Origin of the sequence: Photorhabdus sp. RM96S (assembly GCF_042879335.1) — a bacterium.
Classification (GTDB): Bacteria; Pseudomonadota; Gammaproteobacteria; order Enterobacterales; family Enterobacteriaceae; genus Photorhabdus; species Photorhabdus kayaii.
In genome coordinates this window covers 57,672-115,141 of the sequence record NZ_JBHFKT010000005.1, presented here as the reverse complement: position 1 = coordinate 115,141, position 57,470 = coordinate 57,672, and the positions used below count along the sequence as shown (strand labels likewise).

59 protein-coding genes and 3 pseudogenes (2 of these 62 cut by a window edge) are annotated in these 57,470 nt (G+C 40.8%); 33 read left to right on the top strand and 29 right to left on the bottom strand.

Annotated features, from left to right (window positions below; genetic code table 11):
• From ACGF49_RS04675 to murJ, 3 genes and pseudogenes are all read left to right on the top strand, one after another.
• A protein-coding gene (locus ACGF49_RS04675) for a DUF29 domain-containing protein (protein WP_387489887.1) crosses the window boundary here: on the top strand, positions 1-382 show its 3' portion. It extends 53 nt beyond the left edge of the window; only the last 382 of its 435 coding nucleotides appear in the window; its start codon lies beyond the left edge, outside the window; the stop codon is at positions 380-382.
• Positions 383-749: 367 nt separating this feature from the next.
• Positions 750-1,154 (top strand): annotated as a pseudogene (locus tag ACGF49_RS04670) (hypothetical protein); the annotation flags it as partial.
• A 722-nt stretch (positions 1,155-1,876) separates the two neighbouring features.
• Positions 1,877-3,415 (top strand): murein biosynthesis integral membrane protein MurJ, encoded by a 1,539-nt coding sequence (gene murJ / locus ACGF49_RS04665; protein ID WP_387489884.1) that lies wholly within the window; start codon positions 1,877-1,879, stop codon positions 3,413-3,415.
• Between the two features lie 172 nt (positions 3,416-3,587).
• Here the strand turns inward: murJ and argS are convergent, their stop codons facing one another.
• Both argS and ACGF49_RS04655 read right to left on the bottom strand, forming a co-directional pair.
• A complete protein-coding gene (gene argS / locus ACGF49_RS04660) occupies positions 3,588-5,318 on the bottom strand; it encodes an arginine--tRNA ligase (RefSeq protein WP_387489882.1) in 1,731 nt (576 codons plus the stop codon).
• A 199-nt stretch (positions 5,319-5,517) separates the two neighbouring features.
• Positions 5,518-6,255: a cyclase family protein gene (locus tag ACGF49_RS04655; RefSeq protein WP_228901913.1), complete on the bottom strand. Its 738-nt coding sequence runs from the start codon at positions 6,253-6,255 to the stop codon at positions 5,518-5,520.
• A gap of 546 nt (positions 6,256-6,801) precedes the next feature.
• Here ACGF49_RS04655 and ACGF49_RS04650 point away from each other — a divergent pair.
• On the top strand, positions 6,802-7,356 hold the full coding sequence (locus tag ACGF49_RS04650; protein ID WP_387489879.1) for a cytochrome b: 555 nt from the start codon (positions 6,802-6,804) through the stop codon (positions 7,354-7,356).
• A gap of 26 nt (positions 7,357-7,382) precedes the next feature.
• Entirely contained in the window at positions 7,383-7,961 is a 579-nt protein-coding gene (locus ACGF49_RS04645; protein ID WP_262977718.1) for a YceI family protein, read from the top strand.
• Between the two features lie 409 nt (positions 7,962-8,370).
• Here the strand turns inward: ACGF49_RS04645 and ACGF49_RS04640 are convergent, their stop codons facing one another.
• Positions 8,371-8,748: a LecA/PA-IL family lectin gene (locus ACGF49_RS04640; RefSeq protein ID WP_262977719.1), complete on the bottom strand. Its 378-nt coding sequence runs from the start codon at positions 8,746-8,748 to the stop codon at positions 8,371-8,373.
• Between the two features lie 698 nt (positions 8,749-9,446).
• On the opposite strand from ACGF49_RS04640, the gene ACGF49_RS04635 reads away from it, so the two are divergent.
• A complete protein-coding gene (locus ACGF49_RS04635; RefSeq protein ID WP_011146352.1) occupies positions 9,447-10,010 on the top strand; it encodes a VOC family protein in 564 nt (187 codons plus the stop codon).
• 15 nt (positions 10,011-10,025) lie between these two features.
• Here ACGF49_RS04635 and ACGF49_RS04630 read toward each other — a convergent pair whose 3' ends face one another.
• Both ACGF49_RS04630 and ACGF49_RS04625 read right to left on the bottom strand, forming a co-directional pair.
• Positions 10,026-10,340, bottom strand: a complete 315-nt coding sequence (locus ACGF49_RS04630) for a DNA-binding transcriptional regulator (protein WP_011146353.1) — start codon at positions 10,338-10,340, stop codon at positions 10,026-10,028.
• On the bottom strand, positions 10,337-10,675 hold the full coding sequence (locus tag ACGF49_RS04625; protein WP_113040653.1) for a toxin: 339 nt from the start codon (positions 10,673-10,675) through the stop codon (positions 10,337-10,339). Before ACGF49_RS04625 ends, ACGF49_RS04630 begins: the two co-directional genes overlap by 4 nt.
• A gap of 53 nt (positions 10,676-10,728) precedes the next feature.
• On the opposite strand from ACGF49_RS04625, the pseudogene ACGF49_RS04620 reads away from it, so the two are divergent.
• Together ACGF49_RS04620 and cutC are read left to right on the top strand one after the other, a co-directional pair.
• Positions 10,729-10,887: pseudogene (locus tag ACGF49_RS04620) on the top strand (VOC family protein); the annotation flags it as partial.
• 137 nt (positions 10,888-11,024) lie between these two features.
• Positions 11,025-11,771 carry a copper homeostasis protein CutC gene (gene cutC / locus ACGF49_RS04615; protein ID WP_113040652.1) on the top strand — a complete coding sequence of 249 codons (747 nt, stop codon included), beginning with the start codon at positions 11,025-11,027 and terminating at the stop codon, positions 11,769-11,771.
• A 42-nt stretch (positions 11,772-11,813) separates the two neighbouring features.
• On the opposite strand, the gene cmoB is transcribed toward cutC, so the two are convergent.
• Both cmoB and cmoA read right to left on the bottom strand, forming a co-directional pair.
• Positions 11,814-12,785: a tRNA 5-methoxyuridine(34)/uridine 5-oxyacetic acid(34) synthase CmoB gene (gene cmoB / locus ACGF49_RS04610; protein ID WP_113040651.1), complete on the bottom strand. Its 972-nt coding sequence runs from the start codon at positions 12,783-12,785 to the stop codon at positions 11,814-11,816.
• Complete coding sequence (cmoA, locus tag ACGF49_RS04605) at positions 12,782-13,540, bottom strand: carboxy-S-adenosyl-L-methionine synthase CmoA (RefSeq protein WP_113040785.1); 759 nt, start codon at positions 13,538-13,540, stop codon at positions 12,782-12,784. Before cmoA ends, cmoB begins: the two co-directional genes overlap by 4 nt.
• Positions 13,541-13,841: 301 nt before the next feature.
• Here cmoA and ACGF49_RS04600 point away from each other — a divergent pair.
• Positions 13,842-13,991: pseudogene (locus ACGF49_RS04600) on the top strand (type II toxin-antitoxin system RelE/ParE family toxin); the annotation flags it as partial.
• Between the two features lie 121 nt (positions 13,992-14,112).
• On the opposite strand, the gene ACGF49_RS04595 reads toward ACGF49_RS04600, so the two are convergent.
• Positions 14,113-14,508 (bottom strand): MAPEG family protein, encoded by a 396-nt coding sequence (locus ACGF49_RS04595; RefSeq protein ID WP_113040650.1) that lies wholly within the window; start codon positions 14,506-14,508, stop codon positions 14,113-14,115.
• A gap of 276 nt (positions 14,509-14,784) precedes the next feature.
• On the opposite strand from ACGF49_RS04595, the gene aspS reads away from it, so the two are divergent.
• From aspS to ruvB, 7 genes are all read left to right on the top strand, one after another.
• Positions 14,785-16,557, top strand: a complete 1,773-nt coding sequence (gene aspS / locus ACGF49_RS04590) for an aspartate--tRNA ligase (RefSeq protein ID WP_113040649.1) — start codon at positions 14,785-14,787, stop codon at positions 16,555-16,557.
• Positions 16,557-16,994, top strand: coding sequence for a dihydroneopterin triphosphate diphosphatase (nudB, locus tag ACGF49_RS04585; protein WP_112876059.1), 438 nt, complete (start codon positions 16,557-16,559; stop codon positions 16,992-16,994). Before aspS ends, nudB begins: the two co-directional genes overlap by 1 nt.
• 29 nt (positions 16,995-17,023) lie before the next feature.
• The gene (locus ACGF49_RS04580) at positions 17,024-17,767 is read left to right on the top strand and encodes a YebC/PmpR family DNA-binding transcriptional regulator (protein WP_262977721.1); all 744 of its coding nucleotides are present in this window, start codon (positions 17,024-17,026) and stop codon (positions 17,765-17,767) included.
• Positions 17,768-17,778: 11 nt separating this feature from the next.
• Entirely contained in the window at positions 17,779-17,916 is a 138-nt protein-coding gene (locus ACGF49_RS04575) for a hypothetical protein (RefSeq protein WP_158536456.1), read from the top strand.
• 88 nt (positions 17,917-18,004) lie between these two features.
• Positions 18,005-18,526, top strand: a complete 522-nt coding sequence (ruvC, locus tag ACGF49_RS04570) for a crossover junction endodeoxyribonuclease RuvC (protein ID WP_112896138.1) — start codon at positions 18,005-18,007, stop codon at positions 18,524-18,526.
• A 79-nt stretch (positions 18,527-18,605) separates the two neighbouring features.
• Positions 18,606-19,223, top strand: a complete 618-nt coding sequence (gene ruvA / locus ACGF49_RS04565; protein WP_113040647.1) for a Holliday junction branch migration protein RuvA — start codon at positions 18,606-18,608, stop codon at positions 19,221-19,223.
• Positions 19,224-19,239: 16 nt separating this feature from the next.
• The gene (ruvB, locus tag ACGF49_RS04560) at positions 19,240-20,247 is read left to right on the top strand and encodes a Holliday junction branch migration DNA helicase RuvB (protein WP_228899995.1); all 1,008 of its coding nucleotides are present in this window, start codon (positions 19,240-19,242) and stop codon (positions 20,245-20,247) included.
• Positions 20,248-20,461: 214 nt separating this feature from the next.
• On the opposite strand, the gene znuB is transcribed toward ruvB, so the two are convergent.
• Together znuB and znuC are read right to left on the bottom strand one after the other, a co-directional pair.
• Positions 20,462-21,247 (bottom strand): zinc ABC transporter permease subunit ZnuB, encoded by a 786-nt coding sequence (znuB, locus tag ACGF49_RS04555; RefSeq protein WP_112876055.1) that lies wholly within the window; start codon positions 21,245-21,247, stop codon positions 20,462-20,464.
• On the bottom strand, positions 21,244-22,002 hold the full coding sequence (gene znuC, locus ACGF49_RS04550) for a zinc ABC transporter ATP-binding protein ZnuC (RefSeq protein WP_113040646.1): 759 nt from the start codon (positions 22,000-22,002) through the stop codon (positions 21,244-21,246). The genes znuB and znuC overlap by 4 nt, the downstream gene beginning before the upstream one ends.
• A gap of 76 nt (positions 22,003-22,078) precedes the next feature.
• Here znuC and znuA point away from each other — a divergent pair, with 76 nt between their 5' ends.
• From znuA to lpxM, 3 genes are all read left to right on the top strand, one after another.
• Positions 22,079-23,026: a zinc ABC transporter substrate-binding protein ZnuA gene (gene znuA, locus ACGF49_RS04545; RefSeq protein ID WP_387489867.1), complete on the top strand. Its 948-nt coding sequence runs from the start codon at positions 22,079-22,081 to the stop codon at positions 23,024-23,026.
• A 20-nt stretch (positions 23,027-23,046) separates the two neighbouring features.
• Positions 23,047-24,354, top strand: a complete 1,308-nt coding sequence (mepM, locus tag ACGF49_RS04540; RefSeq protein ID WP_387489864.1) for a murein DD-endopeptidase MepM — start codon at positions 23,047-23,049, stop codon at positions 24,352-24,354.
• 151 nt (positions 24,355-24,505) lie between these two features.
• A complete protein-coding gene (gene lpxM, locus ACGF49_RS04535; protein ID WP_387489861.1) occupies positions 24,506-25,474 on the top strand; it encodes a lauroyl-Kdo(2)-lipid IV(A) myristoyltransferase in 969 nt (322 codons plus the stop codon).
• Positions 25,475-25,613: 139 nt separating this feature from the next.
• Here lpxM and darE read toward each other — a convergent pair whose 3' ends face one another.
• The 4 genes from darE to darB are packed head-to-tail and all read right to left on the bottom strand — an operon-like array spanning position 25,614 to position 31,162.
• A complete protein-coding gene (darE, locus tag ACGF49_RS04530) occupies positions 25,614-26,903 on the bottom strand; it encodes a darobactin maturation radical SAM/SPASM protein DarE (protein WP_387489858.1) in 1,290 nt (429 codons plus the stop codon).
• A 26-nt stretch (positions 26,904-26,929) separates the two neighbouring features.
• Entirely contained in the window at positions 26,930-27,592 is a 663-nt protein-coding gene (locus ACGF49_RS04525; RefSeq protein WP_113040642.1) for an ATP-binding cassette domain-containing protein, read from the bottom strand.
• A gap of 1 nt (position 27,593) precedes the next feature.
• Positions 27,594-28,847, bottom strand: a complete 1,254-nt coding sequence (gene darC, locus ACGF49_RS04520) for a darobactin export ABC transporter periplasmic adaptor subunit (RefSeq protein ID WP_271858967.1) — start codon at positions 28,845-28,847, stop codon at positions 27,594-27,596.
• 8 nt (positions 28,848-28,855) lie between these two features.
• Complete coding sequence (gene darB / locus ACGF49_RS04515) at positions 28,856-31,162, bottom strand: darobactin export ABC transporter permease subunit (RefSeq protein WP_387489853.1); 2,307 nt, start codon at positions 31,160-31,162, stop codon at positions 28,856-28,858.
• On the opposite strand from darB, the gene ACGF49_RS04510 reads away from it, so the two are divergent.
• The gene (locus tag ACGF49_RS04510; protein WP_113040639.1) at positions 31,140-31,361 is read left to right on the top strand and encodes a hypothetical protein; all 222 of its coding nucleotides are present in this window, start codon (positions 31,140-31,142) and stop codon (positions 31,359-31,361) included. The genes darB and ACGF49_RS04510 overlap by 23 nt on opposite strands.
• A 445-nt stretch (positions 31,362-31,806) precedes the next feature.
• On the opposite strand, the gene darA is transcribed toward ACGF49_RS04510, so the two are convergent.
• The 4 genes from darA to ACGF49_RS04490 all read right to left on the bottom strand — a co-directional run bounded on the left by darA (position 31,807) and on the right by ACGF49_RS04490 (position 35,565).
• Entirely contained in the window at positions 31,807-31,977 is a 171-nt protein-coding gene (darA, locus tag ACGF49_RS04505; protein ID WP_158536455.1) for a darobactin family peptide antibiotic, read from the bottom strand.
• A gap of 43 nt (positions 31,978-32,020) precedes the next feature.
• Positions 32,021-32,194 (bottom strand): hypothetical protein, encoded by a 174-nt coding sequence (locus tag ACGF49_RS04500; protein ID WP_158536454.1) that lies wholly within the window; start codon positions 32,192-32,194, stop codon positions 32,021-32,023.
• 393 nt (positions 32,195-32,587) lie between these two features.
• On the bottom strand, positions 32,588-34,030 hold the full coding sequence (gene pyk / locus ACGF49_RS04495) for a pyruvate kinase (RefSeq protein ID WP_113040638.1): 1,443 nt from the start codon (positions 34,028-34,030) through the stop codon (positions 32,588-32,590).
• Positions 34,031-34,704: 674 nt separating this feature from the next.
• Positions 34,705-35,565, bottom strand: a complete 861-nt coding sequence (locus ACGF49_RS04490; RefSeq protein ID WP_113040637.1) for a MurR/RpiR family transcriptional regulator — start codon at positions 35,563-35,565, stop codon at positions 34,705-34,707.
• Between the two features lie 342 nt (positions 35,566-35,907).
• On the opposite strand from ACGF49_RS04490, the gene zwf reads away from it, so the two are divergent.
• From zwf to mdtI, 3 genes are all read left to right on the top strand, one after another.
• Entirely contained in the window at positions 35,908-37,383 is a 1,476-nt protein-coding gene (zwf, locus tag ACGF49_RS04485) for a glucose-6-phosphate dehydrogenase (RefSeq protein ID WP_113040636.1), read from the top strand.
• A 499-nt stretch (positions 37,384-37,882) separates the two neighbouring features.
• Positions 37,883-38,299: a multidrug/spermidine efflux SMR transporter subunit MdtJ gene (gene mdtJ, locus ACGF49_RS04480; protein ID WP_112896147.1), complete on the top strand. Its 417-nt coding sequence runs from the start codon at positions 37,883-37,885 to the stop codon at positions 38,297-38,299.
• A 1-nt stretch (position 38,300) separates the two neighbouring features.
• The gene (mdtI, locus tag ACGF49_RS04475) at positions 38,301-38,633 is read left to right on the top strand and encodes a multidrug/spermidine efflux SMR transporter subunit MdtI (protein ID WP_113040635.1); all 333 of its coding nucleotides are present in this window, start codon (positions 38,301-38,303) and stop codon (positions 38,631-38,633) included.
• Between the two features lie 67 nt (positions 38,634-38,700).
• On the opposite strand, the gene ACGF49_RS04470 is transcribed toward mdtI, so the two are convergent.
• From ACGF49_RS04470 to ACGF49_RS04450, 5 genes are all read right to left on the bottom strand, one after another.
• A complete protein-coding gene (locus ACGF49_RS04470) occupies positions 38,701-38,946 on the bottom strand; it encodes a hypothetical protein (RefSeq protein WP_146748031.1) in 246 nt (81 codons plus the stop codon).
• Positions 38,912-39,148, bottom strand: coding sequence for a hypothetical protein (locus tag ACGF49_RS04465; protein WP_113040634.1), 237 nt, complete (start codon positions 39,146-39,148; stop codon positions 38,912-38,914). Before ACGF49_RS04465 ends, ACGF49_RS04470 begins: the two co-directional genes overlap by 35 nt.
• A 526-nt stretch (positions 39,149-39,674) precedes the next feature.
• Positions 39,675-39,935 (bottom strand): hypothetical protein, encoded by a 261-nt coding sequence (locus ACGF49_RS04460; RefSeq protein ID WP_191214690.1) that lies wholly within the window; start codon positions 39,933-39,935, stop codon positions 39,675-39,677.
• On the bottom strand, positions 39,925-40,257 hold the full coding sequence (locus ACGF49_RS04455; protein ID WP_113040633.1) for a helix-turn-helix transcriptional regulator: 333 nt from the start codon (positions 40,255-40,257) through the stop codon (positions 39,925-39,927). The genes ACGF49_RS04460 and ACGF49_RS04455 overlap by 11 nt, the downstream gene beginning before the upstream one ends.
• A 491-nt stretch (positions 40,258-40,748) precedes the next feature.
• The gene (locus ACGF49_RS04450; RefSeq protein WP_113040632.1) at positions 40,749-41,093 is read right to left on the bottom strand and encodes a RidA family protein; all 345 of its coding nucleotides are present in this window, start codon (positions 41,091-41,093) and stop codon (positions 40,749-40,751) included.
• Between the two features lie 100 nt (positions 41,094-41,193).
• Between ACGF49_RS04450 and ACGF49_RS04445 the strand changes: the two genes are divergently transcribed.
• The 5 genes from ACGF49_RS04445 to rnd all read left to right on the top strand — a co-directional run bounded on the left by ACGF49_RS04445 (position 41,194) and on the right by rnd (position 48,411).
• Complete coding sequence (locus ACGF49_RS04445) at positions 41,194-43,104, top strand: ATP-dependent DNA helicase (protein WP_113040631.1); 1,911 nt, start codon at positions 41,194-41,196, stop codon at positions 43,102-43,104.
• Positions 43,105-43,297: 193 nt separating this feature from the next.
• Complete coding sequence (gene tsaB, locus ACGF49_RS04440) at positions 43,298-43,993, top strand: tRNA (adenosine(37)-N6)-threonylcarbamoyltransferase complex dimerization subunit type 1 TsaB (protein WP_113040630.1); 696 nt, start codon at positions 43,298-43,300, stop codon at positions 43,991-43,993.
• A 98-nt stretch (positions 43,994-44,091) separates the two neighbouring features.
• Positions 44,092-44,673 carry a Slp family lipoprotein gene (locus ACGF49_RS04435; RefSeq protein WP_113040629.1) on the top strand — a complete coding sequence of 194 codons (582 nt, stop codon included), beginning with the start codon at positions 44,092-44,094 and terminating at the stop codon, positions 44,671-44,673.
• 831 nt (positions 44,674-45,504) lie between these two features.
• Positions 45,505-47,193 carry a long-chain-fatty-acid--CoA ligase FadD gene (gene fadD, locus ACGF49_RS04430; RefSeq protein WP_113040628.1) on the top strand — a complete coding sequence of 563 codons (1,689 nt, stop codon included), beginning with the start codon at positions 45,505-45,507 and terminating at the stop codon, positions 47,191-47,193.
• 90 nt (positions 47,194-47,283) lie between these two features.
• Positions 47,284-48,411 carry a ribonuclease D gene (rnd, locus tag ACGF49_RS04425; protein WP_228900013.1) on the top strand — a complete coding sequence of 376 codons (1,128 nt, stop codon included), beginning with the start codon at positions 47,284-47,286 and terminating at the stop codon, positions 48,409-48,411.
• Between the two features lie 142 nt (positions 48,412-48,553).
• On the opposite strand, the gene minE is transcribed toward rnd, so the two are convergent.
• Genes minE through minC form a run of 3 tightly spaced genes read right to left on the bottom strand, consistent with a single transcriptional unit; the run spans position 48,554 to position 50,346 of the window.
• A complete protein-coding gene (gene minE, locus ACGF49_RS04420) occupies positions 48,554-48,823 on the bottom strand; it encodes a cell division topological specificity factor MinE (protein ID WP_112876035.1) in 270 nt (89 codons plus the stop codon).
• Between the two features lie 3 nt (positions 48,824-48,826).
• Positions 48,827-49,639: a septum site-determining protein MinD gene (minD, locus tag ACGF49_RS04415; RefSeq protein WP_113040626.1), complete on the bottom strand. Its 813-nt coding sequence runs from the start codon at positions 49,637-49,639 to the stop codon at positions 48,827-48,829.
• Between the two features lie 23 nt (positions 49,640-49,662).
• Complete coding sequence (gene minC / locus ACGF49_RS04410) at positions 49,663-50,346, bottom strand: septum site-determining protein MinC (RefSeq protein WP_112876033.1); 684 nt, start codon at positions 50,344-50,346, stop codon at positions 49,663-49,665.
• Positions 50,347-50,490: 144 nt separating this feature from the next.
• Here minC and ACGF49_RS04405 point away from each other — a divergent pair, with 144 nt between their 5' ends.
• From ACGF49_RS04405 to ACGF49_RS04390, 4 genes are all read left to right on the top strand, one after another.
• Positions 50,491-50,763, top strand: coding sequence for a YcgL domain-containing protein (locus ACGF49_RS04405; protein WP_387489837.1), 273 nt, complete (start codon positions 50,491-50,493; stop codon positions 50,761-50,763).
• 61 nt (positions 50,764-50,824) lie between these two features.
• Positions 50,825-51,481 (top strand): fumarylacetoacetate hydrolase family protein, encoded by a 657-nt coding sequence (locus ACGF49_RS04400; RefSeq protein ID WP_113040624.1) that lies wholly within the window; start codon positions 50,825-50,827, stop codon positions 51,479-51,481.
• Positions 51,482-51,504: 23 nt separating this feature from the next.
• Positions 51,505-51,936, top strand: a complete 432-nt coding sequence (locus ACGF49_RS04395) for a YcgN family cysteine cluster protein (protein ID WP_112876029.1) — start codon at positions 51,505-51,507, stop codon at positions 51,934-51,936.
• A 189-nt stretch (positions 51,937-52,125) separates the two neighbouring features.
• Positions 52,126-52,767 carry a hypothetical protein gene (locus ACGF49_RS04390; protein ID WP_113040623.1) on the top strand — a complete coding sequence of 214 codons (642 nt, stop codon included), beginning with the start codon at positions 52,126-52,128 and terminating at the stop codon, positions 52,765-52,767.
• 68 nt (positions 52,768-52,835) lie between these two features.
• Here ACGF49_RS04390 and ACGF49_RS04385 read toward each other — a convergent pair whose 3' ends face one another.
• The 3 genes from ACGF49_RS04385 to ACGF49_RS04375 form a co-directional block, all read right to left on the bottom strand.
• On the bottom strand, positions 52,836-53,456 hold the full coding sequence (locus ACGF49_RS04385) for a hypothetical protein (RefSeq protein ID WP_113040622.1): 621 nt from the start codon (positions 53,454-53,456) through the stop codon (positions 52,836-52,838).
• Positions 53,457-53,779: 323 nt separating this feature from the next.
• Positions 53,780-54,193, bottom strand: a complete 414-nt coding sequence (gene hslJ / locus ACGF49_RS04380; protein WP_387489833.1) for a heat shock protein HslJ — start codon at positions 54,191-54,193, stop codon at positions 53,780-53,782.
• A 21-nt stretch (positions 54,194-54,214) separates the two neighbouring features.
• Complete coding sequence (locus ACGF49_RS04375) at positions 54,215-55,219, bottom strand: 2-hydroxyacid dehydrogenase (RefSeq protein WP_262977729.1); 1,005 nt, start codon at positions 55,217-55,219, stop codon at positions 54,215-54,217.
• Between the two features lie 356 nt (positions 55,220-55,575).
• Here ACGF49_RS04375 and ACGF49_RS04370 point away from each other — a divergent pair, with 356 nt between their 5' ends.
• A protein-coding gene (locus ACGF49_RS04370) for a YdbH family protein (protein ID WP_387489830.1) crosses the window boundary here: on the top strand, positions 55,576-57,470 show its 5' portion. It continues 733 nt past the right edge of the window; 1,895 of the gene's 2,628 nt are visible here — the first part of the coding sequence; it begins with the start codon at positions 55,576-55,578; the stop codon falls past the right edge of the window.

The following is a 57,470-nucleotide window of genomic DNA, read 5'->3' as shown; positions in this document are numbered from 1 at the left end:
AGCATTATTGCGTGCAGGTAAATTCTCTGAGATCGATATAGTTAATATTGTCGAGGAAATTGAGGATGTGGGTAAGAGTGAAAAACGTGAACTAGCAAGTCGTATGGCAGTTTTGTTGTCCCATCTTTTGATGTGGCAATTCCAGCTTGAGCGTCGTGGTTCAAGTTGGCAACGAACTATTAAGGAACAGCGAAAGGCACTGGCATTGCATATAAAAGAGACACCCAGCTTGAAAAGCACAATTGCTGATGAAAACTGGTTTGCCAAAGTTTGGGCTGATGCAGTTTCTTCCGCTATCGATGAAACAGGGCTGGATATGTTCCCGGATGAATGTATCTGGAATATAAATCAGATCTTTTCCCAAGAGTTCTATCCTGAGTAAGCTTCAATAAGTTGACTTATTTGACGCACTGACTTCGGTTGGTGCATTTTTTGAAGTGGCTATTTGAGCTTTTTGTAGTAAGGCTAAGAGCCTATCTCAATAGGCGTAATTGTTGCAGGCCATTCTTATCAATGAACAGTGAACACGGACAGCGCGGAAAAACCGGAGCGTACACGTAGTACGTGAGGATTTTGAGCACTGCCCAGGTTCGCTCTTTATGGCAAAGAAGGGCAAATAAAATAGCCCTATTGAGATAGGCAGTAAGTACAATGCTACATTGGCAGCTGATAAAAGTTAATGATTTCTAGTGCATAAGCATGAATTTATGTATACTCGCCGCTTTTGTTAGCAAAGTGAATAATTAACCATGAATAATATTGCTGCCTTATCTTTATCTTTGGCTGCTGTGATGTTTACTAGCGGTTGCGCTACGATCGTGGGTGATAAAACTCAGCATGTTCAGGTTGATAGTAATCCATCAGGGGCCACATTCTCTATCAAAGATGAATTAGGTAGGGTTGTTGCTCAAGGGAAAACGCCTCAAGATGTACTTTTAGAGAAATCCGATGGAAGTTATTTTGGTAAGAAAGACTATCTGGTTACTTTTATTAGAGAGAATTCTGAGTCTGTAACATTACCAATTAAGGCGAGCGCCAATGGTTGGTACATTGGGGGTAATTTTTTATTTGGTGGTTTAATTGGTTGGCTCTTATTTGATCCATTTAATGGCGGGATGTATACGTTGCATCCAAAAGCAGTGAACGCCCATTTACCTCAAAAACCAGTGAGTGCTGAAGTGCCTCAGAAACCAGTGAATACGGGGTCATCTCAGAATCAGGTAACAAATACAATTATTCTAATGGTAGATCCTAATAAGGCGGTAGACCCTAATAAGATATTAGATTCTAATAAACAGGTACCACCGTTAGGTTAAGCCAAAATGTCCGGTTGGACAATCTGGTAAATATATGACAATAAGCCCTTTCATTTTCTGAAAGGGTTTTTTAACTCCATTTTGCTTTTTTATGGTAAATAACAGTTAAGAGCTTATGATTTTTGAAATTATAATGAGTGGTAGATTCACATAATAAGTGCAATATCGTTACTCTGGAAATAGACATGTCCGTATTTCTTTAAATAATTCATTGGATATTTTATTATTGGATAATTGTCATGAAAATAATTTGAATGGTTTCTTTATTCCATAAAATAGATATTATTCTGATTGGTCTATTTAATAATAGGAATTGAATTGAAAAAACAGATAAATAAAGAGTGAGTAAAAATAAATATTCATATAACTTGAGTCTGTACATGATTTGGCATTCAATAATAATTTATTTATTCTAAAGGAATATTCTTTTTTTTAAGAAGGTTTTTTTATTGTTTTATCAATATACGCTTTAACTGTCAGTAACTTAAAGTTAATATGTAACAGTTCACTGTCGTATAGGCAGTTCGGAAATCAACTAACATGATTTTGAGATAAATACGATGAATTTATTGAAATCGCTGGCTGCGGTTAGTTCTATGACCATGTTCTCTCGGATTTTGGGCTTTATCCGAGATGCCATTATTGCCCGCATATTTGGGGCAGGTGTTGCAGCGGATGCTTTTTTTGTTGCATTTAAATTGCCTAATTTACTGCGCCGTATTTTTGCAGAAGGCGCCTTTTCTCAGGCATTTGTGCCTATTTTGGCGGAATATAAGAATCAGCAAGGTGATGAAGCGACTCGGACGTTTATTGCTTATGTTTCCGGTATGTTGACGTTAATTCTGGCAATTGTTACCGTGTTGGGCGTTTTAGCGGCACCGTGGGTGATTTATGTTACCGCACCAGGTTTTACCGACACCACCGATAAATTTACGCTGACAACAAATCTGTTAAGAATTACTTTCCCCTATATTTTTCTGATATCACTGGCCTCGTTGGTAGGCGCAATATTAAATACCTGGAATCGATTTTCTGTTCCTGCCTTCGCTCCGACGTTACTTAATATCAGCATGATTGTGTTTGCATTATTTGTCGCCCCTTATTGTAATCCGCCGGTGATGGCATTAGGTTGGGCGGTTGTTGCTGGAGGGATTTTGCAACTTTTATATCAGCTTCCTCATTTAAAAAAGATCGGTATGCTGGTATTACCGCGTATTTCTTTCCGCGACAGTGGCGTATGGCGGGTTATGCGGCAGATGGGGCCAGCACTTCTTGGGGTTTCAGTCAGCCAGATTTCATTAATTATTAATACGATTTTCGCCTCATTTCTGGTGTCCGGTTCTGTCTCCTGGATGTATTACGCCGACCGTTTGATGGAATTACCTTCAGGTGTATTGGGTGTTGCGCTTGGGACAATTCTTTTACCTTCACTGGCGAAAAGTTTTTCCAGCGGAAATCATGAGGAGTATACCAAATTAATGGATTGGGGGTTGAGGCTCTGTTTTTTATTAGCGCTGCCTTGTGCTGTTGCTTTAGGTATGCTGGCAGAACCTTTAACAGTCTCTCTATTTCAATACGGTAATTTTACTGCATTTGATGCAGCAATGACCCAAAAAGCGTTAATTGCTTACTGTTTTGGATTGATGGGGCTAATTATTGTCAAGGTGTTGGCGCCGGGTTTTTATTCTCGTCGAGATATTAAAACCCCGGTAAAAATTGCGATTGTCACTTTGATTCTGACTCAGCTAATGAACCTTGCTTTTGTTGGCCCGCTGAAACATGCCGGGTTAGCCTTGTCTATTGGCCTGGCATCTTGTTTCAATGCTAGTATGCTTTACTGGCAATTACGTAAGAAAGATATTTTTAAGCCGTTAGCGGGTTGGAGGGTGTTCTTATTTAAACTAGTTGTGGCAATTGCGGTAATGATTGCCGTATTAACTGTTACTTTATGGTTGATGCCAGCATGGGAGCAGGGAAATATGGCTATGCGCTTATTGCGATTGATGGTGGTGGTTATCGCCGGAGCAAGCAGCTATTTTGCTGCGTTGGTGCTGATGGGTTTTCGGCTAAAAGATTTTGCCCACCGCGGTTTCCAATAAATTCAGGTATTCCAGCAGTTATTTAAATTTAGGTGGAGTTTTGATGATAGAAAATTGCTAGGGTACGTTTCTTGCCAGAATTGAATACCAGGTATAAAAAGATCTTAACAGGCGTGATAGGAAGGAGTATGCCCAATCACGCCAATTTTTCAGAAAAACAGCAATTATCCTGTTACATCCGCTCTACCGTCTCAATACCCAATGTATTCAGACCTTGCTTCAATGTCTTAGCGGTCAGGAGCGCCAGTTTCAGGCGGCTTTGACGCAACTCTTCGCTTTCCGCATTGAGGATTTGGCAGTGTTCATAGAAACAGGAGAATAGACCAGCCAAATCGTACAGGTAAGCACACATCACATGTGGTGTACCTTCACGGGCGACGGTGGTAATGGCCTCTTCAAATTGTAACAAACGGGTGGCCAATGTTTGTTCACGATCTTCATTTAGGATAACCGGTAGGGTCAGACTGCTTTCATCGATTTCGGCACGTTTAAAGATGGAGGCAACACGGGTGTAAGCATATTGCATATAAGGCGCGGTATTGCCTTCAAAGGCGAGCATATTATCCCAATCGAAGATGTAATCTGTGGTACGGCTCTTGGAGAGATCAGCGTATTTCACGGCACCGATACCGACAGCTGCAACCACTTTTTTCAATTCATCTTCTGGCATATCCGGGTTCTTTTCACGGATAAGAGTGTTGGCACGTTCAATAGCTTCATCCAATAGATCGGTCAATCTGACAGTACCACCGGAGCGAGTTTTAAATGGTTTGCTATCTTTGCCCAACATCATGCCGAACATATGGTGTTCCAGTGACACGGATTCTGGTACATAACCCGCTTTACGAACGATGGTCCAGGCTTGCATCAAATGTTGATGTTGACGGGAATCGATGTAGTAAAGAACGCGGTCCGCGTGCAGGGTTTCATAACGGTATTTTGCGCAGGCGATATCGGTTGTGGTGTAAAGATAACCCCCATCCTTCTTCTGGATAATAACGCCCATCGGTTCACCTTCTTTGTTTTTATACTCATCAAGGTAAACCACGGTTGCTCCATCGCTTTCCACTGCCAGCCCTTGCTGTTTCAGATCAGCGACGATACTGGGCAGCAGATCGTTGTACAGACTTTCACCCATGACAGAATCTTTAGTCAGCGTGACATTCAGACGATCATAGGTTTGCTGATTTTGGGCCATCGTGATATCCACTAGCTTGCTCCACATGGTACGGCAATATTCATCACCGCCTTGTAGTTTTACGACATAGCTACGGGCGCGGATGGCAAACTCTTCATCTTCATCGTAATGCTTTTTGGCTTCGCGATAGAAAGCTTCTAGATCGGACAATGCCATATCGCTGGCATTTTCGTTTTGCACTTTTTCCAAATAGGCAATTAGCATACCGAACTGGGTTCCCCAGTCACCCACATGGTTAGCGCGGATAACCTTATGGCCGAGGAATTCAAGTGTACGGACGGCGGCATCACCAATAATCGTGGAGCGCAAATGACCAACGTGCATCTGTTTCGCAACATTGGGGGCGGAATAATCGACAACAATAGTTTGTGGTTTGGCTGGCGTAACGCCCAGCTTTTCATCTTTCAGTGCAGTTTCGATATTGGCTGCAATCCACGCTTTATCAAGGAAAATATTGATAAAGCCGGGGCCAGCGATTTCAACTTTACTGGCGATACCTTGCAGATTTAGCAGGTTAACAACTTTTTCTGCCAGTTGTCGGGGAGGCATACCCACTTTTTTCGCGGCGGCCATAATACCATTGGCCTGATAGTCGCCAAATTGCGCTTTCGCGGATTGGCGGATGTGAGCTTCGCTGTCGGCTGGAGCACCTGCTGCAATCAGCGCTTGGCTGACTTTTTCTGAAAGAATCGCCTGAATATTCACCTGGTTACCTTAAATGACGAACAAGAAATAGGTATATTGTAGCAAACAATATCCTTTGCAAAATGGTTCATAATAAAAAACGGCTGGTTTTATACCATATTCAACACATGACATACCACTTTACTGTTGTTTTGTGCCAAGTTGCGAAGATAAAAAACGCGTCTTCTCGAAAAATCATCTAATGGCCTCTAGGAAACAGTCACGGGAGTATGGCAAACGAACGAACAGGAAAACCAGAGGCTTTTTTAGGTTTGGCTACAATGTTGAAAATAACTGCGCCACGTACAGGTACTTGGTCCAAATTAGCTAAAAGTTCTATCTGATAAGTATCTTGCTTTAAGACATAATCTTCGCCCAACAAGGCATTATTCTTTCTAAAATCTTTAGCGGCGTCGGTATCAAATGTTTCATGTCCGATGGCTTTAATATGACGCTCCTCAAATAAAAACTTGAGGGCATCTATTCCCCACCCAGGTATTTGGTTATTGCCAGAATCATCTTTATTGTCCATTTTTTCATGAGATGGCCAGCGTTTACTCCAGTCAGTTCTGAGCGCAACGAAAGTACCTGCTTCAATAATTCCATATTCTTCTTCAAATTTAAGAATATCTTCTTTAGAAAGTGAAAAGTTGGGGTCCTGTTTTGCTCTTTCTGAGTGATCAAGCACGATTAAAGGTAAAACCAATTCTTTTAATTCCAGTTCATCAACATAACGGGTACTAGGAACAAAATGGCAGGGAGCATCAATGTGAGTCCCATATTGGCCGGGAAAAGAAAATTGCTGAACAAAAAAGCCATCTTTGTAATCAAAAAGTGTTTTAACCTCTGCTGAATCAAGCATAAAAAAATGTGGAGAATCTTTATCGAAGCTATGCGTCAAATCGACCCATTTTTTTGACTTCAATAAAGTGAGCGCTTGTAAGATGCTATTTGACATAAAAAACCTCATTTTTGATAATTTATTGATGTTATTTTTACCACTATTGCATGATTAATGCTGTAAGATTTGTTGCCGTAAATAGTGATGTTCCTCATGTTTTATTCACTTTTATTGTTCCAGTAATGAACATACGAAATAAAGGCATAATAGATTTAAAGGCGGCCGGACTCGTCATTTCTGACTACTGAGGCTTGTGTTAGGCTCGTCAGATACGAGCACATCAGGTTATGATTCTTATAAGCGGAAAATTATAAAGAAATAATAGAAAATAAGATAATTAATTTTTACATTAGTTAAAATTTAAAATCAAATATAATAAAAAAATATATATTATATATTTTTTCGGCATTATTATTAATGTGGTATGTTTCTATCTTATTGTTATTTAATATTTTTTTACCTTAAATGATTTTCATTGATTAAAATTGAAAATCTTTTGCAAATTATTTGTTGGGATTTTTAATAAAAAAGAGATTAATATCATTCATAATTGAATTAGTTCAAAAAATGGCGAGTCTACATTTACCTAAAAAAGGAACTGTTATGCTTTGGAAGAATACTTCCAACCAGTTTGGTCACTTATCTGTCCTTTTACATTGGTTGGTTGCATTGGTCGTATATGGCATGTTTGCGCTAGGACTGTGGATGGTGACATTAGGGTATTACGATACGTGGTATCACAAAGCACCTGAAATTCATAAAAGCATCGGGATGTTGCTGTTTATCATGATGGCTTTGCGTGTTATCTGGCGTTTTGTTTCTCCACCACCCAAGCCATTAGCCAGTTATAGCCGCCTGATTAGAGTCAGCGCTGTTTTAATGCATATTTTGTTGTATATCTTACTGTTTGGCATTTTGATTAGTGGTTATTTAATTTCGACCGCTGATGGGCAGCCGATTTCTGTTTTTGACTGGTTTATTGTTCCGGCCACATTAATCGGTCAGGGCGAGCAGGCGGATACTGCCGGAATGATTCATCTTTACCTTGCTTGGGCAGTGGTAATTTTATCGTTATTACACGCTGTTGCAGCATTAAAACACCATTTTATTGACCGTGATGCAACCTTAAAGCGGATACTGGGTTTCCGTCCTGAATAATATAAAAGACGATTATGGAGAAGAATATGTTGAAGAAGACGCTACTTGGCCTGACTGCGGGTGCATTGTTACTAAATGCAAGTTCTGCATTAGCTGCCGATTATAAAATTGATATTCCCGGCCAGCACGCCTTTATTGGATTTCGCATTCAGCATTTGGGGTATAGCTGGCTATATGGGACATTTAAAGATTTTGATGGCTCTTTCACATTTGATGAGCAAAATCCGGCTGCAAATAAAGTTAATGTGACGATCAAAATAGCCAGTTTGGACACTAACCACGCCGAACGTGATAAACATCTGCGTAGTAAAGATTACTTTAATACAGAGAAATACCCTGAAGCAAAATTCACTTCAACTGAAGTGAAAAAAGAGGGGGAGAAATATGTTGTTACGGGTGATCTGACTTTAAACGGTGTGACAAAGCCGGTGGTACTGAATGCAGAGCTGATGGGTGAAGGTAAAGACCCGTGGGGTGGCTACCGCGCAGGGTTTGAAGCTTCTGGTAAAATCAAACTGAAAGATTTTAATTTCAAAGCAGATTTGGGACCTAAATCACAGGAAGCGGATTTATTGATTTCTATCGAAGGTGTCCGGGAAAAGTAATACGCGGATGACTTAGCTCGGTAGTGCAATTTATTAAGGGCTGCGCATTGCGTGGCCTGTTTTATTGATAGGCAAAACTTTCTTTTCAATTGATGTCATGGATAATGGAATACATCAAAAATTGAGTTACAAAAAGCGCAAGGGGGAATGCTTACTTTCAGGTAGCTTTATTCTGACATATATTACCAATAGACCAAATAGAATCTTTTTCTTTATCTGATGTGGATGCTTATATCGTTTGAAGAAAAACATAGTAAGCATCCATTTGTAGGAAACAGTAATAATAATGATGAGGCTGATATTTAACGTGGACTTTTTCTTATCTGCCAAGTGAAATAATGTGATTTTTCACTTGGCGTTGTATTAAATAGAATGTTTATTATATTAGTAATACATATTCATATAATTTTTATATTATTTCCTTTAGAGGGGAATACCGAGATTCTATTATGACCTCGACTTGAAATTCACCTGAATTATCACCAAAAGTACCCGGTACGTCATTGAATAAAAGTATTAATTCTCCATCTACAGGAACTGTTTTATGAAGTACTCCGTTGTCAATTGCAAACTTCTTGTTGGCGATTTTAGCAACGAGAGTGACTATTGGTGACGGTTGTTGATTATTAGGTACAGAACCATCAGGTGCTGCCCATTCAAGATAATCACGGCCATATTTCACCCAGCCATGAGCAACGACAGAGATTATATCTCCTTGTTTGAGAATAAGTCCTGTGGGTTTACCGTTTTCAGCGTTAGCTGGAACACTTCCTGACCAATCAGACATAGTATTACCTCCGAAATTATGTTTTATAGAAATAGTTTTGTCAAAGATGTTTACATATTTGACTAAAATGTAATTTATTTTCTTTATGATTGTATTTCAATGAGGAAATTAGTGTTTGTGATCTGTATCAATTACAATAATTTTTATATCGATGGTTAATTTTAATATTGTAATTTTTGCTTTTTGCTTTTTGCTTTTTGCTTTTTGCTTTTTGCTTTTTGCTTTTTGCTTTTGTTTTTTTATAGATTCTTAATTTTATATTGAATGATAAACTTTGTGATTATTTTTTATTTTAAATAATTGCCCTGAATCGTTAGAATAAAAGAATAATATTCCTATTTTTAATTTCCTAATCTAATTATATTATAAAACCAGAATTACCCTTAATTCCCATTACGTGCGGAAATTGTGTAAAATAAAATGGTTACAGTAACTTATTGATAGATAGTGTTTCTTGCGAGGTATCAAACCTTGTCCCAAGCGGGTTTTTTCGCTTAATTGCAGTTTTTTGTGAGTGAAATAGGGTAATGAGAATTCATGGAATTATTGAAAGAGTGATTGTGTTGGTACCATCGAATTTCAATTATTACCAATCGAGAGTATCATTTGAGGTTTGAAACGGCGGCAACCCTTTAAAATTCTTGGGCTGTTTGGGGCCAAGGGAAGGGACCAATCTATTGCATCTTAACTGGGATAATATGACACATTTTTCTTCTATTGTTGAATTACAGGATTTAGTGGCTGAACTGGCAATATTTGAGCAAAAATTGGTACGGTTCAAACAACGGCTTAATTTGAATGTTGAGCAATATCAAGCCGATCATATCTCCTTACGTTGTCACGATATCTCTGTAGCGGAGCGCTGGCGTAAAGGTTTTTTGCAATGTGGCAGTTTGATGTCAGAAACTATTATTAATGGACGTCCAATCTGCTTGTTTGATTTAGAGTACCCAATTGCGGTGCTTAATTGGCAAATTGATTGTGTAGAATTGCCCTATCCTGGCAAGAAAACTTACTTGCATCAGGGATGGGAACATGTGGAGCTGGTGCTGCCGGTGGCACCTGAGATCTTATCAACAGCCGCAAAAGCATTATTACCGCAACCTTTGCCGGCAGGTTTTTCTGTTAAAGAGAGTCAACCCAAAGGGGAACAAGAGCGGTTGCCTAATCCGACCTTAGCTATCACTGATGGTGAGATCACCGTCAAGTTTCACCCATTTACATTGCGTGAAATTGTTAAAAGTGAATGCTCAGCTACATGAATTAAAGTGATATTGTTATGTGAGGCTGGCAAGAAATTCTAGTGCCTGCGGGTTGCGCTCCACCATTTTAATCAGTAACACAGCTTGTTTATTCGGTTTAGCCCGTCCCTGTTCCCAGTTTTGGTATGTCGTCTCACCGGTATGCAGGTACTGGGCAAAAACAGCCTGAGAAATATTCAGTTTACTCCGGATAGATTTCAACTCATCCGGACTGATGAAGATATCATTTTTTAACCTCCTCTTATGAGTTTTCAATGTGAGTTTGCCTTCGTTAGCCTCTTCCCAAGCTTTCATCCCTTCATTGAGTTCTGCAAATAGATCACGCTTCATTTATGCTCCTTTTTTCTCATTTCTAACATTTTACGCAAGGATTCGCATTGCTCTTTAGTTAAGTCTGACATTTCATCTTTATCATAGATAGTGAAAAGCATGAATTGCGATTTAGATACCCACCAATAGTAAATTATCCGAATACCGCCTCGTTTTCCCTTTTTCCTTCGGGAATCAGTAAAACGTACTTTACGCAATCCGCCTGTATGTTGGATTACATCTCCTGTTGTTGGATTTTTCAGTAGCATATTTTGGAAGGTTCGAAACTCCTCATCACTCAGGTAGTTATGACGGTAACGTTCAAAAGGTGGTAGTTCAACAAAAACAGCTTCCATCACTTATCCATCTGTTCCCAACTTGAGTATAATATACACCCAAGTTGGGGATAGTTAAAGAGAGTCAACCCAAAGGGGAACAAGAGCGGTTGCCTAATCCTACCTTAGCTATCACTGATAGTGAGATCACCGTCAAGTTTCACCCATTTACATTGCGTGAAATTGTTAAAAATGAGCACCAGTCGGCAAAATTAACGTTTTCGTCCTTGTGATCCAGATAAAAATTCTGACCTTGTGATTTCCTACAAATCATCGGAAATAATTAGATGTCATAGTTAGTGAATTGAACTACTGAATCGCGTAGATTCATTGATTGCTCGTTAATAACTGGGTGTCCAAGGAACTTCTGATGACAAAGTTAGAAATTTGTTGTTTTAGCGTGGGTTGCTCATTAATCGCACAACAGGCGGGTGCTGACCGGATAGAGCTTTGCGCCAGTCAGGCGGAAGGGGGATTAACACCGAGTTTTGGTACATTGAAGCAGGCTATTGAGCAATTAACTATTCCTGTGTATCCCATTGTACGTCCAAGAGGTGGTGATTTTTGCTACAGTCACTCAGATTTTGAGGTGATGAAAAATGATGTTGCTCAGATCCGTGATATGGGATTTATGGGCGTCGTTTTTGGTGTATTAGATGAAGAAGGGCATATTGATTTGCCCCGTATGCAACAATTGATGGCACTGTCTGGCGATATGGCCGTTACTTTTCACCGTGCGTTTGATATGTGTTTTAATCCTTATGTGGCACTGGATCAACTCACTCAGCTTGGTGTTAAACGAATATTGACTTCTGGTCAGCAACAGAATGCGGAATTGGGATTACCCTTATTGAAAGAGCTACATCAAGCCAGTCAGGGGCCAATTATTATGGCGGGTGCGGGTGTTCGTATGAGTAATATTCATAAATTTATCGATATCGGGTTAACGGAAGTTCACAGTTCGGCAAGACGGATTATGCCCTCTACCATGACCTACCGCAAAGCAGGGGTGACGATGAGCGCGGATAATGAAGTGGATGAGTTTTCACATTATTGTGTTGATGGTGGTGTGGTAGAGGTGATGAAAGGGATGCTGAGTCTGACTTTATTTGAGTAAAATCTATTATGGACTGGCCCAACTTTGGGCCAGTTGACAAAATCAGGGCTTACGGGCGATGAGTACCGCCCGCAGAGGAGCGGGATAACCCTCAATGGTTTTACTGTTATCCGCAGGATCGAGGAAGTCAGATAGCGATTCAGTTTTCATCCAATCTGTCCGATGTTGTTCTTCCGTCGTTGTGACTGCCTGATCGACAATTTTTACATCAACAAAACCGCACTTCTCCAGCCAAATTTTCAACATTTTTGCCGAAGGGATGAAATAGACGTTGCGCATTTGAGCATAACGTTCACCGGGGATTAAACAGGTATGTTCATCTCCTTCAACAACCAGACTTTCCAGTACTAACTCACCCTCAGATACCAGTTGGTTTTTCAACTGCCAGAGATGGTCAAGAGGAGAGCGGCGGTGATAGAGAACGCCCATCGAGAAAACCGTATCGAAAGCGGCCAGTGCCGGTAATTGTTCAATGCCCAGAGGTAAAAGATGGGCACGTTGATCATTGCCAAGCAACTTTCTGACAGCTTCAAATTGGCAGAGGAAGAGCTGAGTTGGATCGATACCAACGGCAAGTTCAGCCCCTTCACCCACCATCCGCCACAGGTGATAACCACTGCCGCAACCAACATCAAGAATTGTACGGCCGGTTAATGGAGAAATATGGGGCAGTACCCGATCCCACTTCCAATCTGAGCGCCATTCAGTATCAATATTTACGCTATAAAGCGAGAATGGGCCTTTGCGCCACGGCATGAATACTCGCAATATATTGGTAAGGCAAATTTTTTCACCTTCGGATAGGGGCGGATCGCGTTCTGCGATCACGCCATTTTTCAGATCTAATTGGGTCGGTGAAATTTCGGGTAGGTTTTCCAGGGTTTTTACCCATGGTTTAAAATTACCGTGCAGGGCCGCTTTTTGCCATTCTTGCAGTTGAGCAGGAAGGCAATTAAGCCAATGCTGGAGGTTATTTTTTGCAATAAGTTGATAAAAATTACCGAAATCGATCATTTATCGGCTCCTTTTATCGCTAGCAGTGAACCAAAGTTGAAACACTGAAACCAGACTTCAACATGGTTAAAACCGGATTGATGGAGACGGGATTTGTGTGTTTCTACAGAATCAGTCAACATGACATTTTCAAGCATGCTGCGTTTCTGGCTGATTTCCAGTTCGCTATATCCGTTAGCACGCTTAAAATCGTGGTGCATATTAAACAGTAACTCACCAATCTGTTGATCTTCAAAGCTGAATTTCTCTGATAAAACTAAAACACCCCCCGGACGTAACCCCTGATAAATCCGGTTAAGTAAACCTTGTCGATCTTGCGGGTTGAGGAATTGTAAGGTGAAATTCAGTACGACCATCGAAGCATTTTGAATATCGATATTAAGAATATCGGCTTCAATGACTTCAACCGGTGTTTGTGCCCGGAAAGCATCGATATGGCGACGACAGCGTTCCACCATTGCCGGGGAATTATCAACGGCGATAATTTTGCAGTTTTCAGCGGCAATATTGCGGCGCATTGCCAAGGTTGATGCGCCCAGAGAACAACCCAGGTCGTAAATTTGACTGTTTGATGTCACGAAACGACCGGCCAGCATACCAATCATGGAAACAATATTTGAATAACCTGGCACGGAGCGTTGGATCATATCAGGGAAAACTTCGGCTACCCGTTCATCGAAACGCCAGTCTCCCAGATTGGCAATGGGCGTGGCAAACAGGCTATCCCTTTGATGGTAAGGATCTTGATTTGACATAACAGCATTAATTATCAGAAAAAATAGAAGGTGGCATTCTAACAGATGTAAAGCTTGACCTTGAACCAATTTTCTCTGTGCTTAAAAGTAGTGAATAATGGAAATATTTGAGGAATTTAAGTGTTGTACAAAAATCATATCATGGCGCGATCAATCCTTGATTTCATGAGTCAGTCAGCATTAGGGGAGCTTTGGGTTTTATATAAAAAAGTAAAGATGCATTTAAAAGCACCTTTAAATGACCTATTGTTTGCTTACGTAAAAGAGTGAGGTGGTGTATGGCATATCAAATCTTAACAAACTGATCTATAGTCTGGAATTTGAAAAGCGGGCCTTAAAAGAGTGGAAGAAGTTAGGTCATCCAATTAAGGGGCAGCTAAAGAAAAAATTGGCTGAACGCTTAGAAAATCCTCATGTGCCGTCAGCAAGATTAAGTGGGCGAGGTAAAAAAACCAACACTTGCTCGCTTTGCATGTCAACGTTGGAAAGTCTTCCTTATATGGGGAACAGCTATGGTTAGAATAATAGGCAGCCGAGTTTGCTGCCTGTTATTTTAGTGCCAGTGGTATTCGTTAGTAGAGAGAAAATATCTGTTCCCAAGGCAAGTAGTAAATATTTGTCATCACCATTAATACGATTGAGAGATAAGTTGCTACCATGCCTGAACGTCGCCAGCGGAGTTCACGGTGGTGCAGACCATAATAATGCAAGACTCTGCCGGTGAGCAGAATCAAACCACAGACATGTATCGTCCAGACATTTGAGCCGTTCATCTCCATCATGACCAGCAATAACATAGAGATAGGGATATATTCCACAGCATTACCGTGGATGCGGATCGCTGTTTGTAATTCGTAAAAACCACCGTCTCCATATGAGACACGATATTGTGTTCTTAACTTAACCACATCAAAAGACAGCTTAATCAATAATAGTGCGCCCAACACAACATAAAGCGAGCTAACCATTTTTAACTCCATTGCCTAACCGAAATTGGCCAATTAAGTTATGATAAACCCCAAAAATAAAACTGTCGCTATAAATAGATGGGAATTGAAAATAAATTGCCTGATTATCAGACATCAAGCAATGGTATAGCATCGGAATATTACCTGCCCTTATCTCTGAGCAGAATTTCCATTATAATGGCGACCTTTTTTGACACTTCATGACATTTTTCAAGTTCAAGAACGATGCCAAAATTTCCGCAGCAACAGCACAACAGCCGAGTAAAAGGATATTGTATGCGTACTGATTATTGTGGGCAGTTGAATCTGACCCATGAAGGCCAGAAGGTGACTCTTTGTGGTTGGGTAAACCGCCGCCGTGATCTAGGTGGCTTGATTTTTATTGATATGCGTGATCGTGAAGGGATTGTTCAGGTGTTTTTTGACCCGGATCAGCAAGCCGCATTTTCTCAGGCTGCTGAACTGCGTAATGAATTCTGTATTCAAATCACCGGTACTGTACGCGCCCGTCCTGACAGTCAAATCAATAAAGATATGGCTACCGGTGAAATAGAGGTTTTTGCGGAAAGTTTGAATATCATCAACCGCTCCGAACCTTTGCCTTTGGATAGCAATCAGACGAACAGTGAAGAGCAGCGTCTGAAATATCGTTATATTGATCTGCGCCGGCCTGAAATGGCAAATCGTCTGAAAGCACGCGCTAAAATCACCAGTTTTGTTCGTCGTTTCATGGATAATCAGGGTTTCCTGGATATTGAAACGCCGATGCTGACGAAAGCAACCCCCGAAGGTGCTCGTGATTATTTGGTGCCGAGTCGTGTTCATAAAGGCAAATTTTATGCTCTGCCTCAATCCCCACAGTTATTTAAACAATTGCTGATGATGTCTGGTTTTGACCGTTATTATCAAATTGTTAAATGCTTCCGTGATGAAGATTTGCGTGCGGATCGTCAGCCAGAATTCACCCAGATCGACGTGGAAACTTCCTTTATGACTGCTGAGCAGGTAAGGGAAATGATGGAAAAAATGATCCGTGAATTGTGGCTTGAAATTGAAGGTGTTGATCTGGGGCATTTCCCGGTGATGACGTTTGCCGAAGTGATGCGTCGTTTCGGTTCTGATAAACCTGATCTGCGTAACCCATTGGAGTTGGTTGATGTTGCTGATCTGGTTAAAGATGTGGAATTTAGTGTTTTTGCTGAACCGGCGAATGACAGTAAAGGCCGCGTAGCCGTAATTCGGGTACCAGGTGGTGCTGAATTGAGTCGTAAGCAGATTGATGAATATGGCAAATTCGTTGGAATTTATGGCGCAAAAGGGCTGGCGTGGATAAAAGTCAATACGCGTGCTGCCGGTCTGGAAGGGGTTCAAAGTCCGATAGCCAAGTTCCTGAATGCAGAGGTGATTGAAGGTCTGCTTTCCCGTACCGGTGCACAGGATGGCGATATTTTGTTCTTCGGTGCTGGTAGTGTGAAGGTGGTCACTGATGCTTTGGGAGCGTTGCGTCTGAAATTAGGGCGCGATCTGAACCTGACAAAATTGGATAGCTGGCGGCCACTGTGGGTTATCGACTTCCCCATGTTCGAAGATGATGGGGAAGGTGGTCTGACTGCCATGCATCATCCATTTACTTCACCGTGTAATATGTCAGCGGCGGAGTTGGAGCAAAATCCGGTTTCGGCTATTGCCAATGCTTACGATATGGTGATTAACGGCTACGAAGTGGGTGGTGGCTCAGTGCGTATTCACCGTAATGAAATGCAACAAGCGGTGTTCCGTATTTTGGGCATTAATGAGCAGGAACAGCAGGAGAAATTTGGCTTCTTGCTGGATGCACTGAAATTTGGTACGCCTCCCCATGCAGGTTTGGCATTTGGTCTTGACCGTTTGGTTATGTTGCTGACAGGAACGGATAACATCCGTGATGTTATCGCATTCCCTAAAACTACCGCTGCCGCTTGTTTAATGACGGAAGCGCCAAGTTATGCCAATTCGGCGGCCCTTGAAGAGTTATCAATATTTGTTGTTGCTAGAAAAGAGAGTGAATAATGGCTTACAAGCGCCCCGAGTCTGTGCTGGTGGTTATTTATGCGTTTTCCAGCCGACGGGTGCTAATGTTACAGCGGCGGGACGATCCTGATTTTTGGCAGTCTGTAACTGGCAGCCTTGATGGAGATGAAACGCCGTGGGAGACAGCATTGCGTGAAGTGCAAGAAGAAGTCGGTATCGATATTATAGGTGAAAATCTTGAACTGATAGATTGCCGGCGTTCTCTTTATTATGAGATTTTTACCCACTTGCGTCATCGCTATGCTCCAGGAGTCACCCGCAATAAAGAGTACTGGTTCTGTCTGGCATTGCCGGAAGAGCGAGAATGCCTGTTGACTGAACATCAGGCTTATCAGTGGCTGGATGCGGATAAAGCAGTAAAGCTCACTAAGTCGTGGAGCAATCGGCAGGCGATTGAAGAGTTTGTTATTGAATAAGTTTATTAGACGTTTTATCGGAGAACCTTATGGCAGGTCATAGTAAATGGGCCAACACCAAGCACCGCAAAGCTGCGCAGGATGCGAAACGCGGTAAGATTTTCACCAAAATTATCCGGGAGCTAGTAACGGCAGCCCGTCTGGGTGGTGGAGATCCTGTATCTAACCCACGTCTGCGTGCTGCAATTGATAAAGCACTGTCCAACAACATGACCCGCGATACTCTGAACCGTGCTATCGCCCGTGGTGTCGGCAACGATGAAGCGGATAACATGGAAACCATCATTTATGAAGGTTATGGTCCGGGGGGAACGGCGGTGATGGTTGAGTGTCTGAGTGATAATCGTAACCGTACTGTTTCTGATGTTCGCCATGCTTTCACTAAAACCGGTGGTAATCTGGGTACTGATGGCTCGGTTGCTTATTTGTTCACCAAAAAAGGGGTGATTTCTTACGCGCCAGGGCTGGACGAAGATGTGGTTATGGAAGCAGCGTTGGAAGCCGGCGCTGATGATGTAGAAACCTATGATGATGGCGCGATTGATGTTTACACCACACCAGAAACGTTTGGTGACGTGAAAGATGCGTTAGATGCCGCCGGTTTTGTGGCTGAATCAGCGGAAGTTTCGATGATCCCGTCCACTAAAGCGGAATTGGATGCGGAAACCGCACCTAAATTATTGCGCTTGATTGATATGTTGGAAGATTCAGACGACGTACAAGAGGTTTACCATAACGGTGAAATCTCTGATGAAGTTGCTGCTTTGCTGTAATTTCAATCGGGTTGTATACCCTATGGATTTCAAGATGCATCGCGGCGGCAAGGGAGCGAATCACCGGGAGCATAGCGAACTATGTGACCGGGGTGAGTCAGTGCAGCCAACAAAGAGGCAACTTGAAGGATAACGGGTATATAGCGTAGAGAAAGTGTGCTGTGGTACAGGACACTTTCTCTAACGTTTTTATCTCATTCATATTAAAGGTGATAATCAAAGGCGAATAAACAGAATATGGCGATTATCTTAGGTATCGACCCGGGTTCCCGCGTCACTGGCTATGGTGTGATCCGTCAGCAGGGGCGTCATTTGAGCTACCTTGGCAGTGGTTGTATCCGAACAAAAGTTGATGATCTGCCTAACCGGTTGCAGCGTATTTATGCAGGTATTCTTGAAATTATTACGCAATTTCAACCGGATGCTTTTGCCATCGAACAAGTTTTTATGGCGAAAAACGCCGATTCAGCGCTGAAATTAGGGCAAGCGCGAGGCGTTGCTATTCTTGCCGCTGTCAATCAATCTGTGCCGGTTTTTGAATATGCTGCCCGACAGGTTAAACAGACGGTTGTGGGAACCGGGGCGGCTGAAAAAAGTCAGATTCAGCATATGGTGCGTTCTATGCTGAAATTATCTGCTAATCCGCAATCCGATGCGGCAGATGCATTGGCGATTGCGATAACCCATTGTCACTTTAATCAGAATCTTTTACGGGTTGGTGATCCCAGATTAATCCTGGCGCGTGGGCGTTTAAGATAACGGCTGGATATGCATCCAGCTTTTTTTATGTTATAACCATAAATAGAACAATCAGTTGTATTTTTTAGGGGATAAACGAGTGATAGGGCGTCTCAGAGGAATTGTGCTGGAAAAACAACCACCTTTGGTTTTACTGGAAACGAATGGCGTTGGTTATGAAGTTCATATGCCAATGACCTGTTTTTATGAATTGCCTGATGCTGGACAGGAAGCTGTTCTATTTACTCACTTTATTGTGCGTGAAGATGCGCAATTACTTTATGGTTTTAATGATAAGCAAGAGCGGTCTCTATTCCGTGAATTAATTAAAGTGAATGGTGTTGGGCCTAAATTGGCGTTGGCTATTCTTTCGGGCATGTCTGCGCAGCAATTTGTTTCTGCTATTGAACAAGAGGCGATCGCTTCTCTGGTTAAACTGCCGGGTGTGGGTAAGAAAACCGCTGAACGGCTGGTGGTTGAAATGAAAGATCGCTTTAAAGGGCTGAATGGCGATCTCTTCAATCAGAGCAGTGATATTAATTTGCCGGCAACGGCCAAACAGACAACTTCTGACGCTGATAGCGAAGCGGAAGCCGCTGCGGCATTAGTCTCTTTGGGTTACAAACCACAGGAAGCCAGCCGCATGGTAAATAAAGTCGCTAAACCGGGGGCGGATTGTGAAACACTTATCCGCGAAGCGCTTCGCGCTGTTCTCTAAGTTACAGGGGTAAGCCATGATTGAAGCTGACCGTCTGGTTTCTGCGGAAGTTTTGCCAGATGATGAAGCCGTTGACCGCGCCATCAGACCTAAATTGTTGTCTGAATATGTCGGACAACCGCAGGTCTGTGAGCAGATGGAGATTTTTATTCAGGCTGCCAGACAGCGTGGTGATGCTCTTGACCATCTACTGATTTTTGGTCCGCCGGGATTGGGGAAAACAACGCTGGCGAATATTGTTGCCAATGAGATGGGTGTTAATCTTCGCACAACTTCAGGCCCGGTGTTGGAAAAGGCGGGTGATTTGGCGGCAATGCTGACCAATCTTGAACCGCACGATGTATTGTTTATCGATGAAATTCACCGCTTATCGCCGGTAGTGGAAGAAATTCTCTATCCAGCAATGGAAGATTACCAGCTAGATATTATGATTGGCGAGGGGCCGGCAGCCCGTTCGATTAAAATTGATTTGCCACCTTTTACCCTGATTGGGGCGACTACTCGCGCAGGTTCTTTGACTTCTCCACTGCGTGATCGGTTCGGTATCGTACAGCGTCTTGAATTTTATAATGTGGACGATTTGCAAAGTATCGTTTCTCGCAGCGCTCGTTTTATGGGGGTAGCGATCAGTGATGAGGGCGCCCGGCAAGTTGCCATGCGTTCTCGTGGAACGCCACGGATTACAAACCGTTTACTGCGCCGGGTACGTGATTTTGCTCAAGTAAAAGGGAATGGTGCGATTGATGGCAATATTGCCACCAGAGCGCTGGATATGTTGAGCGTAGATGCTGCCGGTTTTGATTATCTGGATCGTAAGTTACTGATTGCCATCATTGATAAATTTATGGGCGGGCCGGTTGGGGTAGATAACCTTGCCGCTGCTATTGGTGAAGAGCGGGAAACAATTGAGGATGTGCTGGAACCCTTTTTGATTCAACAGGGTTTTATTCAACGCACTTCCCGTGGACGAATTGCCACCGAACATGCTTATCGCCATTTTGGTATGGTTAGAGATCAGGAATGACTTGTTTAATTACCTGAAAAATCGGGATGGGTACTCCCGCAAGGGAAACCTATCCCGTTCTCCTGATAACTGGGTTATACCCGTCATCTTTCAAGTTGCCTCTTTGTTGGCTGCACTCACACCCCGGTCACATCGTTACCTATGCTCCCGGGGATTCTCTCCCTTGCCGTCGCGATGCATCTTGAAATCCATTGGGTTATACCCACTCAGTGGATCAATTTTTTGCTTTACTGATCAGGCTGATAATAAACATCACCGCAGCACATAGCACGACAGAGGGCCCTGCTGGTGTGTCGTAAACGGCGGAGAAAGCTAATCCACCGGTGACGGCAAGCGTACCAACCGCAATAGCAATACCGGCCATTTGTTCCGGTGTACGGGCAAAACGGCGAGCAGTAGCGGCCGGGATAATGAGCAGGGAGGTGATAATCAGTGCGCCGACAAACTTCATTGCCAAGCCGATTGTCAACGCTGTTACCAGCATTAACAGCACTCTTAACCGCTGTATTTTAATTCCATCCACAAAAGCCATTTCTTGACTGACGGTGATAGAGAGCAAGGCGTTCCATTGCCAGAACAGGAGCGTGGTGACCATGGTGACACCGATGGCAATCAACCAAATATCTTCATAGGTGACTGATAACAAATCACCAAACAGATAAGCCATCAAATCAACTCGCACATTAGACATTAAACTGACAACCACTAGCCCTAATGATAATGCGCTGTGAGCCATAATCCCCAACAAAGTATCGATTGCCAGTTGAGGACGTTTCTCCAGCCAAACTAAAATAATTGCCAGTATCAAAGTGACGGCGATAATTGTGTAAAAAGGGCTAATATTTAGCAATAATCCGAAAGCAACGCCCAGTAATGAAGCATGAGCCAGAGTATCGCCAAAATAGGACATTCTGCGCCAGACAACAAATGAACCTAATGGCCCGGCAGCAATAGCCAATAATACGCCGGCCAACCAACCGGGGAATAATAATTCGATCATGAGTGGCATTCCCTGTTATTTTCCAAGCTAATTTTCCCTTTCAGATCATGGTGATGGTCGTGTTGGTGGCGGTATATCGCCAATTGTTCAGCACCATGATGACCAAACATCGCGATAAATTCAGGGTGGGTTGAAACAACTTCAGGTGTGCCGGAACAACAAATATGTTGATTAAGGCATAAAACTTCGTCTGTTTTCGCCATGACCAGATGCAAATCATGGGAAACCATCAATACAGCGCAATGCAATTCGGTCCTGATTTGATTGATTAAATCATAAAGTGCTAATTGACCATTAACATCGACCCCTTGTGTTGGTTCATCAAGGACGAGTAATTGAGGTTGATTTAATAGTGCTCTGGCTAATAAAACCCGTTGGCTTTCCCCACCGGATAATTTTTGCATGGGCTGCTGCAATAGATGAGCAGCATTCACCCATTCAAGTGCCGGTAATATATCGCCAGATTTTACCCCGGGTTTTAGCATCATGAAGCGTTTAACTGTCAATGGCAGGGTGGGGTCAAGATGCAACTTCTGTGGAACATAGCCGATTTTCAATCCATCGGTATATTCAATAGTGCCGGATGATGGCTCAATAAGCCCTAAAACAACGCGGACTAAAGTTGATTTACCGGCACCATTAGGACCTAGCAACGTCAGAATATTTCCTCGTTGCAAATGTAGAGAGATATTGTTTAATACCCGACGATCGCCGAAATTAACAGCAATATTTTTTAAAGTGATGAGTGTCGACATGTTAAATATATCTTGCGTGAACATTGAGATGTTATAATATAACAATTCTGGTTTCTGTCCACGAGATATTTACATTATGTTACACAAATCATATAAACTAGCGCACAAGTTTCTCTGTAAGACTGCGATTACTGCTGTTTTCATGTCAGGAACGATACAATCGGTTAATGCCGATGTTGTAACATCAATCCGTCCGTTGGGTTTTATTGCTGCGGCAATAACTGAGGGTGTAACTGATACGCAGGTACTGTTACCTGATGGGGCATCACCGCATGATTATGCATTGAAACCGTCTGATCTTAAGAAAGTTAACCAAGCAGATTTAGTTGTGTGGGTTGGACCTGAGATGGAAATCTTTTTGTCTAAACCGTTAGCCAAAGTTCCACAAAATAAACAGTTAGTTTTAGCACAATTGCCAACGATTAGGCCATTATTGCTGAAAAATAATGAAGATTTACCCGAATCGGATCAACATAAACATGAAGATGGTCATGAACATCATTCTCATGGTGAATATAATATGCACATCTGGTTATCACCAGAAATAGCAAAACAGGTCGCACAGGGGATTTATGACCAATTACAAGCGCGTTATCCGCATAAAAAAGCAGCGCTGGACGTAAACCTACGTAAATTCAATACGCAGCTTGCGCAAACTGACAAAAATATTGCTAATATCCTTAAGCCGGTGCGTGGTAAGGGGTATTTTGTTTTTCACGATGCTTATGGCTATTTCGAGCAGCATTATGGCCTGACGCCATTAGGACATTTTACGATTAATCCTGAAATACAACCTGGCGCACAAAAATTACATCATATACGAACACAATTGGTTGAGCAGAAAGCAACCTGCATTTTTGCTGAGCCACAATTCAGGCCGACCGTTATTAATGCTGTGGCGAAGGATACGGGAGTGCGTATGGGCACGTTAGATCCGTTAGGAGGCCGCATCGTATTGGATAAGGACAGCTATATGAAATTTATAACTCAGTTGTCGGAACAGTACGCGGGTTGCCTGAATTAAAGTAATAAGGAATTCAATGAGTGCAACAGATAGTTAAAACTATCGTTCTGGTGTATAAGGAGTTACCGCGACCGCATAAAATTATGTTGGGTTCGCTGACTGTAGCAACATTGGTTGTCACTATGTGGCAACCTATTGCTTATCATCATGAACAAGAAGAAACAACAGTCGGCAGCATCGCCATCAATCTTCCCGTAAATAGTGATGAGATTATTGCAGATAGCAGTGAACAGCTACCGGACGAAGGTATTCCTGATGAAGAGACGAACTCAGAGGTTACGGCTCAAACTCCGCATGAATATATTGTCTCCGACGGTGACACCCTCAGTAATATTCTGACCCAATTTGGTATCGACTCTTCTGATGTAGCGTTACTCGCGAGTCAGCATAAAGCGTTACGGGGACTGAACATTGGTCAGCCATTGTCATGGACAGTCAATGAAGCGGGTGACTTGCAAACGCTGACTTGGGGTATTTCCCGCCGTGAAATGCGCATTTATACCCGTGAAGGCGATCTGTTTAAAGAAACAAAAGAGTTTCAGAAAGGGGAGTGGAAAAACAGCGTCGTCGTTGGCGTTGTTGATAGTAACTTTACCAGCAGTGCTTTAAATGCCGGCTTAACCAGCAGTGAAGCGCGTGAAGTCACTAAAGCACTGCAATGGCAAATTGATTTGCGTAAATTACATGAAGGTGATCGTTTCTCTGTATTGCTGTCCCGTGAAATGTTGGATGGTCACAGTGAACAGAGCCAATTACTGGGTGTTCGCCTAAATAGTGGTGGTAAAGATTATTATGCTATCCGGGCGGAAGATGGGCGTTTTTATGATCGTCAAGGTTCCGGTCTGGAGCGCGGATTTTTGCGTTTTCCAACCACCAAGCAATTTCGGGTATCTTCCCAATTTAATCCTCGGCGTGTGAATCCAGTCACTGGTCGGGTTGCGCCGCATAAAGGTGTGGATTTTGCCATGCCAGTGGGAACACCTGTTTTGGCGGTGGGTGACGGTGAGGTGATTGTCTCCAAATATAATGGAGCAGCAGGTAACTTTATTGCCATTCGCCATGGCCGCCAATATACCACGCGTTATATGCACTTGAGAAAGCTGCTGGTGAAATCAGGGCAGAAGGTAAAACGGGGTGATCGTATTGCGTTGTCCGGTAGCACTGGACGTTCTACGGGCCCACATTTGCATTATGAATTCTGGATCAATCAGCAGGCGGTAAACCCATTAACGGCTAAATTACCGCGTTCTGGAGGTTTGAGTGGTAAAGAACGCACAGAATTCCTGGCAACGATAAAAGAGGTAACGCCTCAGCTTCTGTTAGATTGAGTTTAATTGTTCATTAGTAACAGACTTTAAAGCGGATGATTGATATCATCCGCTGTCGTTTTGTATTGCAGAACAAGATATGTTGACATTTGTTGATATAGATCCCTGTATTAAAATGGCAAATTATCGTTTTGTTTTAAAGAGTTATCTCATGCATAAAGAGACAGATAAAGACAGTAAAGCTGGTTATGTGCCGACATTTCATAAATCTTACCTGCATCCTCGTTACTGGGGATTATGGCTGGGCATTGGTGTGTTGGCCGGGCTGGCTTACCTGCCGGTTAAAGTGCGTGATCCTCTGCTAGCTAAAATAGGCTGGCTAGCGGGTAGGTTTGCGAAAGGAGCACGTCGTAGAGCAAGAATAAATCTGTGTTACTGTATGCCGGAACTCACGGAGCAACAGCGTGAGGCATTGATTGATAAGATGTTTTCTACCGCACCTCAACCTTTTGTTATGTTGGCTGAACTTTGTTTACGTGGTACAAAATCAACGTTAAACCGGACTCATTGGCATGGGGAAGAGATTATTCTTCAACTGAAAGAGCAGGGGAAAAACGTTATTTTCATGGTTCCTCATGGCTGGGCTGTGGATATTCCTGCGATATTGCTGACGGCGGGTGGACAAAAAGCAGCGGCTATGTTTCATCATCAAAAAAACCCAGTATCAGATTATTTGTGGAATAAAGCTCGCAGTCAATTTGGTGGTCGTTTACATTCCCGTGATGCTGGAATTAAACCTTTTATCGCCACTGTTCGCCAGGGTTTCTGGGGATATTATCTGCCTGATCAAGATCATGGTGAGGAGCACAGTGAATTTGTCGATTTCTTTGCAACTTATAAAGCAACGTTACCGGCAATTGGGAGATTGATGAAGGTTTGTCGTGCCGCTATTGTGCCCCTGTTTCCGGTTTATAATTACCGTACCCACCAGCTTGATATTTATATTCGACCACCAATGGATGATATTGATGGCAAAGATGATGCTTTTATTGCTCGTCGGATGAATGAAGAATTAGAACAATTAGTGCGACCAAATCCTGAGCAGTACACCTGGATACTTAAATTGCTTAAGACTCGGAAAGCGGGTGATATTGGGCCGTATAACAGAGAAGATCTGTGATTTTAGTCGCAAAGATGTAAAGTTATTATCACGGTTTGAAAGTTTTTATTGTCCCCCTAATGTTGGATATGGCATCCAATAGTTAGGGGGTATTTTGACGAGGCATTTTATATTTGCACTTAAAATATCAGGATAGCATTTATGCAGCTATGGTTTGTTTTATTGTCTCTAACAAACCTCCGGTTCCACAACATGAGTCATTATAATTCGGATTATGTTTTCTGTTAGTCACTCTATCGTGAGGACATCCACCATTACATAAGTGAAACCATTTACATTGATGCATTTTTTCGTATGATTCCATTTCTTCTTTAAGATGATTCTTATTTGTGTTTGATTTAGCTAATAAATGTCCAAGATCGTTATCGATAATCGAACCATAATTATTTCCCTCGGCGCCAACATATTTGTCACATGCTGATACAGTACCATTAGGTTCCAGAGTGATAATTTCCTGAGAGCAATTACCTGCCCAATAACAATCTGATATTTTCTTTTGAGATGATTTAATACTGTCAATAAATCCATGAAACAGACGAATATTGATTTTATCTTGATAACCATTCCACCAAACACGGAAAACCTTGGAAAGGAAATTAATATAATTATGGTAAGTTATATAACTTCCTCCAGGATTGTCACCGGGTTGACAACGGTTATCTGGAACAATATTCAAAAACTCAATATCCGTTAAACCAATTTTGTAAAAATAAGAGAGCATTTTTTCTATATTTGATTCGTAAACATCTCTATCGACAACAACAAGAGCACCGTAAGGGATGCCATAACTTCTTAATTTCTTCATACCTGCGGCAACTTTATGAGATGTTGGTCTACCTCTATAATCTAATCTCCTGCTATCGTGTATTTCTGGAATACCGTCAACGCTTATACCTACCCCCATCCCGATCCCTTTAAGGAATACCAGCCAATCTTCGGGAATATTGACCGCATTGGTTTGTACAGAATTGGTAATGACTTGATCTGGTTTTTTAAATTGTTCTTGCAACCAGATAAGTTTTTTAAAATAATTAACACTCAATAGAGTTACTTCACCTCCATGCCAGACAAATTCGAACCGCTTTATATTGGGTATAGATAGGAAACGGTGAATAGAGCGCATTAAATTGAAGAATGTTAACGTATTTCCTTTTCCTTCTGCCCAGGAATGGCAATAAGTACATCTTAAATTGCAAAGCCTGGTAGCTTTAACAACAACGACTAGCTTATTGGCATTAATAATTTCAGGGCTAAAGTGTATGCCCATCTCCTCATTATATAAAGCCAATTCATCATCATCTAATATCTTTTCAGCCGGGATTTCGCCGATAATTCTGCAAGCCAACTGTCTGTAATTAATCTTAGGCGATTTCTTGAGAATCGATGATTCATCTGAATCTAAATGTTTTATTGGGATTATTGTGTCCATAAAGAACTCCTTCATGTTATTTATGCTCAAGCAAGTAAATGGCCATCCTTCATGGTTAATGTTCTGTGAGAAAATGCAGCCGCTTCAATGGAATGAGTTACCATAACAATAGTCGTGCCGTTTTCATTCAGATCTTTCAGTGAAGACAAGATATTTTGACCATTTATGCTATCCAGATTTCCCGTTGGCTCATCAGCCAATAAAATAGTGGGATTTGATATCATTGCTCTGGCAATAGCGACACGTTGTTGTTGTCCGCCAGATAATTGTACCGGTTTATGATTTTCTCGGTTTTCTAATCCAAAATGACTTATTGCATCAAATACTTTATTTTTTCTCTGTTTTTTAGAAAAACCTCTATATTTCAATGGTAGTTCTATATTTTCAAATACAGTTAGATTGGGTAATAAATTGAATGATTGAAAAATATAACCAATAAATTCTCGTCTGAATGATATTTTTTCAGAATATTTCATTGTTAAAATATTGCTATTATTCAGTGTGAATTGACCGCTATCGATCGTTTCAAACATGCCAATAACATTGAGTAATGTTGATTTCCCTGATCCAGATGCGCCCATTATGGAGATAAATTCACCTTTATCTATATTGAGATTTATTTCATTCAAAACATTTGTTTGAATAAATTTCGTTTTATATGATTTACAGACATTCATCATGCTAATCATTTTATTCAATCCTTACGGTATCATTATTAACCAATCTATTTTTACCAAAGCTCACTAACGTTTGTCCTTCAGTAACACCATTTTTAATCTCAATATTGGAACCAGTATCCTGCCCGATGGACACTTGAATACGTTGAGCAATTTTTTTATCTGGATAGTAAACAAATACATAGCTCTTATTATCAATAGAAAAGACCATTGATGAGGGGATGGAGAATATTTTTCGATCTTCATTAAGTTTAATGATGACATCAACGGATTGCCCCCGTTTGAAGTTAATGGCTTTCTTATCTTCCAATTCAAATCTAACTTTGAATGTTCCATTATTAACTTCAGATGAAATTAACTTCACAAGCAAAGGTATTTTTCCATTGTTATAGATTAAGCTGGCAGATGAATGGTAGGTTATTTTATTTAAATAATATTCGTTAATCTCTGATTCAAAATAGAAACTTGATAAATCATCCACAATAGCAATTTGATCACCAGGCTTTAAGCGCTGACCTAGAATTAAATCTAATGAACTGATATTACCGGCTATAGGTGATTTTATTGAAAGTTGTTCAAAACCATTTTCAATAATTTCAGAAAGTTTTCGCTGTTTTTCGACAAATTCGTCTATTTCTTTTAATTGCTTTGATATGTCACGATCTTTATCATTTTTCAATTTTTTATAAAATAAATAAACATCGTGCCAGTAATCTCTTTTAATCTTTAAATCAGACAAAGTTTCTTTAGAAACATAATTTTTGTGTACAAGATCATGATATCGTCTTAACTTGTCTTCTACCTCTTTCAACTCTTTATCGGCTTCTAAGAATCTGTTATTGATATCCCTGTAATCAGATTGCAAATTTATTCTGATATTGATCAAATTATTCAATTTATCTGTAACATCCGCTAACATTGCAGAATTATTCAATGTGAAATTAAAATTAGATAATTTAACGATTTCTTCACTCTTTAAAACATCTTGTGATGGTTTTTTCATTATATCGGTAACGATTCCGCCAATCTCTGTTGAGATAGATACACTTTTATTAGGAACAACAACCGCTCTTGTTTTCAGAACATCACTATCTACTTTGCTGCTGACATGAAATTGAGTCACTTCATTTTCATTGACGACAGCCTCTTTGGCTGAAGTGACGTAATAGATAATAAAGGCGATAAATGAAATAAAAGCGATAAAGAAAATGAGAATTAATAATTTCTCCTTATTATGTATTCTTTTTTTTCTAATTTCTATATCCATGATTAATCTCACAAAAATTTAGTAGCAGAGAGTTTTCTATAATTCACCAAATAGGTAGTGATCATGATAATAACGGTGAATATCATTGTAGCAGATAGCGCGAGAGCACTGTATACAAAAGAGTCAGTGTAAATTACGCTATATTCATTGAGTAGATAAACTAAAATTGTTCTTCCCAATAGATATGCTACGAAAATTGATGCGATGATAGGGATGACGCTTTTCGATAAAAAGTGAGTAAGGTTTGTATAAATGGAACCACCAATGGACTCCATTATACTTAATTCTTTTTTCATAGAGTTAAAGTCAGTCATACTGGTAGTAAAACAGGCAATGATTAATAATAGGATGGAAAATATAGCGACAGCCGATGATAATTTTATTACTTTTAAATAGTTATCATAATAAGCATCAAATAAATCACTGGTTAAATCAATTTCATTTTTATCAAAACCCTGTTCTGATAATTTTTTGAGTACCGGAGCAAGGTGACTAATATCATTTAGATTCAGCGAGGCATATTTGCTGTGATCTTTTTTTATGAAAACAATGATGGGTCTAAAAGGTTCATCTACCGCGCCTAAATTAAAATCATCTATAATCTGAATAAATCTAATTTGGATCTTTTTATCCTCCATTATGTACCAATAGTAATTATTAAAAATATCATCGTATTGAGTGATGACATTCTGTTTTAAAAATTCTTTTGTGACTAATGCATTGACTATATTGGCATTATCACTTTGATATACTCGATTATTTCCGCCGGCTAAGATTTTCATTTTCCATACATTAGTAAAATTCTCGTCCGCGGTAATAACATTAGACGAAATATAGTTATTCTTGTTTTGTTGGCCGGAATAGTAAACAGTGATATTTTCCCTTGACATGTCAAATGGTCGCCAGTTACTTAGGGTTATGTTTGATGTATTGTATTGGTTGATAAGATTATAGCTTAATTCATTAATCGCTAATTTCTTGCTATTATCGTTATTAATTGCTACCGATATTGTCTTGGTATTATCATACGGCGTATGTAAATCAACAAGGTGAATATATTGATTTGCTAATCCAGTGACTAAATAAATAGACACTCCAGAAACAAGTAATTGAATAGCTAATGATGATTTTCTAAACCAAGAGGCAAGTGTTGATTCATATCTCATATCCATTTTTCTATTTCTTTGATAAATATAGAAACGTAATGAGAATGAAAAATGTATTGATGAAATAAAAATAAAAGTGATAAAAATAGAGAATATCCCCAGATATATTAAACTCTTTATTTCTAATAGGGAAAATATATTTTTGATATAATGTGATGTATTGAATGTTGTGATAATAAGCAATAAGAATATAAGGGTAGAGAATATGATTCTTATCAGCATAGAAGGTAATGAATCTTTTATAATATTGAAAGTTGAAGCACCTAATGCTTTCTTTAACTGATAGATATCCCTTTTTTCTGCTGAATCCGCAGAAGTTAAATTATAGTAGTTGGTGAGTGCCGAAAATAAGATAAACGCGAATGCAATATATGAACTATAGATTATTTCCTTTGATAAACCAATAGATATTTCATCAGGTAATCCATCTTGATAATGCATATCTTTTAATTTTTTTAGTGATAGATGAATAAATTCACTGGCAGTAAATGGCGCGCCTGGAAGATTGGGCGCTTTGGTTTCAATAATATGCTTGAGTAGTGCATTGAGATTAGATATTGCCTTTTCATTAGCAAATTTTATAAAAACATAAGCCTGGGTATCATACCAATTGAATAGTTCTTTATTGTAATCTTTAATCAGCGTTGGTTTAAATGCAATAATAGCTTGAATATTAAGGCTGGAATCGCGACGTCTTTCTAAAATATCTTTGATGATATAGGTTTCATTGTTTAAAACGAGGGATTTTCCTTTGGGCTTTTCTAAGCCGAGATAGTGGTTATTGAACTCTTCTGTGATATAAATCTCATTTGCTCCCAGAGAGGTATCCACTTTCTTAAAGGGAGATAGGGTATTCAGGAATTCATCATTTACCGCAAACACTGGAACTTTAGTGATCTTTTTTCCCTTTAATTCAATAGTCGTATTAAGTTTAAAAAAGTAGTTTACGTGGCTTATTCTCTCATCTTTTCTCAGTTCGTCTATGAGTGGCAAGGGTGATTTTGCTGATCTGACTTTTTCTCCGTTAGGTAAATTAAAGGTCGTTTCTACCCGGTAAAAACTGCTATTGTTTTGATAGTCGTTATCGACCTGCATATCTGAATAGAAGGCGGTGGAGAGTAAATAAATGGCTAATATCGCTATTGACACTGAGAGTATCGATACTGAAATATTGAAACGCTTCATGGATTTTGAGATGTTAATAGCGTTCATTTGTGGCTACTATTCCTTATTGTATATACCCGTCATCTTTCAAGTTGCCTCTTTGTTGGCTACACTCACTCACCCCGGTCACATCGTTATCTATGCTCCCGGGGATTCGCTCCCTTGCCGTCTCGATCCATCTTGAAATCTATAGGGTATAGGGACAAGTTTTAATATAAATGTTGAGGTACCGTGTTTAGATACCGATATCCTTGCCTTTGAGTATTCCACATAACTTACATGAAGATCCAATTAAAGTGTTTTTTTCTGTCAATATGTGTTTTTTCTCATATTTTTACACTTTTGAGTTACTGAAATCTATTATATTTATATGTAGAGATGAAAAAATTTAATCCAATGAGTATATTGTCTCTTTTCGAAAAAGACAAAATTTTCTTCGGAGGTGAAATCAGTTATCTATATTGTTAAAATTATTATATTCACATAATGAAATTATTTAGGGTAATCCCAAAAAATTCATACGATTACCCTATGGTCAAGGTTCAAAAAATTTTTAATTGAACGGATGCAGTATTTATCCTAATAGGTATTTTTTTTCAGGAAAATAAAATAACCTGATAGGATAGGTTTTAAATCTCTTGGAAGCTCTTTGACCAGTTCCAGGCGGTGATCTCAGGGACCTTTGGTTTACTGCTTAATTCTTTCAGTGCTTTTTCAGTAATTGAGAGTTCGGTCTCTTTGAATGATGCAGCAAGGGAATTTAGTGCTTCTTGAGTTTTATAGGTTGAGGTATTATGCATGATAATCTCCACTTTATTTTTAGATGGTTAATTAGTTAACCTGCTATTTCCTTCTAATAGAGATATACCCGTTATCTTTCAAATTGCCTCTTTGTTGGCTGCACTCATTCACCCCGGTCACATCGTTATCTATGCTCCCGGGGATTCGCTCCCTTGCCGTCGCGATCCATCTTGAAATCCATTGGGTATATATTATTAGGAAATATTGTATTTCCATATGGAAAATGCTGATATCAGTATTTAATTAATAGTACTATATTAAATGATTGTCAATATTCTTTGTTGTTTTTTATGACATCATTTGGCAGAGGTAAGTCCCGATTTTTGGTATGTCGGACAGCTATGACTTTAATAAAATAGAAATTTTTGGCAATGAGAATTTATTTAACTTATTCTTATTGCTATGTTTAAGGTGAATATTTTAAGAATAAATTTAACATCATATTTTTATAATATCTAATTGAAATATTTCCATAATAAAACATTAGAGAAGATTAAAATTATTCTTTTGAGGTAAAGGATTTATACCCTATGGATTTCAAATAAAAGTGCGCCAGTTTTCTGATTCTAACCTGATTGTCGAAAACTTGGCGCTAAATGTAATAAAGTTTTATTCCACTTCAAGAATACGGCAGGTATTAGTACTGCCAATTGTTCCCATCTGATCACCCTGAGTAACCAGAACAAGGTCGCCGGAAACCAAATAACCTTTATCACGCAGACGATTAACTGCTTCATTGGCTGCTGTTATACCGTCAGTATGACTGCTGCAATAAACGGGTGTTACACCACGGTAAAGAGCCGTTTGGTTTAAGGTTTTTTCATGACGAGACATAGAGAATATGGGGAGACCAGAACTAATGCGAGACATGATACGAGTGGTGCGACCTGATTCGGTCATTGCAATAATGGCTTTAACCCCATTTAGGTGGTTTGCTGCGTACATGGTAGACATCGCAATGGCTTCTTCGATACTGTCAAAAATTGTGTCTAGCCGATGTTTCGATACGTTGAGTCCGGGCATTTTTTCTGCTCCGAGACAGACTCGCGCCATTGCGGCAACCGTTTCGGCAGGGTATTGGCCCGCAGCGGTTTCAGCGGAGAGCATCACGGCGTCAGTGCCGTCAAGAACGGCGTTTGCCACATCCATCACTTCTGCACGGGTAGGCATTGGGTTGGTGATCATCGATTCCATCATCTGGGTCGCGGTAATCACTACACGATTCAGTTGGCGGGCCCGGCGAATGAGTTTTTTCTGAACACCAACCAACTCTGGATCACCGATTTCTACGCCAAGGTCACCACGGGCGACCATGACGACATCAGAAGCCAGAATGATTTCATCAATGGTTTTATCGCTGCTAACGGCCTCTGCGCGTTCAACTTTTGCCACGATCTGCGTTTCACAGCCCGCGTCTCGCGCCAGGCGGCGAGCATAGTTAAGATCTTCACCGGTGCGGGGGAAAGAGATAGCAAGGTAATCAACGCCAATTCTGGCCGCCGTAATAATGTCTTCTTTATCTTTTTCGGTCAGGGCTTCAGCGGATAATCCACCGCCCAGTTTGTTGATGCCCTTATTGTTGGATAGCGGGCCACCCACTGTCACTTCAGTGAATACTTTCATGCCCTGAACTGTTAATACTTTCAGTTGAACACGGCCATCATCCAGCAACAAAATGTCACCCGGTACAACATCCGTGGGTAATCCTTTGTAATCGATACCGACTTTCTCCTTATCGCCTTCGCCTTTACCAAGATTGGCATCAAGCAGAAATTTATCTCCGACATTCAGGAAAATTTTGCCCTCTTTAAACGTTGATACGCGAATTTTAGGTCCTTGAAGATCGCCAAGAATGGCAACATGGCACCCCAGGCGGGCTGCGATCTCGCGGATTTTGTTGGCGCGCTGGAGATGATCTTCGGCGGTACCGTGGGAAAAGTTAAGGCGGACTACGTTTGCACCCGCAGCAATAATCTTTTCAAGATTATTATCGCGGTCGGTAGCCGGGCCAAGTGTAGTAACAATCTTCGTTCTTCTGAGCCGTCTGGACATATTTTACTCCGTTGACCTGTGAGTATGGGTATTTGTGATATAAAAATAATCAATAATCTATTAATTATCCTATAAAACGAGTAAAAAAACCTCTTCGGCAATCCAACTATCAAGGCTGTTTATAGATTACTTTTGTGGTTTACCTCTGTGGCAAGGCCGTAAGCGACTATCGTGGGGCTTTTTGTGACTCGTATCAACACATCCTGATATGACCGTTGCCGCATTTCTATCCTATCACGATTTGTTCCCGGTTTATCGATAATCTAATAGTGTCTTGGAAGTTCTGGCAATGATGGAAAGTGGTAGTCACATTTACTGAAATCTGGCAATACTTGGAATTGGAAGAGGGGAAACTCCAGGATGGGTATGTTGTAAAGTATAAATGACAAGTCAAAAATCGTCGATTTCACAATAAATTTCATCTAAATTATTCATGCCTGAGGTTCTCCATGATCGTGTTTTCTTTATCAAAAACTTTAATCGTGCCTCAGGCACTTAGTTCCCTTCTTAAGCGAAGCTCAGGTTAACTAAATAACATAGGATTTTCTTGATATAATTATGTAATTTCTCGCTTCACTTGGCTAGTGAAGATTATTTATCAATGCTCAATGGGCTATAAACGATCGCTGACTACGCAATTATTGCGAGTCAGCCTAATAGAGAGAGGACTATTTTCAGGTCGGGGGAAAGTCAATTTTATCAAAGCGTGAATTTCGTAGCGCTTCTTTGACTCTTTTCAAGTTATCTCTGAATTTTGAACCACGGCGCAGGGTAAAACCCGTAGCTAAAACATCAATAACAGTTAATTGAGCGATTCTTGAGACCATTGGCATATAAATATCTGTATCTTCCGGGACGTCCAGAAGAATGGCGAGCGTTGCTTCGTGGGCGAGGGGAGAATCTTGGGAGGTAATTGCGATAACTGTCGCATCATTTTCTCGCGCAAGTTGTGCTGCTTCAACCAAACTTTTAGTTCTGCCGGTATGGGAGATGAGTACGACGACATCACCTTCGGCACTGTTAATACAGCTCATCCGTTGCATCACAATGTCATCAAAATAGATAACGGGAATATTGAACCGGAAAAATTTATTCATTGCGTCATGGGCGACGGCCGCAGAAGCCCCCAAGCCAAAAAATGAGATTTTCCGGGCTTGAGTCAGTAAATCAACAGCTCGGTTAATGGCTGTAATATCCAAATTGTTTTTGACGGTATCCAGAGTTGCCATTACCGATTCAAATATCTTATTGGTGTAGGCACTAACTGTATCGCTCTCTTCAACATTGCGATTTACATAAGGCGTACCATTGGCAAGACTTTGGGCTAGATGGAGTTTGAAATCGGGAAAACCTTTAGTATCCAGACGGCGGCAAAAACGGTTAACCGTGGGTTCACTGACTTCTGCCATTTTTGCCAGTGTTGCGATACTGGCATGAATCGCAGTTTGTGGTGAAGCCAGGATTGTCTGCGCCACTTTTTTTTCTGACTTACTCAAAAATTCGATACTGTTTTGGACCCGTTCCAGTGTATTCATAAAACGCAGTTACCTGTGGTTTTGACGATTTCATTCAGAGAAGAAATCTATATAAATTTTATGAAAATATACTATTAGCAAATTGAAGCTGGCAGTAGGAAGTTACAATAATTTAATGTTTTTCATAAAAGTATGACAAGTGTCTAACTTTCACATTGGTAATTATCTTTCATAAACGTTGCAAAATTACATAAATTTATCACATCTTTATCATAGATAAAACACATTGTTAACATAAGGTGATGGTTATTCGTTATCGCTGTTTACGCGCCATGGTCAAAAGAGTACATTACTGGTTAATGCTGTAACAAAATTACAATATCCCGCAACGAGGAGAGACATATGGCGGTTACTTCTACAGCTCAGGCTTGTGATTTAGTCATTTTTGGCGCTAAAGGGGATTTGGCACGCCGGAAATTATTGCCTTCCCTTTATCAGCTTGAGAAAGCGGGTTATATTCACCCAGAAACCCGGATTATTGGTGTTGGCCGGGCTGATTGGGATAAAACAGCTTATACCAAGGTTGTTGAAGAAGCTTTAAATACATTCTTGCCAGAAAAATTAGATTCAGAATTATGGAAGACATTGAGTGAGCGTTTGGCGTTCTGCAATCTGGATGTTAATCAAAGGGAAGACTTTGCCAAATTGAAGGCAATTCTTAAGCAGGAGAATCGGCCTGCAATCCATTATTTTGCGATGCCACCAAGTACTTTTGGTTCGGTTTGTCACGGGTTGGGCCTTGCAGGGCTAAATAAAGAGCCAAATCGAGTTGTGATGGAAAAGCCTTTAGGGGTCGATCTTGAATCATCCAAAGCCATTAATGATGAAGTGGCAAAATATTTCAATGAGCGTCAGGTTTATCGCATTGATCATTATCTGGGTAAAGAAACCGTATTGAATCTGTTGGCGCTGCGGTTTGCCAATTCCCTGTTTGTGAATAATTGGGATAACCGGACAATTGATCATGTACAAATTACGGTAGCTGAAGAAGTCGGTATTGAAGGCCGTTGGGGTTATTTTGACCAAGCCGGACAGATGCGCGATATGATTCAGAATCACCTGTTGCAAATATTGACCATGATTGCTATGTCTCCTCCGGCAGATCTGACGACAGACCGTATCCGTGATGAAAAAGTAAAAGTATTGCGTTCTCTGCGCCGTATTGATCACACGAATGTGCGGGAGAAGACGGTACGAGGTCAATACACTGCCGGTTTTGTTCAGGGGCATAAGGTACCTGGGTATCTGGAAGAAGAGGGGGCGAACCAGTCCAGCCGGACGGAAACTTTTGTCTCTATCCGTGTCGATATTGATGACTGGCGTTGGGCCGGGGTTCCTTTCTATCTGAGAACCGGTAAACGTCTACCAACGAAATGTTCTGAGGTGGTAGTTTATTTTAAAAAGCCCGCGCTGAATTTGTTCTCTGAATCTTATCAACAACTACCGCAGAACAAGCTAACGATTCGTCTGCAACCGGATGAAGGTATTGATATTGAAGTGCTGAACAAAGCCCCAGGACTGGAACACAAGCATCGCCTGCAAACCACTAAGCTGGATCTGAGTTTTTCTGAAACGTTTAACCATATTCCATTGGCGGATGCTTATGAGAGGTTACTGCTGGAGGCTATGCGGGGTATTCAGGCGCTATTCGTTCGTCGTGATGAAGTGGAAGAAGCGTGGAAATGGGTTGATTCTATTATGAATGCATGGGCGGCGGATAATGATGCGCCTAAGCCTTATCAGGCGGGAACGTGGGGGCCGGTTGCTTCTGTTGCTATGATCACCCGCGATGGTCGTTCGTGGAATGAATTTGAATAATTGACAAACCTTTCTGTTGAAGCTCAAGCCGCGCTATAAGCGGCTTGGGTTATATCGTGAAGGTATCAGCTTATATTAGTATCAATTCTGTTTTTCTATTCAACGTTGTTTATCAGATAAAAAAATAAATGAGATTTGGTGGTTGCTTTCTATTATCTTATATGGTAGAAGTACTAAGAAAATTAACACTATTTATTTATGAGGATTCTTAGTATATCGCGCAGAATATCGGTGCGATGAAGGAATGAAATATCATGAACAGCGCCAAAAGCGTCAAGTTTCAAAGTTCCACTCACATGCTTTTCCTTTCTGCCATTTTATCCAGTGAGCATTACTGGTGCAGTTCATTATAGCGTCTGACTCCTGTTAACCGGTTTTCAACCGGTATTTCTGTTTCGTCAAAAACGCAGGTTATTATTTCTCATCTTATATATGGGTGGGTTTAGGTTATTTATAGCTGCGTCTTGACGTGCGTATTTGCGTGGTCGGGAGAAAGAAAATGATTTATTGGTTGTTCCTTGCAATGGCAATTATTACCGAAGTTATCGGTACCTTATCGATGAAACATGCCAGCGTTTCCGGTGGTGTAGTTGGCATGGCCGTTATGTACATCATGATCGCCACATCCTATATCTTGTTGGCAATGGCGGTGAAAAAAGTGGCACTGGGCGTTGCGTATGCTTTGTGGGAAGGGGTTGGTATTCTATTTATTACTGTTTTTAGTGTCATGTGGTTTGATGAATCACTGTCATTGATGAAAGTAGGGGGATTGGTTCTGCTGATAACAGGGATTATGTTGATTAAATCTGGTACTAGAAAAGCCGCAGTCAAAAAATCGGCAGAGGTAGTGAAGCAGATGGCAAATAAGGCTGTCAGTGTCGCAACAACCAAAAACGGTAAAATAAAGGAGGCATAACATGTTGCAACAATTTGAATGGTGGCATGCGGCGTTCTTATTCCTTGCTATAGCGTTGGATATTTTAGCGAATATTTTACTGAAAATTTCTGATGGTTTTAGACGTCCTTGGATGGGTATTCTTTCGCTTATTACTGTTCTTGGGGCGTTCAGTGCGCTTGCTCAGGCAGTGAAGGGAATTGAGCTTTCCGTTGCTTATGCCTTATGGGGTGCTTTCGGTATTATCGCGACAGTTGCTGCTGGCTGGATTATGTTTAATCAGCGTTTGAATTGTAAAGGTTGGGGTGGAATTGCCTTGTTGCTGTTGGGTGTAATGATGATCAAGATGGCTTAAGCCATATTAATTTTTAAAGTCAGGACAAAGATACGTTATTGGCGTTTAGGTTTTTAACTAACGAATTTTATTGTTTATTTCTTATATTATTTGCTGGCATGCAACTAGCAACTATTTTGCATAATAACCAGCAGATACGAATATACCCGTTATCTTTCAAGTTGCCTCTTTGTTGGCTGCACTCACTCACCCCGGTCACATAGTTATCTATGCTCCCGGGGATTTGCTCCCTTGCCATCGCGATCCATCTTGAAATCCATAGGGTATATAAGTGACTTTTAGCAGGTAAAACAGACGTCTGGTTTATGACCATCTTTTACTCGACAACCAGGACACCAAGATTGAACAATATAGCGGCCATCACCCATATCCCTCATACCAAAGTCTTCATAGTGATAAAAAACATGTTGACCCATTGAGGCGGAACAACATGGGCAACTTTTATAGATCTTGCCTTCTACTTCCGCAACAACGGAATCATGAAGGGAATCATGACAACCTGAACAAACATCCATAACATGCTCCATACCAAGTGATAAAAGTTATTGAAGATTAGGCCATGTTTATATTCACTAAACAGTGACCAGACACTGATGTGCTTATTAGAAAGTATGGACGACGCATAAGTATAATTCAACATTGAAAAGGTAAATAAATAGAAAGTCCATTTGGTGAGTTAACTCTGCCAGATGAAATTAATGCGATTTGTGATAAGTAATATTGGAAATTATTTTATTACACTTAGTCATCGAAGGTTTATCTACGAATTAAAAATAGTCTAATTTAAAATTATTCCTAAAATGGGCCATTACTAAAGTAGGTGTTTTGGCCTGTAAGATTGATTTATAATAAGTTTATATATACCCGTCATCTTTCAAGCTGCCTCTTTGTTGGCTGCACTCACTCACCCCGGTCACATCGTTATCTATGCTCCCGGGGATTCGTTCCCTTGCCGCCGCGATGCAACTTGAAATCCATAGGGTATACAGGCTCTTAAAATTCTCAAAAAGCTATAGAAAATGGATTTAAAAATTGTCTATGCTAGAGCAACTTTTTATCTATTTCACTTAATTCAGCTTCTTCACAGATACTGTTCCAATTATCTTGGATTATTGATATTTGTTTATTAAAGATTTCTTTTGCTTTTTTCTCTGAAATATTAAAATTATGCGCAGTTTCCAAACTTTTACCATAGTTAAATAAAATGCGGCCATTAAATTCTTCTAGGCGGCCAGCCACCACTGGCTCAGTTTGTTCTGGTAACCATATCCAGACATAAGCTTCTTTGTTGTTAGAAATCATCGTACACTTCTCTCTCTTTTTCCTGAATACGTTGTGGTAACAAAACTAGCTTATCTCTCGTTTGTTCTATACGTGCTGAGATAGGAAGCTTATCGCTGTCAAACAAGTTGATACCTACAAGGTTAGCTAGCTCAAATGCTAATCCTATAGAGCAACCCATATCTCCGCTTTCAATTTTTTGCAGTGTGGTTCTGGATATACCAGCACGTTCTGCCAAATTCTTTTCTGACCAATGGCGCCGTTTTCTACCTAACTTGATTTGTTCTCCGAGTAACATGACTGCTTCTTTAGAGAATTTTGAATAGGCTCTATGTTTTAACATATTCCCTCCTTATGACCATTATAATGGTCATTAAGGCCATTAATGACCACTATAATAGTCATTATCATGGTTTATCAAAATAAGAATGTCAACATTAGATGATCATTATAATGGTCATCTTATAGTTCAAGGCAAAGGCATAGGAGGAAGGTTAGAAATGTTGGGTATATAATATTCCACTTGGAACAATGGATAATGTAGTTCATGAAAATATCGATTAATATTTTATTTTAAAATGTTATTGCAACTAAATTAACAGGGGAAATCATATCTTACCTATATTAATAACACCTATACCCTATGGATTTCAAGGTGCATCGCGGCGGCAAGGGAACGAATCCCCGGGAGCATAGATAACGATGTGACCGGGGTGAGTGAGTGCAGCCAACAAAGAGGCAACTTGAAAGATAACGGGTATATTGGGATATTCTGAATAACCTCCATATAATTAAAATATAAATGTAGGCGATAGAGAATATCCCAAATTAATATTAAATACCTGCGATAACTTTTATCTCGACTTTGTATTTGGGATTCATTAGCTTAGCTTCAACTGTGCAGCGTACAGGTGCGCTTCCTGCAACAACCCATGCATCCCAGGCGGCATTCATGCCAGCAAACTCTTTTCCATCAGCCAGAAAAATAGTAGCGTCAATAATTTTGCTTTTATCAGAACCGAGACGCTGTAACATGGTATCAATAGCGGCCAACGTATTCGCTGTTTGCTCAGTAATATCACCATCCAGATTTTCCGGTACGGCAGTGTAGTAAATGGTTTTATTGTAAACTACCGCTTCAGACCAGCGATCCTGTGGATAAATACGTTCAATTGTCATGGATACTTCTTCCTGTGAATAACTATCTGCCTGATTTTGGGTGGTGATCAGAACATACTATTGGCATAATCTCCATCCATTCTATTGAAAGAGACGGTTTGTGTCAGACGATTTTGCGAAAAATGGTGCCCTTGCTAAAGCAATAACAGGTTTTAAACCCCGTGATGCTCAAAGAGAAATGGCAGTGGCTATTGAGTGTGCGATTAAAAACCATCAACAATTGGTTGTAGAAGCAGGCACGGGAACAGGTAAGACATTTGCCTATTTAGCACCCGCGTTGCGTTCTGGGCAGAAAGTTATCATTTCCACCGGTTCTAAGGCATTACAGGATCAGCTCTATAATCGTGATTTACCGACAGTCGCTGAAGCAATTAATTTCACCGGTAAATTGGCGTTGTTGAAAGGTCGCGCGAATTATCTGTGCTTGGAACGGTTGGAACAGCACTCTTTTGGGGGCGGGCAATTGGAAGCAGAAATTCTGTCAGATATTGTTCGGCTAAGAGGCTGGTCGTCACAAACTGAAGAGGGTGATGTCAGTACTTGTCACCAAGTGGCGGAAGATAGCCAGGTTTGGCCGTTGGTCACCAGTACGAACGATAACTGCCTTGGCAGTGATTGCCCACGTTATCAGGAATGCTTTGTACTCAAAGCCCGCCGTCGGGCAATGGAGGCAGATGTTATCGTTGTTAACCATCATCTGTTTATGGCGGATATGGTGGTGAAAGAAACGGGATTTGGTGAGTTGATCCCGCAAGCAGAAGTCAAGATATTTGATGAGGCACATCAAGTCCCTGATATTGCTAGTCAATATTTTGGTCAGCAATTAAGTAGCCGCCAACTGATGGATCTCTCAAGAGATATCACTATGGCGTATCGCACGGAAGTTCGAGATCAAGTTCAATTACAAAAGAGCGCAGATCGTCTGAGTCAGAGTACACAAGATTTCCGGCTAGCGTTGGGAGAGAATGGTTATCGGGGTAATTTGCGGGAGTTATTGCAAAATCCGCAAGTCCAGCGAGCATTAGTATTGCTTGATGATGCGCTTGAGCTTTGTTATGACGTGATAAAATTATCTTTAGGGCGTTCAGTCATGTTGGATGCGGCATTTGAAAGGGCAACAATTTATCGTAATCGTCTTAAGCGCTTGAAAGAGGTGACTATTCCCGGTTATAGCTATTGGTTTGAAAGTTATGGTCGTCATTTTCTTTTAGCACTCACACCGCTGTCTGTTGCCGACAAATTTAGTGAGATAATTAATGAGCAATCTGGTTGTTGGGTGTTTACCTCAGCGACACTCTCTGTTAACGAGCAACTTTCCCATTTCACTGAACGACTAGGTTTAAAAGAGGCGAAAACGTTATTACTGCCAAGTCCATTTGATTATCAAAGTCAGACACTACTTTGTGTTCCCCGTCATCTACCATCACCAAATCAGCTTGGTAGTGCAAAATGGTTGGCAGAGATGCTCAAGCCACTCATTGAAGCTAATAAAGGTCGATGTTTCTTTTTATGTACTTCACACCAGATGATGCGAAGTCTGGCTGAATCGTTCCGTGCCAACATGACATTGCCGGTTTTGGTTCAAGGTGAAACCAGCAAAGGTCAGCTACTTTCGCAATTTATTGCCGCCGGCAACGCTTTATTGGTGGCAACCAGCAGTTTTTGGGAAGGTGTCGATGTGCGCGGCGAGGTGCTTTCCTGTGTCATTATCGATAAATTGCCCTTTACGGCACCGGATGATCCACTGCTAAAAGCCCGTATTGAAGATTGCCAACTTAGAGGTGGTGATGCATTTAATGAAGTTCAGTTGCCGGATGCGGTGATTAGTCTGAAACAGGGTGTCGGGCGGCTTATTCGTGATATTGATGATTATGGTGTTGTTGTCATTTGTGATAATCGTTTAGTTATGCGTCCATATGGTGAGGTGTTTTTGAATAGTTTACCACCTTCACCACGAACCCGAGATTTAACGAAAGCGGTCGCTTTCTTGCAAGCCCGGCAATCTGGGTAAAATCGACTGGGTTATGATAAAATAGCACCTTAATTTTGGATTATACCCTATGGATTTCAAGATGCATCGCGACGGCAAGGGAGCGAATCCCCGGGAGCATAGGTAACTATGTGACCGGGGTGAGCGAGTGCCGCCAACAAAGAGGCAACTTGAAAGATGACGGGTATATATTTCTTGCCGAGGTGCTTAAGGCATGCCTGTACGAATTCTGGCTATTGATACTGCAACGGAAGCCTGTTCTGTTGCTCTTTGGAATGATGGTGCCGTTTTGGCACAGTTTGAAATTTCTCCACGTGAACACACGCAACGTATTTTACCTATGGTTCAATCTGTTCTGGCAGAAGCGGGGATGAGTTTACAACAGCTTGACGCTTTAGCTTTTGGCCGTGGACCGGGTAGTTTTACCGGTGTACGTATTGGTGTTGGTATTGCTCAGGGCTTGGCACTGGGGGCTGAACTGCCGGTGATTGGTGTGTCAACGCTCAATGCAATGGCGCAAGGTGTTTTTCGTCTGCTAGGTGCAACTCAGGTATTAACCGCCATTGATGCCCGGATGGGAGAAGTTTACTGGGGGCAATATATCCGTAATCAGCAAGGTGAATGGCAAGGAAGTGAAACAGAAGCAGTGTTGAAACCGGAACAGGTACAGGCATTCATGGCTTCATTAAGTGGCGATTGGGTGGCTGCTGGTACTGGCTGGCAGGCTTATCCTCAGTTGATGACAAGTCATTTGACGCTAACTGATAGTAGTATCACATTACCTCATGCTGAAGATATGTTACCTCTGGCAATACAGATGTGGCAAAACGGTGAGGTGACGGCCGTAGAACATGCTGAACCGGTATACTTGCGTAATGAAGTTACTTGGAAAAAATTACCGGGCCGTTAAGTATCTATTGATGAAACTTGTAGTAAAAGAAAGTATCAAATAATAGACAGAGTTATTTTAAGCATCATGATTGGGACAATTTTCAGGAGAAGGTGGTTATGTTAAGAGTAATAAACTACCGGACGAGTATTAACGCGCTAATCTTATTAGGCGCTGTAATGCTTACAGGCTGTATCACCGTTCCTGATTCAATAAAAGGAACGTCACCAACGCCTGTTCAAGATCTGCTTTCTGTTAAGAGTACGCCTGAGCTGTTTATCGGGCAGGAAGGGCGATTCGGCGGCAAGGTACTTGATGTAGTAAATGAAAATCACCGTACTCGTCTGGAAATATCGTCATTGCCATTAGCATCGGATGCCAGTCCAGAATTAGATGAGCCTTCCCTTGGCCGTATCTATGTTTATGTTAATGATTTCCTTGATCCTGACGATTTTAAAGGAAATTACGTCACTGTCGTAGGTCCGATAGTGGGATTAAAAAAGGGAAAAATTGGTTGTGCGGATTACGCTTATGTTGTGATTAATGCAATGGGTTATCAACGCTGGAAAGTTGTTCAGCGAGTATTAATGCCTTATGGTCCGGGGCCTTGGAATTATTATGGCTATCCATATTATTCAGGTTGGGGATGGAATTGGTATTACCCCGACCCCACACCGGTTGAGACTATTTTGACCAGATAGAGTTATTTCAATCGGGATTGTTGATATACACTTTGTGACATTGTAACTTTCTTTCCAGTTTGAGCCGCCGCAATAATATGTGGCGGTAATTCATCTGTTATTTCCTATCTATACCCGTCATCTTTCAAGTTGCCTCTTTGTTGGCTGCACTCACTCACCCCGGTCACATAGTTCTCTATGCTCCCGGGGATTCGCTCCCTGGCCGTCGCGATGCATCTTGAAATCCATAGGGTATATATTTGGATTGATCGTTAATTTCATCGCAATTCTTGTGCCCAAACCCGCAGTCATCTCTTCTACTAGAATTTTCTGTAGTTCATTAGGAATAGTCAATTTCATACGCGGGTAGGGTTTGATCACCGAGTACTTTTGGTAAGAGTTCTTCTGGAAAAAGGGACACAGCTTGGCGCTCTATGTCGCTGATAGTAGCACTATCTTTATAGGTTGCTCTTCTGACCGTAATGTTATTTATAATAATTTTTTATTACCATTGGTTTTTTAATAATGCATTGGAATAGACGAAAGCAATAAATGCTATTTCAAAAATGCTATCTTAAGCAAAAAATAAGTAGGTCAATGTATAATCAATAGCTACAAAGTTAAATATTAACTTTTGCAATAATATACTGATAAATAAAAATAATTTACAGACAACACAGTTCTCTTTGTTTTTATGTATCAGGATTAACGTGAAATTAGTGATGTGTATCTCAACCTGAACAATGTTTCTTTTTTAAACTGGTACGCTGAGTTAATAATTTGTTAAATCAAAGCGTGCGTTATTTATTAGGCGAGTGATAACATAGCAATTAAAATTTCAGGAGTACTACCTTGGAGAAAGTCTGGCTAAAACATTATCCGGCGGATGTTCCTGCGGAAATTGACCCGGATCGTTATGCATCATTGGTTGAGATGTTTGAAAATGCCGTAGCGCACTATGCGGATCAACCTGCATTTATCAATATGGGTGAGATTATGACCTTTCGTAAGTTGGAAGAGCGTAGTCGGGCATTTGCAGCATATTTGCAAAATGGTTTGGGATTAAGTAAAGGAGATCGCGTTGCGCTGATGATGCCAAACCTGCTGCAATATCCCGTTGCACTGTTTGGTGTTCTACGTGCAGGTATGATTGTCGTAAATGTCAACCCGCTGTATACGCCACGTGAGCTTGAACATCAGCTTAATGACAGCGGCACTTCCGCTATTGTGATCGTCTCCAATTTTGCCCATACATTGGAAAAGATCGTTTTTAATACTAAAGTTAAGCATGTTATTTTGACGCGTATGGGGGACCAACTATCTCGTCCTAAAGGTACGTTGGTTGATTTTGCGGTGAAATATGTTAAACGGCTGGTACCGAAGTATAATCTGCCTGATGCCATTTCATTTCGTTGTGCGATACAGAAAGGTTATCGCATGCAATATGTAAAACCAGAAATTAACGGTAATGATTTGGCTTTTCTGCAATATACTGGTGGCACCACTGGCGTAGCTAAGGGGGCTATGCTGACTCACCGTAATATTTTGGCAAATCTTGAACAGGCAAAAGCGGTTTATTCTCCATTATTACGTGTAGGCCAAGAGCTGATTGTTACGGCGTTGCCTCTTTATCACATATTTGCGTTAATGGTAAATTGCTTGTTACTTATTTACTTGGGTGGGTGCAATCTTCTGATCACTAACCCGCGTGATATTACGGGTACAGCTAAAGAATTAGGTCGTTATCCGTTCACTTCTGTCACCGGGGTAAATACATTGTTCAATGCTTGGTTGAATAATGAAGAATTTAAGAAGCTTGATTTTTCTACACTGCGTCTGGTTGTTGGTGGTGGTATGCCGGTACAGAAAGCGGTTGCTGAGAAATGGGCAAAAGTGACAGGCACCAATCTGCTTGAAGGTTATGGTCTGACAGAATGTTCACCTTTGGTTTCCTGTAATCCTTATAATTCGAAACATTACACTGGCAGTATTGGTTTCCCGGTCTCTTCAACGGAAATCAAACTTATGGGTGATGATGGTAATGAGGTAGAGATGGGCCAGCAGGGAGAATTGTGGATACGTGGCCCACAGGTGATGGTTGGTTATTGGAATCGTCCTGATGCAACAGAAGAAGTGTTGAAAGATGGTTGGGTAGCAACGGGTGATATTGCGAATATTAATGAACAAGGTTTCATTCGTATCGTAGATCGTAAAAAAGATATGATTTTGGTTTCTGGTTTCAATGTGTATCCTAATGAAGTTGAAGATGTTGTATCAGCTCACCCTAAAGTGCTAGAGTCAGCAGCAATAGGGGTATCAAGCGAAAGTTCCGGTGAAACTGTCAAAGTATTTGTGGTTCGGATAGATCCTAGTTTGACCGAGGATGAACTTAAAACCCATTGTCGTCGTTATCTAACAGGGTATAAAGTACCAAAGATCATTGAGTTCCGGGATGAATTACCTAAGTCTAATGTAGGTAAAATTCTTCGTAGGGAACTGCGTGATGAAGAGGAAAAGGTCAGGAATGTAGCTATAGCCTGAGCTCCTCTTCATAATATTGATAAGCACGACAACGCCGGTATTAGCCGGCGTTGTCGTGCTTATTCCATGAATGGCTAAGAGAACTATGTTTTGAATTATCAGTTGATCACCACAGATGCTCAGTTGCAGCAAGTTTGCGAAGGGGCAAAAAAATACTCAAAAGTAGCATTGGATACTGAATTTGTACGCACACGGACGTATTACCCACAATTAGGTTTGATACAACTGTATGATGGCGAACAACTTTCTCTGATTGATCCACTTAATATCACCAACTGGCAACCTTTCCGTGAGTTAATTACTCATCCTCAAATATTGAAGCTGTTACATGCAGGCAGTGAAGATTTGGAAGTTTTTCTGAATGCTTTTCAATGCTTGCCGGAACCGATGATTGACACTCAGGTCTTGGCGGCTTTTATTGGGCACCCGCTTTCATGTGGCTTTGCCGCGCTGGTGGCTGAATATATCCATGTCGAGCTGGATAAAAGCGAATCCCGCACTGATTGGCTTGCCCGTCCGTTAAGTGAAAAACAGTGCGAATATGCAGCCGCGGATGTTTATTATCTGTTGCCTTTAGCGGATATCCTAATGACTGCAACAGAGCAGGCTGGATATATGGAGGCTGCGACGGGTGAGTGTCAACTTATCTGTCGACGCCGTAAAGAGATATTGGCGCCGGAATGTGCTTATAAACAGATAGGCAATATCTGTCAATTACGTCCCCAACAGCTTGCGTGTTTGAAAAAACTGGCCGCATGGCGTTTGAGTCAGGCCAGAGAACGCGATTTAGCCGTGAACTTCGTCATTCGTGAAGAAAACCTATGGCAGGTAGCGCGTTACATGCCAACTTCTTTGGCAGAGTTGGGTGCGTTAGGGCTAAGCGGGCAGGAGATTCGTTGTCATGGTCGTCGCCTATTGGCAATGGTCGCTGAAAGTGGAAATATTCCAGAAAGTGAATGCCCGCCGCCAATGACGAATCTGATTGATCAACCTGGTTATCGTAAAGCATTTAAGGATATTAAAGCGCTGATCCATCAGGTAAGTGAGCAGCATAGATTTAATTCTGAATTATTGGCATCTCGTCGTCAGATTAATCAATTACTCAGTGTTCACTGGAAATTGAAACAATTAAATGGCAAACCTGAACTGCTTAGTGGGTGGCGGGGAGAGTTGCTGGCTGAGCCAGTCTCAGCGATTCTGGCGAACTATCCTGATTAACCCATATCAGAGCCTTAGCCTGACGGCAGTCTAAAGCATGAGAAGGGGTTCCCGGTTAGGGGTTCCCCATCTCAGATTGCCACATAATTCGTTTGTGGTTACTTCGATGGCGGTAGTGATAAAACAGCACTGTTTACCCGCGTTATTTTTGAGGTTCTTCTACCTCAGGTAATGTTATATTCAGCTCCAGGACGGAAATATCATCACCTTTCTGCTCAAATTGTACAGAGAGCATATCTGGATCGACCTGTATATACTTACAGATTACTGCCAAGATATCCCGTTTCATATCAGGCAGATAAGCAGGTTCAGAATCACCGCGGCGACGCTCTGCCACGATGATTTGCAGCCGCTCTTTAGCGATATTGGCTGTCGTTTTTTTTCTCGACAGAAAGAAATCTAGCAAGGCCATGTTTTATCCCCCAAACAGGCGTTTTAAGAAGCCTTTTTTCTCTTCTTCAATGAAGCGGAAAGGACGTTCTTCCCCTAATAAACGTTCAACAGTATCTGTATACGCTTTTCCTGCATCAGATTCTGTATCCAGAATGACTGGTTCCCCTTGGTTAGATGAACGCAGTACAGATTGATCTTCTGGAATAACACCGATTAAAGGAATGCATAAAATTTCCAGAACGTCTTCCATACTCAGCATATCACCACGACTTACACGGCCTGGGTTATAGCGGGTTAATAGCAGATGTTCTTTAATGGGATCTTCACCCCGTTCAGCTCGTCGAGATTTTGAGGCCAGAATACCCAGAATACGGTCTGAATCACGTACGGAAGAGACCTCAGGATTTGTTGTGATAATGGCTTCGTCAGCAAAATAGAGTGCTATCAACGCACCACTTTCAATCCCTGCTGGGGAGTCGCAGATAATAAACTCGAAACCTTGTTTATCCAGATCAACTAAAACTTGCTCAACGCCTTCAATAGTGAGAGCGTCTTTATCGCGGGTTTGTGATGCAGGCAGGATATAAAGATTCTCGGTACGTTTATCTTTAATTAATGCCTGATTAAGCGAGACGTCTCCTTGGATAACGTTCACGAAGTCATAAACTACGCGGCGTTCACATCCCATAATCAGATCGAGGTTACGCAGGCCGATGTCAAAATCGATAACGACGGTCTTTTTACCTCTTTGAGCAAGGCCGGTAGCAATGGCCGCGCTTGAAGTGGTTTTGCCAACGCCACCTTTACCTGATGTAACAACAATAATGCGTGCCATGAAGTGATTCCTTATTAAAAGGGCTAGATTAAAGGTTCAATAGTTAATTCATTATTTACCAGGCTAAGTTTTGCGGCTTTTCCTGCTAATTCAGTTGGGATTTTATCGCCGAGCCAATATTGCCCTGCGATAGAGACAAGTTCAGCGTTTAAATGGGTGCAAAAAACCAGGCACTCCTGATCACCGGATGCACCAGCTAATGCCCGACCACGCATCATACCGTAGATGTGAATATTGCCGTCTGCAATCAATTCGGCACCGGCGCTTACATTACTGGTAACAATAAGATCACTGCCTTGGGCATAAATCCTTTGACCTGAGCGAACAGGTAAATTAATTACACGGGTTTTTTTAATCGCGGGTTCAGCCGGTTTATCTTCCTTTGCCGAGGTTTTTTGTTTTTTTCCTTCACTTAGTAGTGGTAAGGATGCTTTTATTACCGCCCTGCGTTGTTGCTCATCACGACAACCACTTATTCCGACAATACGGAATCCCGCTGAATCAATAGCGTAATGCAGTGCTTTCAGATCAGCGCTTGCCGGCAGAGCGGAGATATTAATGACAACAGGCGCATTTTTCAGGAAATCCGGTGCTTGTTCCACTTTTTCCTGTAGGGCCTGTAGAATGATTTCTGGTTGGTCATTGTGTAAATGAACAACCGAAAGCGTAAAATTACTGCCTTTTAGCTCAATTGGCGACTGTGACATCTATCCTGCCTGACTCAGATTCAGCAAATTTGAGATCCCCCCAGAACATCCCCTGGGATACGATATTTAGAAATACAATAAACATGTTATAATTACTGAATTATTCAAGCAAGTTGTGACCTGAATTTAAAAGAGTTTATTATAATGATTTGTACGATCTACAGCAGTCCGAAAAGGGAGCAAACATATCTTTATTTTGAAAAAAGAGATAATTTCTCTCGCGTTCCCGAAGAGTTACTGAAAAGTTTTGGACAGCCCCAATATACAATGACGATCTCTCTGGCAGACAGAAAAAAACTGGCAGGTGCCGATATCGAAAAGGTAAAAATATCGTTAATTGAGCAGGGTTTTTACCTGCAAATCCCCCCTCCGGTTGAAAATTTAATGAATGCACATCTGAACCAGATGGAAAAATAAGAAGAATCTAAGTGCTATAATTATGGGTATGTTGCCTAATAAACCAGAGTGAGAAACGAATATGTATCAACACAGAGACTGGCAGGGGGCATTACTGGATCTTCCTGTCAATAAAGTGGTTTGCGTTGGTAGTAATTACGCTAAACATATTAAAGAGATGGGATCTCAGCCAGCGGAAGAGCCAGTCATTTTTATTAAGCCGGAAACTGCACTGTGTGATATACATCAGCCAATTGCAATTCCAAAGGATTTTGGTGTTGTTCATCATGAAGTTGAACTGGCTGTACTGATTGGTACGCCGTTGAAACAAGCAAATGAAGAGCGAGTTGGCGCCGCTATCGCGGGTTTTGCTGTTGCATTGGATCTCACCTTGCGTGATTTGCAATCTAAATTCAAGAAAGCGGGTCAACCGTGGGAAAAAAGTAAGGCGTTTGATGGCTCTTGCCCGATATCTGGGTTTATTCGAATAAGTCATTTTGGTGATCCGCGGAATGTCCAGTTTTCACTGACGGTCAATAATGAGCTACGGCAGAACGGTAATAGTAACGATATGTTGACACCCATTGTTTCCCTGATCAGCCATATGTCGCACTTTTTCACTTTGCGGCCGGGAGATGTCATTCTCACTGGTACACCGGAAGGTGTTGGAGCACTGAAACCCGGTGATGTGCTAAAGGTTACTCTGAATGATAATTCACTCACTACCAGGGTGATTTGAATAATATAAGGAATAGTAGAGTTATGTCTCAACCTTTCTGGCAGGTAAAAACCTTAGATCAGATGACGGATGAAGAATGGGAGTCATTATGTGATGGTTGTGGGCAGTGTTGCTTACATAAATTGATGGATGATGATACCGATGAAATTTATTTTACTAATGTTGCTTGCAATCAACTCAATATAAAAACGTGCCAATGCAAAAATTACGAAGATCGTTTCAGATATGAACCGGATTGTATCAAATTAACCCGTCATAATTTGCCGACTTTTGCATGGTTACCAATAACTTGTGCATATCGTTTGCTTGAAGAAGGGAAGCCATTATTACCGTGGCATCCTCTGATTAAAGGTTCTAAATCAGCAATGCATAGCGAAAGAATTTCTGTTAGGCATATCGCTGTACGGGAAATTGATGTTGTGGAATGGGAAGACCATATTATTAATAAACCTTGATAATGATGTAACTAACTATAATTTAATAAATTATTTTCTGTGTTTCCTAAGTTGGGGGCTTGCTCTAGAACTAAGTTAACCAGTAGGCATATCCACCAAAAATGAACTAAAGGTTGATTGTATATAATTGCATCTATACTATTACCATTAGGTAATTGAACCTGTGGTCTATTATAGGAGGCATAAAGTATGCCAATACATGTGGGAAACATAGAAAAGATTACCAATGATTTCATCCAATTGAGTGAGTTAGAGTTCAATCGTGTTCTGTATGATGCTCTTGATTCCTCTGGTACTAATATTGTGCATGATGTGGATGAACTCATTTTTCCACCAGGTTACCGGTTGATCAGGGTTGATAACAGGCTAGATTTGGATGATATAGATGAGCCCTACTTTGAATTAGCGCTACTTAGTGACGAAACAAAAGAAGTCGTTTATTACAACAAAGTTATAATAATAAGTGACTTGGTGCTTAGCTGTCGTCTCGCTTCGCAGATACTTGTGTGGCGAACGAGGAAGCCACAACATAAAGCGGCATTAAGTGATTTGGCCGCTAAAATCTTTTTCCACTATCTGATTAAAACCTATGATGTTGTTGCTTCAAATATGAGTCAAATAATAGAAGGCACCTCTTTTTGGCAAGCCAGAATGTATGAGGCGTTACAGTTTGGGCTTTATGTTTACGGCTATGACGTTATGACTTGTGAATTAAGAAATATTTTAGCTGAAGATGATGTTAGTAAAGAGCAGAGTTGGTTGTGGGGTAATGTGGAATATTATATGGATAGACTGGCAATTATTTCCAGGATCAAACTGCCTAATAAGTAATTAATTTCCCCAGGTTATATCTGAGGTGAATATAATGGTTCGAACTAACTCGAACCATTATCAATTAATTAAAATGCACCGGAAATCCAAACATTAATTTTATCATAGAACGATTTAATTGATTCCCACGCTCTGCTTATCCATTCAGAGAGTTGCCTGGCTGCATCAAGTATAAAATTTGAAAGTCTGCCAAATAAACTGGAGAAGAATGCATTAGTTTTTTCCATAAAACTTTGTATTGCTGCTCTAGAGTTAGGAAATTGTAACCCAAATTGAATGGCTTTATCGTAACTTGTATCAATTTGTCTGTTGTTCTCATCTTTAGTTCTTTGACGAGATTTGTTCATGTTATCGATCCAGTCTTGGTCTGCGTTGTCTGGATCAGCGATAATCGCTTTCTGATATTTCTGTGTGCTATCAGTTACACTTGCCTTAGAAACGTTTGTTGTTGAATTAGCACCAGATTTCACAGAATCTTTCAATTCATCAATAATACCATCTATTTCCTTATTTTCGGTAATATCTATGCTTTCATATTGTTCCCCAAGCATATTTGCATATGCCTGGAGTTCAGGTGTCGATGGCATAAATGGTTCAATTTTAGAATCATTTAACATCCGTTTTGCGTGTTGGCGCATTTCGTTCATGAGGTCGATAAATTGAATATCAGTCAGTGCAATATTGGACATAAATTATTTCCTTTTATTTAGTTAGTAAACTATCTATTAAATGTAAAAAGTGTAAAACTCTTTATTTAAGTTGGAAGGAATAAGTTAAAAATAAGTTATATTATCTATATTTATTTATGTCGATTTTGGTTCTCCTATAATGTTTAAAAGTTTAATATCGGCGGTAAATTTATTGCTTAGATATTATATCTGGAAGTGCCGGAGAATAATTCCCGGCACCTAAAACATAAAACATTTGGATAAGCAGAGTTTAATCTTGAGTCCATTCAAGGAATTTCATTCTGCTAAATGTTTAATGCTAACTTTATAAATGATTTTTTTGATTACTGAACTTTATAAACCAATGTATTGTCGGGGTGAGATAGTGTCAGTTTTTGATCTTTCAACTTCACTTTAACGCCATCTGCTAACACTTGACCAATCAGGTAATCCCATCTATTTAATTTTTCATCAGAGCAAAGCATCTGAGTGCTGGCTAGGTTTTTAACGGTCAGTACACCATTTTTCAGTTTACCTTGACCCATAAAGAGATTACACATGGAACCAGAAATGTGCATTTTTTCCCCGAATTCAATGGTTGGTACGCGACCATCTTGATTTTTCACGCCTTCGCCATTAACGCTCACCAGAATAAATTTGTGACGTTGTAAATCATCAATTGACACGTTTTCTACCGCAGACGCTTGGAATGTGGCTAACAATAAAGTTGCTGTTGCCAAAGGTAGTATTTTTTTCATGTTTATCTCCTATATATTATTTTAAGGGTACTTACTAACAATATTTGGGCAATTTTTCCCATTGATTAATTGCTGGATATTTCTCAGCGTAGTTTCACTGATACTGGTTAAGGCTTCTTCTGTCAGAAATGCCTGATGACCGGTAAACAGCACGTTATGACATGAAGACAAGCGACGAAAAATATCATCCTGAATCACGTCATTAGATTTATCTTCAAAGAAGAGATCGCGTTCATTCTCGTAAACATCCATACCCAGAGCGCCAATTTTTTGTTGTTTTAATGCGCTAATGGCTGCGATGGAATCAATTAGAGCCCCTCGGCTGGTATTGATGATCATTACGCCGTTTTTCATTTTGCTGAAAGCAACGTCATTCAGCAGATGATGGTTTTCTGGTGTTAACGGGCAATGAAGCGATATGACGTCGGATTGTGCATACAGCGTATCCAGATCGACATATTGAGCACCGAGATTCAAAACAGCTTGATTGGGGTAGGGATCATGAGCTAGCAAACGCATACCAAATCCATTAAGAATACGTAGAGTTGCAATACCAATCTTGCCGGTTCCGATAATTCCCGCTGTGCGGCTGTGCATATTGAAGCCAATTAAGCCTTCAAGAGAGAAATTGGCGTCACGGGTGCGTTGGTAAGCTCGGTGGATACGGCGGTTTAAGCACAACATTAATCCGACGGTATGTTCAGCAACAGCTTCAGGGGAATAGGCTGGAACCCGTACAACTTGAATACCCAATTCTTCAGCTGCATCTAGATCGACATTATTAAAACCTGCGCAACGTAATGCGAGGATTTTTATATTCATTTCAGCCAATTCTTCGAGTACTTTACGGTCAGCATTATCGTTGACGAAAATACAAACAGCATCTGCACCAATAGCGTTTTTGGCAGTTTTTGAACTAAGAGGGAAATCGAAAAACTCGAAATTATAACCAAATCCGAATTTTTTATTGACCTGCTCCAGATGTTTATGGTCATACTGTTTGGTACTGTAAACGACTAATTTCATGGAATTATCTCCGCTATAATTTAAGTAGCTAATACATTGTTTTGGGCTTAAATTATTGCTGACGTAAAGGGTTAAATAAACAATAAATTAATTAACTCTATAAGTGTATTGCTTGTTGTTCCCCTATATGTTCAACATAATTTTCTTAATAATCAATGTCTTAGTTTAAGGTTTGTCTGCTAAATTATGGAATAACAATATACCCTATGGATTTCAAGATGGATCGCGACGGCAAGGGAGAGAATCCCCAGGAGCATAGGTAACTATGTGACCGAGTGCAGCCAACAAAGAGGCAACCTGAAAGATAACGGGTATAGAAGTAACCGATCTAAGGCTTAATAAGGAGAGGCAAGGATTTGATAACCAAAGGATTAAAAATATTCATTACCATACCTATTCTGTTGGTATTACTGATGGCGGCGGGATGGTTTTCGATTCCTCATTGGTTACCTAAGGTTACCGGTCACTGGTTACCTCCAGGTATGACGGTTTCATTGAAACAACCAGAATGGAAAAATGGAGTTTTGCAACTGGCTGATATTTCATTGCAGGTGAAGGATTGCAGGCTTATTCGTGTATCGCGATTATCTGTTAGTTACCCATATTCAGAGATAGATAACAGTTATCATTGGCAATTAAATGCCGCAGATATTAGTGGGGATATCAATTGTCTAAATCAGTTACCTGAATCTACACAAGGTCTTGTTCCATTGTCTGTTGCTGATATTTTAGCTCATATTCCACAAGGAAGTTTGTCCGTGGAAAATCTTTCTTTTCATCCTTGGCAAGATTTTGCTGGAAGACTAAAATTCAATTCCTCTTCTCAGGGGCAAAAACTAAGTTATCAGGGGAAGAAGGTTAAATTGTCAGCGCATATTTATGGTAAGGAATCGCTAGTTATTGACCAACTGGCAATTAAATTACCAGAACAGGAAATCAGCCTTAATGGTGAAATGACTTTACCTCTTAATATGGATAAACTCCCTCCTCATGGTGAAGTAAAAGGTAAAATTATTGCCAAGCAATATGCGCATCCGCTAAATATCAAGTTAGGTTGGCGAGGGAAATCCGGCAAACTTATTATCAGAGAAGAGGGGGCGACACTATCTTTGGCTGAATTACCTTGGCAGTTTAACCAAGAACAGCTTGATATTACTGATGGTAAATGGCGGTGGACTGGGGCGGGGCAACTTCTTGCGGGTGGCGTGAATATTAAGATTGCTCATTGGCAACAAGGGTTGGATAACCTGCTAATTAGTGGCCGTATAAATTTGGTCACTCAGGGTGAACGTGGTAAAGCGAATATTGTATTAACGATAAAACCGGGCCGGATAAACTCATTAAATACGCAACTTCCTTTTCAATTAACAGGTCAGATTAATGTGCAGGATATGATTATGGCTATGTCATTGCCTGCGATAATTAATGGTCCGTTGGTTAATCCGAAAATGACTTTCCAGTCAGGTTCGTTGTTTCGTGCTTGGGGGCGTTTGTCTGATGAGTTTATTGTTAAAGATGCCCGGTCACCGTTGGCGGGAACTTATCTGACACGTGAAGGTTTTACTGGTCGGTTACAGGCAATTGTAAATACACAACACCGTGACTGGGGAAAATTCCATTTGCATCTTGATGGTCATGCCGAAAATTTTATGCCGGATAAAGGCTATTGGCGTTGGAATTATTGGGGAAATGGCGATTTGCCGTCACTACAGGCTAAATGGGATATTGCCGGAAAAGGGCGCTGGCATGATACATTGATTAGCGTCAACGAAATGGCTACCGGCTTTAATGTGATTAAGCACGGCATGATCCGGGTGGATACGCCGCGTCTACAATTAACAAAACCATTGGAATGGCAACGTTCAGAGAAATCGCCCGCCTTTAATGGTGAGTTACGGCTGACAGCGAAGAAAACATCGTTTCAGTCCGGTGGCTTTTTGCCCCCTGCTGAGCTGACAGCAAAATTGACAGGAGAAAGCCCGAACAATTTTATTGTTAATGGTGATCTTTCGTCAAGAAATATGGGTCCGATCCCTTTTTACAGTCGTTGGGATGGAGCAAGATTGCGTGGTGAAGCGCGTTGGCCTACTCAATCTTTACTCGCATTTCAGCCGTTGGTACCTAAAGATTTAGGGATAAACTTACGATCAGGTGATCTTTATGCACAGGCCGCTTTTTCTGTCACACAGGGGCAAGGTTTTGTTGCGGGTGGTCACTGGGTGGTAAAAAATGGCAGCATGTGGCTTAAAGA

Bases quoted from the DNA above. Each gene is read 5' to 3' on its own strand.
- ACGF49_RS04435 (WP_113040629.1), top strand. From the start codon at position 44,092: ATGTTAAGAGTAATAAACTACCGGACGAGTATTAACGCGCTAATCTTA.
- ACGF49_RS04510 (WP_113040639.1), top strand. From the start codon at position 31,140: ATGGCTAATATCGCTATTGACACTGAGAGTATCGATACTGAAATATTG.
- znuB (WP_112876055.1), bottom strand. From the start codon at position 21,247: ATGATCGAATTATTATTCCCCGGTTGGTTGGCCGGCGTATTATTGGCT.
- ACGF49_RS04375 (WP_262977729.1), bottom strand. From the start codon at position 55,219: ATGAAATTAGTCGTTTACAGTACCAAACAGTATGACCATAAACATCTG.
- ACGF49_RS04395 (WP_112876029.1), top strand. From the start codon at position 51,505: ATGTCTCAACCTTTCTGGCAGGTAAAAACCTTAGATCAGATGACGGAT.
- ACGF49_RS04455 (WP_113040633.1), bottom strand. From the start codon at position 40,257: ATGTTAAAACATAGAGCCTATTCAAAATTCTCTAAAGAAGCAGTCATG.
- ACGF49_RS04465 (WP_113040634.1), bottom strand. From the start codon at position 39,148: ATGGATGTTTGTTCAGGTTGTCATGATTCCCTTCATGATTCCGTTGTT.
- minE (WP_112876035.1), bottom strand. From the start codon at position 48,823: ATGGCCTTGCTAGATTTCTTTCTGTCGAGAAAAAAAACGACAGCCAAT.
- cmoB (WP_113040651.1), bottom strand. From the start codon at position 12,785: ATGATCGATTTCGGTAATTTTTATCAACTTATTGCAAAAAATAACCTC.
- ruvC (WP_112896138.1), top strand. From the start codon at position 18,005: ATGGCGATTATCTTAGGTATCGACCCGGGTTCCCGCGTCACTGGCTAT.
- znuC (WP_113040646.1), bottom strand. From the start codon at position 22,002: ATGTCGACACTCATCACTTTAAAAAATATTGCTGTTAATTTCGGCGAT.
- ACGF49_RS04490 (WP_113040637.1), bottom strand. From the start codon at position 35,565: ATGAATACACTGGAACGGGTCCAAAACAGTATCGAATTTTTGAGTAAG.
- ruvB (WP_228899995.1), top strand. From the start codon at position 19,240: ATGATTGAAGCTGACCGTCTGGTTTCTGCGGAAGTTTTGCCAGATGAT.
- ACGF49_RS04500 (WP_158536454.1), bottom strand. From the start codon at position 32,194: ATGGAAATACAATATTTCCTAATAATATATACCCAATGGATTTCAAGA.
- znuA (WP_387489867.1), top strand. From the start codon at position 22,079: ATGTTACACAAATCATATAAACTAGCGCACAAGTTTCTCTGTAAGACT.
- darE (WP_387489858.1), bottom strand. From the start codon at position 26,903: ATGGACACAATAATCCCAATAAAACATTTAGATTCAGATGAATCATCG.
- ACGF49_RS04595 (WP_113040650.1), bottom strand. From the start codon at position 14,508: ATGGTTAGCTCGCTTTATGTTGTGTTGGGCGCACTATTATTGATTAAG.
- ACGF49_RS04390 (WP_113040623.1), top strand. From the start codon at position 52,126: ATGCCAATACATGTGGGAAACATAGAAAAGATTACCAATGATTTCATC.
- tsaB (WP_113040630.1), top strand. From the start codon at position 43,298: ATGCCTGTACGAATTCTGGCTATTGATACTGCAACGGAAGCCTGTTCT.
- nudB (WP_112876059.1), top strand. From the start codon at position 16,557: ATGGCTTACAAGCGCCCCGAGTCTGTGCTGGTGGTTATTTATGCGTTT.
- darC (WP_271858967.1), bottom strand. From the start codon at position 28,847: ATGGATATAGAAATTAGAAAAAAAAGAATACATAATAAGGAGAAATTA.
- mdtI (WP_113040635.1), top strand. From the start codon at position 38,301: ATGTTGCAACAATTTGAATGGTGGCATGCGGCGTTCTTATTCCTTGCT.
- ACGF49_RS04385 (WP_113040622.1), bottom strand. From the start codon at position 53,456: ATGTCCAATATTGCACTGACTGATATTCAATTTATCGACCTCATGAAC.
- ACGF49_RS04470 (WP_146748031.1), bottom strand. From the start codon at position 38,946: ATGGTCATAAACCAGACGTCTGTTTTACCTGCTAAAAGTCACTTATAT.
- ACGF49_RS04625 (WP_113040653.1), bottom strand. From the start codon at position 10,675: ATGGAAGCTGTTTTTGTTGAACTACCACCTTTTGAACGTTACCGTCAT.
- ACGF49_RS04580 (WP_262977721.1), top strand. From the start codon at position 17,024: ATGGCAGGTCATAGTAAATGGGCCAACACCAAGCACCGCAAAGCTGCG.
- cutC (WP_113040652.1), top strand. From the start codon at position 11,025: ATGACAAAGTTAGAAATTTGTTGTTTTAGCGTGGGTTGCTCATTAATC.
- ACGF49_RS04405 (WP_387489837.1), top strand. From the start codon at position 50,491: ATGATTTGTACGATCTACAGCAGTCCGAAAAGGGAGCAAACATATCTT.
- minD (WP_113040626.1), bottom strand. From the start codon at position 49,639: ATGGCACGCATTATTGTTGTTACATCAGGTAAAGGTGGCGTTGGCAAA.
- ACGF49_RS04400 (WP_113040624.1), top strand. From the start codon at position 50,825: ATGTATCAACACAGAGACTGGCAGGGGGCATTACTGGATCTTCCTGTC.
- ACGF49_RS04645 (WP_262977718.1), top strand. From the start codon at position 7,383: ATGTTGAAGAAGACGCTACTTGGCCTGACTGCGGGTGCATTGTTACTA.
- ACGF49_RS04460 (WP_191214690.1), bottom strand. From the start codon at position 39,935: ATGATTTCTAACAACAAAGAAGCTTATGTCTGGATATGGTTACCAGAA.
- pyk (WP_113040638.1), bottom strand. From the start codon at position 34,030: ATGTCCAGACGGCTCAGAAGAACGAAGATTGTTACTACACTTGGCCCG.
- ACGF49_RS04635 (WP_011146352.1), top strand. From the start codon at position 9,447: ATGACACATTTTTCTTCTATTGTTGAATTACAGGATTTAGTGGCTGAA.
- murJ (WP_387489884.1), top strand. From the start codon at position 1,877: ATGAATTTATTGAAATCGCTGGCTGCGGTTAGTTCTATGACCATGTTC.
- ACGF49_RS04640 (WP_262977719.1), bottom strand. From the start codon at position 8,748: ATGTCTGATTGGTCAGGAAGTGTTCCAGCTAACGCTGAAAACGGTAAA.
- darA (WP_158536455.1), bottom strand. From the start codon at position 31,977: ATGCATAATACCTCAACCTATAAAACTCAAGAAGCACTAAATTCCCTT.
- hslJ (WP_387489833.1), bottom strand. From the start codon at position 54,193: ATGAAAAAAATACTACCTTTGGCAACAGCAACTTTATTGTTAGCCACA.
- ACGF49_RS04655 (WP_228901913.1), bottom strand. From the start codon at position 6,255: ATGTCAAATAGCATCTTACAAGCGCTCACTTTATTGAAGTCAAAAAAA.
- cmoA (WP_113040785.1), bottom strand. From the start codon at position 13,540: ATGTCAAATCAAGATCCTTACCATCAAAGGGATAGCCTGTTTGCCACG.
- ACGF49_RS04450 (WP_113040632.1), bottom strand. From the start codon at position 41,093: ATGACAATTGAACGTATTTATCCACAGGATCGCTGGTCTGAAGCGGTA.
- minC (WP_112876033.1), bottom strand. From the start codon at position 50,346: ATGTCACAGTCGCCAATTGAGCTAAAAGGCAGTAATTTTACGCTTTCG.
- ACGF49_RS04630 (WP_011146353.1), bottom strand. From the start codon at position 10,340: ATGAAGCGTGATCTATTTGCAGAACTCAATGAAGGGATGAAAGCTTGG.
- zwf (WP_113040636.1), top strand. From the start codon at position 35,908: ATGGCGGTTACTTCTACAGCTCAGGCTTGTGATTTAGTCATTTTTGGC.
- mdtJ (WP_112896147.1), top strand. From the start codon at position 37,883: ATGATTTATTGGTTGTTCCTTGCAATGGCAATTATTACCGAAGTTATC.
- ACGF49_RS04525 (WP_113040642.1), bottom strand. From the start codon at position 27,592: ATGATTAGCATGATGAATGTCTGTAAATCATATAAAACGAAATTTATT.
- aspS (WP_113040649.1), top strand. From the start codon at position 14,785: ATGCGTACTGATTATTGTGGGCAGTTGAATCTGACCCATGAAGGCCAG.
- ACGF49_RS04650 (WP_387489879.1), top strand. From the start codon at position 6,802: ATGCTTTGGAAGAATACTTCCAACCAGTTTGGTCACTTATCTGTCCTT.
- lpxM (WP_387489861.1), top strand. From the start codon at position 24,506: ATGCATAAAGAGACAGATAAAGACAGTAAAGCTGGTTATGTGCCGACA.